At 72.2% G+C, this 55,364-nt stretch carries 53 protein-coding genes and 1 pseudogene (1 of these 54 running past the window's edge); 32 read left to right on the plus strand and 22 right to left on the minus strand.

The genetic code is table 11. The features are described 5' to 3' along the window. The 7 genes from ACTIE5_RS27200 to ACTIE5_RS27230 all read left to right on the plus strand — a co-directional run. The coding region (locus ACTIE5_RS27200) for an SH3 domain-containing protein (protein WP_439552877.1) at nt 1–582 on the plus strand (582 nt) is incomplete at its 5' end. Continuing rightward, nucleotides 579–2,600 carry a spermidine synthase gene (locus tag ACTIE5_RS27205; RefSeq protein WP_439552878.1) on the plus strand — a complete coding sequence of 674 codons (2,022 nt, stop codon included), beginning with the start codon at nt 579–581 and terminating at the stop codon, nt 2,598–2,600. The genes ACTIE5_RS27200 and ACTIE5_RS27205, both read left to right, overlap by 4 nt. A gap of 31 nt (nt 2,601–2,631) precedes the next feature. Further along, a complete protein-coding gene (locus ACTIE5_RS27210; protein WP_439552879.1) occupies nt 2,632–2,928 on the plus strand; it encodes a nitrile hydratase in 297 nt (98 codons plus the stop codon). Beyond that, entirely contained in the window at nt 2,925–3,215 is a 291-nt protein-coding gene (locus ACTIE5_RS27215; RefSeq protein WP_439552880.1) for an SH3-like domain-containing protein, read from the plus strand. Before ACTIE5_RS27210 ends, ACTIE5_RS27215 begins: the two co-directional genes overlap by 4 nt. Further along, entirely contained in the window at nt 3,215–3,796 is a 582-nt protein-coding gene (locus ACTIE5_RS27220) for a nitrile hydratase subunit alpha (RefSeq protein ID WP_439552881.1), read from the plus strand. The genes ACTIE5_RS27215 and ACTIE5_RS27220 overlap by 1 nt, the downstream gene beginning before the upstream one ends. A gap of 137 nt (nt 3,797–3,933) precedes the next feature. Then, nucleotides 3,934–4,965 carry a RhuM family protein gene (gene rhuM / locus ACTIE5_RS27225; RefSeq protein WP_439552882.1) on the plus strand — a complete coding sequence of 344 codons (1,032 nt, stop codon included), beginning with the start codon at nt 3,934–3,936 and terminating at the stop codon, nt 4,963–4,965. Nucleotides 4,966–5,178: 213 nt separating this feature from the next. Next, a complete protein-coding gene (locus tag ACTIE5_RS27230) occupies nt 5,179–5,598 on the plus strand; it encodes a DoxX family protein (protein ID WP_439552883.1) in 420 nt (139 codons plus the stop codon). A 1-nt stretch (nt 5,599) separates the two neighbouring features. Here the strand turns inward: ACTIE5_RS27230 and ACTIE5_RS27235 are convergent, their stop codons facing one another. The 4 genes from ACTIE5_RS27235 to ACTIE5_RS27250 all read right to left on the minus strand — a co-directional run bounded on the left by ACTIE5_RS27235 (nt 5,600) and on the right by ACTIE5_RS27250 (nt 9,690). Further along, nucleotides 5,600–6,568: a phosphodiester glycosidase family protein gene (locus ACTIE5_RS27235; RefSeq protein ID WP_439552884.1), complete on the minus strand. Its 969-nt coding sequence runs from the start codon at nt 6,566–6,568 to the stop codon at nt 5,600–5,602. Beyond that, entirely contained in the window at nt 6,565–7,788 is a 1,224-nt protein-coding gene (locus ACTIE5_RS27240; protein ID WP_439552885.1) for an MFS transporter, read from the minus strand. The genes ACTIE5_RS27235 and ACTIE5_RS27240 overlap by 4 nt, the downstream gene beginning before the upstream one ends. Then, a complete protein-coding gene (locus ACTIE5_RS27245; protein ID WP_439552886.1) occupies nt 7,785–8,468 on the minus strand; it encodes a nitroreductase in 684 nt (227 codons plus the stop codon). The genes ACTIE5_RS27240 and ACTIE5_RS27245 overlap by 4 nt, the downstream gene beginning before the upstream one ends. Before the next feature lie 130 nt (nt 8,469–8,598). Then, nucleotides 8,599–9,690, minus strand: a complete 1,092-nt coding sequence (locus ACTIE5_RS27250) for an isocitrate/isopropylmalate dehydrogenase family protein (protein ID WP_439552887.1) — start codon at nt 9,688–9,690, stop codon at nt 8,599–8,601. Nucleotides 9,691–9,841: 151 nt separating this feature from the next. On the opposite strand from ACTIE5_RS27250, the gene ACTIE5_RS27255 reads away from it, so the two are divergent. Further along, nucleotides 9,842–14,533: a beta strand repeat-containing protein gene (locus ACTIE5_RS27255; protein ID WP_439552888.1), complete on the plus strand. Its 4,692-nt coding sequence runs from the start codon at nt 9,842–9,844 to the stop codon at nt 14,531–14,533. Here the strand turns inward: ACTIE5_RS27255 and ACTIE5_RS27260 are convergent. The 4 genes from ACTIE5_RS27260 to ACTIE5_RS27275 all read right to left on the minus strand — a co-directional run bounded on the left by ACTIE5_RS27260 (nt 14,504) and on the right by ACTIE5_RS27275 (nt 19,089). Beyond that, on the minus strand, nt 14,504–15,382 hold the full coding sequence (locus ACTIE5_RS27260; protein WP_439552889.1) for a hypothetical protein: 879 nt from the start codon (nt 15,380–15,382) through the stop codon (nt 14,504–14,506). The genes ACTIE5_RS27255 and ACTIE5_RS27260 overlap by 30 nt on opposite strands. 112 nt (nt 15,383–15,494) lie before the next feature. Continuing rightward, nucleotides 15,495–16,364 (minus strand): hypothetical protein, encoded by an 870-nt coding sequence (locus ACTIE5_RS27265; protein WP_439552890.1) that lies wholly within the window; start codon nt 16,362–16,364, stop codon nt 15,495–15,497. Further along, nucleotides 16,361–17,590: a hypothetical protein gene (locus tag ACTIE5_RS27270; protein ID WP_439552891.1), complete on the minus strand. Its 1,230-nt coding sequence runs from the start codon at nt 17,588–17,590 to the stop codon at nt 16,361–16,363. The genes ACTIE5_RS27265 and ACTIE5_RS27270 overlap by 4 nt, the downstream gene beginning before the upstream one ends. 80 nt (nt 17,591–17,670) lie before the next feature. Continuing rightward, nucleotides 17,671–19,089 carry an APC family permease gene (locus ACTIE5_RS27275; protein WP_439552892.1) on the minus strand — a complete coding sequence of 473 codons (1,419 nt, stop codon included), beginning with the start codon at nt 19,087–19,089 and terminating at the stop codon, nt 17,671–17,673. A 177-nt stretch (nt 19,090–19,266) separates the two neighbouring features. Between ACTIE5_RS27275 and ACTIE5_RS27280 the strand changes: the two genes are divergently transcribed. The 6 genes and pseudogenes from ACTIE5_RS27280 (at nt 19,267) to ACTIE5_RS27305 (ending at nt 23,128) form a co-directional block, all read left to right on the plus strand. Continuing rightward, nucleotides 19,267–20,238 carry a Bug family tripartite tricarboxylate transporter substrate binding protein gene (locus ACTIE5_RS27280; RefSeq protein ID WP_439552893.1) on the plus strand — a complete coding sequence of 324 codons (972 nt, stop codon included), beginning with the start codon at nt 19,267–19,269 and terminating at the stop codon, nt 20,236–20,238. Between the two features lie 61 nt (nt 20,239–20,299). Continuing rightward, nucleotides 20,300–20,794 carry a tripartite tricarboxylate transporter TctB family protein gene (locus tag ACTIE5_RS27285; protein WP_439552894.1) on the plus strand — a complete coding sequence of 165 codons (495 nt, stop codon included), beginning with the start codon at nt 20,300–20,302 and terminating at the stop codon, nt 20,792–20,794. Further along, nucleotides 20,794–22,293 carry a tripartite tricarboxylate transporter permease gene (locus ACTIE5_RS27290; RefSeq protein ID WP_439552895.1) on the plus strand — a complete coding sequence of 500 codons (1,500 nt, stop codon included), beginning with the start codon at nt 20,794–20,796 and terminating at the stop codon, nt 22,291–22,293. The genes ACTIE5_RS27285 and ACTIE5_RS27290 overlap by 1 nt, the downstream gene beginning before the upstream one ends. Nucleotides 22,294–22,348: 55 nt before the next feature. After that, a pseudogene (locus tag ACTIE5_RS27295) lies at nt 22,349–22,480 on the plus strand (helix-turn-helix domain-containing protein); the annotation flags it as partial. Nucleotides 22,481–22,645: 165 nt separating this feature from the next. Further along, complete coding sequence (locus tag ACTIE5_RS27300; RefSeq protein ID WP_439553081.1) at nt 22,646–22,825, plus strand: type II toxin-antitoxin system CcdA family antitoxin; 180 nt, start codon at nt 22,646–22,648, stop codon at nt 22,823–22,825. Between the two features lie 3 nt (nt 22,826–22,828). After that, the gene (locus ACTIE5_RS27305; protein WP_439552896.1) at nt 22,829–23,128 is read left to right on the plus strand and encodes a CcdB family protein; all 300 of its coding nucleotides are present in this window, start codon (nt 22,829–22,831) and stop codon (nt 23,126–23,128) included. A 6-nt stretch (nt 23,129–23,134) separates the two neighbouring features. On the opposite strand, the gene ACTIE5_RS27310 is transcribed toward ACTIE5_RS27305, so the two are convergent. After that, a complete protein-coding gene (locus ACTIE5_RS27310; protein ID WP_439552897.1) occupies nt 23,135–23,761 on the minus strand; it encodes a TetR/AcrR family transcriptional regulator in 627 nt (208 codons plus the stop codon). 90 nt (nt 23,762–23,851) lie between these two features. Here ACTIE5_RS27310 and ACTIE5_RS27315 point away from each other — a divergent pair, with 90 nt between their 5' ends. From ACTIE5_RS27315 to mdoH, 3 genes are read left to right on the plus strand one after another with little or no spacing between them, the layout of a single operon-like run. Beyond that, the gene (locus ACTIE5_RS27315; protein WP_439552898.1) at nt 23,852–24,265 is read left to right on the plus strand and encodes an ABA4-like family protein; all 414 of its coding nucleotides are present in this window, start codon (nt 23,852–23,854) and stop codon (nt 24,263–24,265) included. Continuing rightward, nucleotides 24,262–25,041, plus strand: a complete 780-nt coding sequence (locus tag ACTIE5_RS27320) for a hypothetical protein (protein ID WP_439552899.1) — start codon at nt 24,262–24,264, stop codon at nt 25,039–25,041. Before ACTIE5_RS27315 ends, ACTIE5_RS27320 begins: the two co-directional genes overlap by 4 nt. A 31-nt stretch (nt 25,042–25,072) precedes the next feature. Next, complete coding sequence (mdoH, locus tag ACTIE5_RS27325) at nt 25,073–26,755, plus strand: glucans biosynthesis glucosyltransferase MdoH (protein WP_439552900.1); 1,683 nt, start codon at nt 25,073–25,075, stop codon at nt 26,753–26,755. Nucleotides 26,756–26,770: 15 nt separating this feature from the next. Here the strand turns inward: mdoH and ACTIE5_RS27330 are convergent, their stop codons facing one another. The 3 genes from ACTIE5_RS27330 to ACTIE5_RS27340 form a co-directional block, all read right to left on the minus strand. Then, entirely contained in the window at nt 26,771–27,205 is a 435-nt protein-coding gene (locus ACTIE5_RS27330; RefSeq protein ID WP_439552901.1) for a hypothetical protein, read from the minus strand. 220 nt (nt 27,206–27,425) lie between these two features. Then, nucleotides 27,426–29,453: a YjbH domain-containing protein gene (locus ACTIE5_RS27335; RefSeq protein WP_439552902.1), complete on the minus strand. Its 2,028-nt coding sequence runs from the start codon at nt 29,451–29,453 to the stop codon at nt 27,426–27,428. A 259-nt stretch (nt 29,454–29,712) separates the two neighbouring features. Beyond that, on the minus strand, nt 29,713–32,433 hold the full coding sequence (locus ACTIE5_RS27340; RefSeq protein ID WP_439552903.1) for an SLBB domain-containing protein: 2,721 nt from the start codon (nt 32,431–32,433) through the stop codon (nt 29,713–29,715). An 80-nt stretch (nt 32,434–32,513) separates the two neighbouring features. Here ACTIE5_RS27340 and ACTIE5_RS27345 point away from each other — a divergent pair, with 80 nt between their 5' ends. From ACTIE5_RS27345 to ACTIE5_RS27375, 7 genes are read left to right on the plus strand one after another with little or no spacing between them, the layout of a single operon-like run. Beyond that, nucleotides 32,514–34,343 carry a heparinase II/III domain-containing protein gene (locus ACTIE5_RS27345; protein WP_439552904.1) on the plus strand — a complete coding sequence of 610 codons (1,830 nt, stop codon included), beginning with the start codon at nt 32,514–32,516 and terminating at the stop codon, nt 34,341–34,343. After that, on the plus strand, nt 34,333–35,205 hold the full coding sequence (locus tag ACTIE5_RS27350) for a hypothetical protein (RefSeq protein WP_439552905.1): 873 nt from the start codon (nt 34,333–34,335) through the stop codon (nt 35,203–35,205). Before ACTIE5_RS27345 ends, ACTIE5_RS27350 begins: the two co-directional genes overlap by 11 nt. Then, complete coding sequence (locus ACTIE5_RS27355) at nt 35,202–36,461, plus strand: O-antigen ligase family protein (protein WP_439552906.1); 1,260 nt, start codon at nt 35,202–35,204, stop codon at nt 36,459–36,461. Before ACTIE5_RS27350 ends, ACTIE5_RS27355 begins: the two co-directional genes overlap by 4 nt. Next, nucleotides 36,454–37,110: a sugar transferase gene (locus tag ACTIE5_RS27360; RefSeq protein WP_439552907.1), complete on the plus strand. Its 657-nt coding sequence runs from the start codon at nt 36,454–36,456 to the stop codon at nt 37,108–37,110. Before ACTIE5_RS27355 ends, ACTIE5_RS27360 begins: the two co-directional genes overlap by 8 nt. A 53-nt stretch (nt 37,111–37,163) precedes the next feature. Beyond that, complete coding sequence (locus ACTIE5_RS27365; protein WP_439552908.1) at nt 37,164–38,354, plus strand: DegT/DnrJ/EryC1/StrS family aminotransferase; 1,191 nt, start codon at nt 37,164–37,166, stop codon at nt 38,352–38,354. A 5-nt stretch (nt 38,355–38,359) separates the two neighbouring features. After that, nucleotides 38,360–39,652: a glycosyltransferase family 4 protein gene (locus ACTIE5_RS27370; protein ID WP_439552909.1), complete on the plus strand. Its 1,293-nt coding sequence runs from the start codon at nt 38,360–38,362 to the stop codon at nt 39,650–39,652. Beyond that, complete coding sequence (locus ACTIE5_RS27375) at nt 39,649–40,842, plus strand: glycosyltransferase (protein ID WP_439552910.1); 1,194 nt, start codon at nt 39,649–39,651, stop codon at nt 40,840–40,842. The genes ACTIE5_RS27370 and ACTIE5_RS27375 overlap by 4 nt, the downstream gene beginning before the upstream one ends. Here the strand turns inward: ACTIE5_RS27375 and ACTIE5_RS27380 are convergent. From ACTIE5_RS27380 to ACTIE5_RS27415, 8 genes are read right to left on the minus strand one after another with little or no spacing between them, the layout of a single operon-like run. After that, on the minus strand, nt 40,746–42,428 hold the full coding sequence (locus tag ACTIE5_RS27380) for a dihydroxyacetone kinase family protein (RefSeq protein ID WP_439552911.1): 1,683 nt from the start codon (nt 42,426–42,428) through the stop codon (nt 40,746–40,748). The two genes, ACTIE5_RS27375 and ACTIE5_RS27380, sit on opposite strands and share 97 nt — an antisense overlap. A 42-nt stretch (nt 42,429–42,470) precedes the next feature. Next, entirely contained in the window at nt 42,471–43,271 is an 801-nt protein-coding gene (gene ccmI / locus ACTIE5_RS27385; protein ID WP_439552912.1) for a c-type cytochrome biogenesis protein CcmI, read from the minus strand. Further along, on the minus strand, nt 43,268–43,768 hold the full coding sequence (locus ACTIE5_RS27390; RefSeq protein WP_439552913.1) for a cytochrome c-type biogenesis protein: 501 nt from the start codon (nt 43,766–43,768) through the stop codon (nt 43,268–43,270). Before ACTIE5_RS27390 ends, ccmI begins: the two co-directional genes overlap by 4 nt. Next, entirely contained in the window at nt 43,765–44,331 is a 567-nt protein-coding gene (locus tag ACTIE5_RS27395; protein ID WP_439552914.1) for a DsbE family thiol:disulfide interchange protein, read from the minus strand. The genes ACTIE5_RS27390 and ACTIE5_RS27395 overlap by 4 nt, the downstream gene beginning before the upstream one ends. Beyond that, complete coding sequence (locus ACTIE5_RS27400) at nt 44,328–46,301, minus strand: heme lyase CcmF/NrfE family subunit (protein ID WP_439552915.1); 1,974 nt, start codon at nt 46,299–46,301, stop codon at nt 44,328–44,330. The genes ACTIE5_RS27395 and ACTIE5_RS27400 overlap by 4 nt, the downstream gene beginning before the upstream one ends. After that, nucleotides 46,298–46,822, minus strand: coding sequence for a cytochrome c maturation protein CcmE (gene ccmE / locus ACTIE5_RS27405; RefSeq protein WP_439553082.1), 525 nt, complete (start codon nt 46,820–46,822; stop codon nt 46,298–46,300). The genes ACTIE5_RS27400 and ccmE overlap by 4 nt, the downstream gene beginning before the upstream one ends. Then, the gene (gene ccmD, locus ACTIE5_RS27410; RefSeq protein ID WP_439552916.1) at nt 46,822–46,995 is read right to left on the minus strand and encodes a heme exporter protein CcmD; all 174 of its coding nucleotides are present in this window, start codon (nt 46,993–46,995) and stop codon (nt 46,822–46,824) included. Before ccmD ends, ccmE begins: the two co-directional genes overlap by 1 nt. Then, nucleotides 46,995–47,762 carry a heme ABC transporter permease gene (locus tag ACTIE5_RS27415; protein ID WP_439552917.1) on the minus strand — a complete coding sequence of 256 codons (768 nt, stop codon included), beginning with the start codon at nt 47,760–47,762 and terminating at the stop codon, nt 46,995–46,997. The genes ccmD and ACTIE5_RS27415 overlap by 1 nt, the downstream gene beginning before the upstream one ends. 155 nt (nt 47,763–47,917) lie before the next feature. On the opposite strand from ACTIE5_RS27415, the gene ACTIE5_RS27420 reads away from it, so the two are divergent. From ACTIE5_RS27420 to ACTIE5_RS27445, 6 genes are all read left to right on the plus strand, one after another. Beyond that, entirely contained in the window at nt 47,918–48,208 is a 291-nt protein-coding gene (locus tag ACTIE5_RS27420) for a YciI family protein (protein WP_439552918.1), read from the plus strand. Further along, a complete protein-coding gene (locus ACTIE5_RS27425; protein ID WP_439552919.1) occupies nt 48,208–48,642 on the plus strand; it encodes an EVE domain-containing protein in 435 nt (144 codons plus the stop codon). Before ACTIE5_RS27420 ends, ACTIE5_RS27425 begins: the two co-directional genes overlap by 1 nt. Beyond that, nucleotides 48,639–49,001 carry a Rieske (2Fe-2S) protein gene (locus tag ACTIE5_RS27430; RefSeq protein WP_439552920.1) on the plus strand — a complete coding sequence of 121 codons (363 nt, stop codon included), beginning with the start codon at nt 48,639–48,641 and terminating at the stop codon, nt 48,999–49,001. Before ACTIE5_RS27425 ends, ACTIE5_RS27430 begins: the two co-directional genes overlap by 4 nt. Before the next feature lie 144 nt (nt 49,002–49,145). Further along, on the plus strand, nt 49,146–49,460 hold the full coding sequence (locus ACTIE5_RS27435; RefSeq protein WP_439552921.1) for a hypothetical protein: 315 nt from the start codon (nt 49,146–49,148) through the stop codon (nt 49,458–49,460). Between the two features lie 189 nt (nt 49,461–49,649). Then, nucleotides 49,650–51,590 carry an acetate--CoA ligase gene (acs, locus tag ACTIE5_RS27440; protein ID WP_439552922.1) on the plus strand — a complete coding sequence of 647 codons (1,941 nt, stop codon included), beginning with the start codon at nt 49,650–49,652 and terminating at the stop codon, nt 51,588–51,590. A gap of 145 nt (nt 51,591–51,735) precedes the next feature. After that, on the plus strand, nt 51,736–52,566 hold the full coding sequence (locus ACTIE5_RS27445; protein ID WP_439552923.1) for an NADPH-dependent oxidoreductase: 831 nt from the start codon (nt 51,736–51,738) through the stop codon (nt 52,564–52,566). A 69-nt stretch (nt 52,567–52,635) separates the two neighbouring features. Here ACTIE5_RS27445 and ACTIE5_RS27450 read toward each other — a convergent pair whose 3' ends face one another. Together ACTIE5_RS27450 and ACTIE5_RS27455 are read right to left on the minus strand one after the other, a co-directional pair. Next, the gene (locus ACTIE5_RS27450; protein ID WP_439552924.1) at nt 52,636–53,364 is read right to left on the minus strand and encodes a UTRA domain-containing protein; all 729 of its coding nucleotides are present in this window, start codon (nt 53,362–53,364) and stop codon (nt 52,636–52,638) included. Further along, nucleotides 53,361–54,317 carry an isopenicillin N synthase family dioxygenase gene (locus ACTIE5_RS27455; protein ID WP_439552925.1) on the minus strand — a complete coding sequence of 319 codons (957 nt, stop codon included), beginning with the start codon at nt 54,315–54,317 and terminating at the stop codon, nt 53,361–53,363. The genes ACTIE5_RS27450 and ACTIE5_RS27455 overlap by 4 nt, the downstream gene beginning before the upstream one ends. 198 nt (nt 54,318–54,515) lie before the next feature. Here ACTIE5_RS27455 and ACTIE5_RS27460 point away from each other — a divergent pair, with 198 nt between their 5' ends. Both ACTIE5_RS27460 and ACTIE5_RS27465 read left to right on the plus strand, forming a co-directional pair. Further along, nucleotides 54,516–55,355, plus strand: a complete 840-nt coding sequence (locus tag ACTIE5_RS27460; RefSeq protein ID WP_439552926.1) for a transporter substrate-binding domain-containing protein — start codon at nt 54,516–54,518, stop codon at nt 55,353–55,355. Nucleotides 55,356–55,363: 8 nt separating this feature from the next. Beyond that, a protein-coding gene (locus ACTIE5_RS27465; RefSeq protein WP_439552927.1) for an amino acid ABC transporter permease crosses the window boundary here: on the plus strand, nt 55,364 shows a 1-nt sliver of it. 614 nt of this gene lie beyond the right edge of the window; just 1 of its 615 coding nucleotides falls inside the window; its start codon straddles the right edge of the window (only 1 of its three bases is visible, at nt 55,364); the stop codon falls past the right edge of the window.

The following is a 55,364-nucleotide window of genomic DNA, read 5'->3' on the forward strand; positions in this document are numbered from 1 at the left end:
CAGCAGCAGCAGCCCAACCGTCGCCCTGCCGCCGCGGCCGCCGCGGGTGCCGCCGCCGGGGCAGCCGCCGCGGGCGCCGCCGCCGCCGCCCACCGCACGCCCGAACCGGCCCAGCCGTCGCCGCCGCCGCTTCCCTCCACCGGCTCCGTCACCGGCCTCGCCTTGCCCCGCTTCGCCGCGCTGCGGTCGGATGAGGTCAACATGCGGGTCGGTCCCTCCACCAGCTACCCGATCGAATGGACCTTCCAGCGCCGAGACTTGCCGGTGCAGATCGTGGGTGAGTTCCAGCTCTGGCGCCGCATCCGGGATGCGGAGGGGGCAGAGGGCTGGGTCCATTCCTCGACCCTGGCGGGCCGCCGCACGGTGCTGATCCGCGGCGCCGCCAATGCGCAGGAGGTGACGCTGCGCCGGCGGGCGGAGGAGAGCAGCCCCGCGGTGGCGCGGCTCCGCCCCGGCGTCATCGGCCGCATCCGCGAATGCGAGGCCAACAACAGCTGGTGCGAGGTGCAGATCGCCGGCCATCGCGGCTTCCTGCGCCGGGCGGAACTCTGGGGCATCGGGGCGGAGGAAGAGGTGAAGTGAAGGACGCGGTCTTCGCGGCCCCTCCCTCGCCCCAAGCCCCCGCCTCTCCGACGACCCCCCGCCGCCTGACCGCGGTGCTGTTTGCCGCGACCGTCGCGACCTCCGCCGCGCTGCTGTTCGCCGTGCAGCCCATGCTGGGCAAGGCGCTGCTGCCGCCCTTCGGGGGCGGGGCGGCGGTCTGGACGGCCGTGATGCTGTTCTTCCAGCTGGGATTGCTGGCGGGCAGCGCGCTGTTCCACCTGACCTCGACGCGCCTCGGCCCCCGCGGCGCGGCGGCGGTGCATCTGGGGCTGGCGCTGCTGGCCCTGCCGCTGCTGGCGCCGGTGCCGCCGCCGCGCGCCACGGGCATGGGCCCGGCCATCGATGTGCTGGCAACGCTCGCCGTCGCCTATGGCCCCGCGGTGCTGGTGCTTGGCGCCAATGCGGCGGCGCTGCAGGCCTGGTACGCGCGCGTCGCGGGCGATGCGCCCTGGTGGCTCTATGCCGTCTCCAACGCCGGCAGCCTGGCGGGGCTGGCCGCCTATCCGCTGCTGCTGGAGCCCACTCTGGCGCTGAGCGCGCAGGGGCGGTTCTGGACGCTGGGCTTCGCCGCCTGCGCGCTGGGGCTGCTGGCTTGCGCCTGGCCAGTGCTGCGGCAGCCCTCGCCGCCCGTGGCGCGGCAGGCGGCCGGCGGCGCGGGGTGGCGGCAGGCCCTGCCCTGGGTGGCGCTGGCCGCCCTGCCCGCCAGCCTGCTGCTGGGCGCGACGGAGCGCGTGACGGTGACGATCGCGCCGCTGCCGCTGCTCTGGGTGCTGCCGCTGGCGGCCTATCTCCTCAGCTGGATTCTCGCCTTCTGGCGGCCGGCGGCTGCGGCGCGCTGGGGGCTGGCGGGGGTCACGCTGTTCCTGCCGGCCATGCTGCTGGAGGTTGTCGCGCCCGCCTTCGGCAGCGCCTTCCCCTGGGCGGGGGTGCTGATCCATGTCGGCGGGCTGCTGGCGGCGGGCACGCTGGCCCATGCCAGGCTGGCGCTGGCACGGCCGGATCCCGCGGGGCTGACGCGCTTCTATCTGTGCCTGTCGCTCGGCGGCGCGCTGGGGGGCACGGTCAATGCGCTGCTGGCCCCCATGCTGTTCGACCGGCCGCTGGAATACCCGCTGGCGCTGGCCGCGCTCTGCCTGCTGCCGGCGCTGGGGCGGGACCTGGTGCCGAAGGTGATCTGGGGCAGCGCCGCCGCCCTGCTGGCCCTGGCGCCGCTGCTGGAGGGGATGGGCGGCACCATCCGCTGGGGGCGGGATTTCTACGGCGCCGTGCAGGTGCAGGACCAGGGCGACCGCCTGGTGCTGGCGCATGGCCGCACGCTGCATGGCTACCAGTGGCGCGACCCCGCCCGGGCGCTGGAACCCACGGGCTACTACCACCGGGAAGCCGGCGGCGGCCGGCTTATCGCCGCCATGCTGGCACGCCGCGACACGCCGATGCAGGCCGTGCTGGTCGGGTTGGGCGCCGGGGCCATGGCCTGCTACGGGTCCGACCGCCTCCGCCTGTCCTACATCGAGATCTCGCCCGCCGTCGTGGATGCCGCGCGGCGCTGGTTCACCTTCCTGCGGGATTGCGGCGACCCGCCCGTGGTCATCGCCGATGGTCGCGTCGGGTTGCGGGATGCCGCGCCGGGGTCGATCGACCTGGTGGTGCTGGATGCCTATTCCGGCGCCTCCGTCCCCGTCCACATGGCGACGGCGGAGGGCGTGGCGCTGTTCCTCGACCGCCTGGCGCCGGGCGGTGCCGCCGCCTTCCATGCCAGCAACACGCATTTCGACCTGCCGCCCCTGATCGCCGCCGCGGGGCGAGAGGCGGGGGCGCAGGTGCTCTCCCTCGCCGCCGCGCCGGGGGGCCAGCCCTCCGTCTGGGTCGCCGTCACGCGCGATGCGGGGCTGGCGGCCGCGCTGGCGGCGGAAGGCTGGGCCACGGTGGCGCCCGCCGCGACGCCCTGGCGGGATGATCGCTGGCACCTCGGCGCCGCGCTGCGGGGGTGGTGGTAGCGCGCCGCGAAATCGGCTTACGATGGGCGCCATGACGGACGAAGCCCCCCCTCCCGCGACTCATGACCTAGGCGGCGCCCAACGCTTCCGCTGCACGGCTGTCGAGCCGGATGACGAGGCGCCGCCGGATGATTTCGGCAAGCGCGTCGATGCGCTGCGCCAGATCCTCGGCCGCAGCGGGTTGATGACGGTGGATGAGATGCGGCGCTGCATCGAGGCGATCCCGGAGCCCGAATACCACGCGCTCGGCTACTATGAACGCTGGCTGCGCGGCATCTCCGCGCTGATGGTGGAGAAGGGCGTGGTGCAGGCGGAGGCGTTGCGATGAGCGGTTCGTTCCAGGCGGGACAGCGCGTGCGCGTGAAGCGCGATTTCCCGGAGCTGCGCGGCCCCTGCCACATCCGCACGCCGCATTACCTGCGCGGGCGGGAAGGCGTGGTGGAACGGCCGCTGGGCGCCTATCCGAATCCGGAGGATTTGGCCTTCGCCAGGCCGGCGGCGCGCATCCCGCTGTATCATGTGCGCTTCGACCAGCCCTCGCTGTGGAACGAGGGCGCGGCGGGGGACACGGTGCTGGTCGAGCTCTACGAGCATTGGCTGGAGGGCACGGCCTGATGGCACACGCCCCTTCCGCGGACAGCGTCGCACTGCTGGACCGCTTCGTCACCGCGCTCGTCGCCAAGGGCGTGCTGACGGAAGACCAGATCACCACCCAGATCGCCAGCACGGACCGCGCCAGCCCCGAGATCGGCGCCCGCATGGTCGCCCGCGCCTGGACCGATCCTGACTACCGCGCGCTGCTGCTGCGGGATGGCGGCCAGGCGGCGGAGGCGATGGGCGTCTCCATGGCCGGCGCGCCGCCCCTCGGCGTGCTGGAGGATACGGAGGCGGTCCACTACCTCGTCGTCTGCACCCTCTGCTCCTGCTACCCGCGCGCCGTGCTGGGCTATCCGCCGCATTGGTACAAATCCGCCGCCTACCGCGCGCGCGCGGTGCGGGAGCCTCGTGCGGTGCTGGCGGAATGGGGCACGACGCTGCCCGATGGCGTCGCGGTGAAGGTCGTGGACAGCACCGCCGATTTCCGCTGGATGGTGCTGCCGCAACGCCCCGCGGGGACCGAGGGTTGGGACGCCGCACGGCTTGCCGCCCTCGTCACGCGGGACGCGCTGGTGGGTGTCGCGCTGCCGCGGACATAAGCGTTGTGTTCAACAGCGCCCTTGTTCCGGGGGTTAGCCGCCACCCAAGCCTAGCAACACGGCTACGCATTGCGCGCAATCTGCATCCGTAATATTCATAGTCTGTTTCTAACCGCACGGCTGCAAAAGGCGTTCGAATGGCAACCGATGACAGCGCCCCCGTTCGACTTACAGAAGACGAAGATACGGGCGCTCGTTTTCTTGTCTACGCTTCGGAGAAAGGGCTCAAACTCGACATCCAGTATGATGGCGATACGTTGTGGATGACGCAGGCGCAGATCGCGGAACTGTTCGGCCGGGACGTGTCGTCTATATCCAAGCATATCAACAACATATTCGCCGAACGCGAGCTCGACGAGGCTACTTCTGTGCAAAAAGCGCAAACAACTAGGGGTAGACCGGCTACGATCTACGCCCTCGATGTGGTGATCTCTGTCGGCTATCGGGTATCATCTGCGCAGGCGACTATTTTCCGGCGATGGGCAACCAGCATCCTAGTGCAGTTTGCTCGCAAAGGTTTCGTTATTGATTCGCCTCGCATCAAAATTTCGACGCAGCCAGATCGTATCGCTGAACTTCGCGAGATAATCCGCGACATTCGATCTGACGAGCACAACGTATATCGAGAACTTCGTCGAATTTGCTCGATGTGCCAGGATTATGATCCTAATTCGGAGACCGCCAGAGAGTTTTACCAACGCACGCAAGCCAAGCTGGTATATGCAGTTACGTCCCATACGTCGTCCGAGCTCATTGCTGGCAGAGCAGACAACAGTAAAGAGAACATGGGTCTCGAATCCTGGCCAAATGATAATATACGCAAGCAGGACGTCGTGGTTTCAAAAAACTATCTGGCAGAGGGCGAACTGAAAGAACTAAACAGAATTACAACTATCCTGCTCGATATCTTCGAAGATCAGTTAGACGTCGGCCGAATCGTTGTTATGCGAGATGCCTCTGAACTTCTTGATCGTCAATTACATTCACTCGGCCGAGCCATCCTCAGAACTGGCGGCAGTGTCAGCGCCGTCGATGCCAAGAAAATAGCAGAGCGAGAATACGAAAAATTTGCTGAGCGCAGAAAACTTCAACGGCAACGCGAGGCGGATGAGACGATTAACGCTCTTGCGGCTGAGATTAAAGGATTGAAGAAACCCGTCCGCAATTAGAAATCTGCCGAGACATTTTTATTCAACTTTAATATTTTTAGTGCCCCAACGACGGTAGATTGGCACCTTAGCTGAAAATCAGCCTTTATCCGAAAAGCATCGCTACCGTCGAAGTGTAGACCTTTCGCTCTGGTCCGGGAGCCGCTGGCGTTCTGCCGCGTTGCAGCAGGCAGGACCAGGGCATTCCGCCCGCCGGCCTGGAAACACCCCCGCATGCCTGATGTCGCGAACCACCCGACCCTCACCGCCTGGGCGCCGCGGATGCTGTCCGTGCTGCGCATCATGGCGGGGCTGCTGTTCCTCGCGCATGGCACGCAGAAGATCCTGGGCTCTCCGCCGATGGCCGGCGGGGCGCCCCTGCCCGATGCGATGACGCTGTCCTGGGTGGCGGGGGTTCTGGAACTGGTGCTGGGCGCGCTCATCACGCTGGGGCTGCTGACCAGGCCGGCGGCCTTCATCGCGGCCGGGGAGATGGCAGCCGCCTATTTCATCGGCCATGCGCCGCGCAATTTCTTCCCGACGCTGAACGGCGGCGACGCGGCGATCCTCTACTGCTTCGTTTTCCTCTACCTCAGCGTCGCGGGCGCGGGGCCGTGGAGCCTGGACGCGCTGCGAGGGCGCAGGGCCGCGTAGCTCAGCGCGGCACCACGGCCAGCACGACGGGCAGGCCGAAGCGCTTCCACCACAGCGGCCAGCGCAGCAGGCGGATGCGGTCGCCCACCGTCTGCGTCTCCCACAACCCGCAGGCGTCGCGGGTGTAGCCGGCCAGGTCGATGGCCTGGCAGGCCACCGGCCCGCCATCCAGGTTCAGCGCGATGGCGAGGTCGAGCGGCGCATCACGGAGGAAATCCGCGAAGCGCCGCAGCGAGAAGAAGGCATCCGCCGTGGTGCCGATGATGATGCGCCCATCCCGGTCCTGGCCGAGGAAGCTGCGATTGGCGAGCCAGCGCGGATCGCCCGCCGCGCGCGTCGATCCATCGGGCGCCAGCAGCAGGGGCCAGGAGACGACGCCATCCCGAGCGCCCGCCAGCGCGGCGCGCCAGTCCCCGCCGTGCAGGTCGATGATGCGCACACCATCGGCATCGGCGATGACGGCGCCGTGCCGCGCCTCGTAGCGTTCGGGGCCGAGGCGCATCCCCTCGCTCACCATCGGCGTGTCGGGCTGGCCGTAGCGGTCGTAGAAGCTGCCATTGACGACCAGCGCGGCGCCGAGGTGGCGCATCCAGTCCTGCACCTCCCGGTTTCCGGCCGGCGCGCCGCGGGCGATGAGGCGGAAATGCGCGGGATCGATGCGGGCGAGCAGCAGGCGATCGACCTCCCCGCCATCGGCGAGGACCGGCATCTCCGCGACCTCGAACCCCTCCGCCAGCCTGCGCCAGGCCGGCGGATCGGCGCGCGCCGCCGGCACCGGGTCGCGCAGCGCGAGCCGCATGGCGGGCGAGAGGCGGGCGTCGTCGCGCGTGACATCCACCCAGTAGCTGCCGCCGCGATGCAGCAGGATGGTCACGCCGTAGAGCCCGGCCTGCGCAAAAGCCCAGCCGAGCGCGCCCGCGGTCAGCAGCAGCGCCAGCGCCGCCAGCCACGCCAACCGCCGCCGCGTCACGCCGTCACGGCCCGCCCCCGCATCCCCTGCGCGCGGATCAGCAGCGTCGTGACGATGATGACGTTGACCAGGTTCCAGGCGATGCCGTTGAGGAAGGCGGCGGCGTAGCTGCCGGTCAGGTCGAAGATGTAGCCGGACACCCAGCCGCCGATCGCCATGCCCGCCAGCGTCGCCATCAGCACGATGCCGAGCCTGGTGCCCGCTTCCCGCGCCGGGAAATACTCCCGCACGATGATGGCGTAGGACGGCACGATGCCGCCCTGGAACAGGCCGAATAGCGCGGAGATCACATAGAGCGACACCAGGCTGTCGAAGCCCAGATACATCAGCAGCGCCGCGCCCTGCAGCAGCGACCCCAGCAGCAGCGTCCGCAAGCCCCCGATGCGGTCCGCGATGAAGCCGGAGGCGATGCGGGAGATGATGCCGCAGGCGAGCATGAGGGACAGCATCTCCGTCCCCCGCGCCACGCCATAGCCGAGGTCGCCGCAATAGGCGACGATGTGGACCTGCGGCATGGCCATGGCGATGCAGCAGCCGATGCCCGCGAAGCCCAGCACCCCCGTCAGCGTGTTTTTCGAGAAGCCGAGCGGACGATCAGCGCGGGGCACCGGCGCGCCTGCGACAGGCGGCACGATTCGCGCCACCGGCGGACGAGCACGCAGCATCAGCGCGATCAGCGGCATCGTCACCAGCACGATGCAGCCGACGACGATATGCGCGACGCGCCAGCCCCAATTGCCGATCAGCACCGTCAGCAGCGGCGGCCACACCACGCCGGCCAGGTAGTTGCCCGATGCCGCCAGCGCCACCGCGATGCCGCGCCGGCGCAGGAACCACATCGAGGCATCGGCCATCAGCGGCCCGAAGCTGGCCGAGGAGCCCAGCGCGCCGATCAGCACGCCCTGCACCAGCGCGAACCACATCAGGCTCGGCGCCATGCCCGCCAGGATGTAGCCGATGCCCATGATGCAGGAGGCGCCCATCACCGGGATCATCGCGCCGAAGCGGTCGGACAGCCGCCCCATCAGGATGCCGCCCGCGGCGAAGCCCACCATGGTGAGGGTGTAGGGCAGCGACGCATCGGCCCTCGTCGCGCCGAATTCCGCCTGCACGAAGGGCAGCGCCACCACCACGGACCACATGCCCGCACCGCCCAGCGTGGACAGCGCCATGATGGCGCCAAGCCGGATCCAGCTCTGCCGGCTGTCGAGGTAGGTCACGCGTCGGGCCCGAAGGTCACGAAGTTCTCCAGCGGCTCGCGGTCCGTCACCAGCGCATTCGCCGGCACGTCGTGATCCGCGATGCCGATGGACATGCCGCAGACCAGCGCCTGGTCGTCCGGGATGCCGAGATGGGCGCGCACAACGTCGTGATGGTCGCAGAAGGCGGCCTGGGCGCAGGTGTCGAGGCCCTCGCCCCGCGCAGCCAGCATGATGGACTGCAGGAACATCCCGGTGTCGAGCCAGGAGCCCTGTTCCATGTCGCGGTCGATGGAGAAGAACAGCCCCGTGGGCGCGCCGAAGAAGTCGAAGTTGCGCGCGCGCTGTTCATGCGCCGCCGCGGTGTCGCCCCGCGCGACGCCGGCCAGCCTGTAGAGGCCGAGGCCGCAGGCGCGGCGGCGGGCCAGATAGGGTTCGCGCCAGACCCGCGGGTAGTAGTGGTAGTCGCGCTCCACCTTGGCGCCGGCGTCATGCGCGGCACGGAGTGCGAGGGAGAGTGCCGCCTTTTCCGCCCCCGTGGTGACGCGCACGCGCCAGGGCTGGATGTTCGATCCGGATGGCGCGCGGGCGGCGGCGCCGAGGATTTTCTCGAGTGTCGCGCGCGGGATGGGGTCCGGCCGGAAGCCGCGGATGCTGCGCCGCGTGGCCAGGGCCTCGAACACGTCCATCTCCGGCGTCACTCCCGCGCTTTCTGTTGCTGTCAGTCTGTCGCGCCCTGCCCAAGGGCGCAAATCGATGGCGGGGTCCGGGGGGCGCCACGCCCCCCGGCGGAGCGCCCCCCTTTTCCAGATTTGGGCGGAGCCTCGTACTTCAGGCCTTGATCTTGTCAGCGATCGCCTCAGCGACCCCCTTGGTCCCCACCCCCCCGAATTCCGCGCTGCGCAGCCCGCCTGCGAAGGCCGCGTCCACCGCCGCCTCCAGGTCTGTCGCCGCATCGGCGAAGCCCTGTCCCGCGCCGCGCATGGCCAGCCAGTCCAGCATCAGCGCGGCGGACAGGATCGCCGCCGTCGGGTTGGCGATGCCCTTGCCCGCGATGTCGGGCCCGGTGCCGTGGCTGGGCTGGAAAACCGCGTGGGTGTCGCCGATATCGGCCGAGGGGGCGTAGCCCATGCCGCCGATGAGGCCCGCGCCGAGGTCGGAGAGGATGTCGCCGAACATGTTTTCCGTCGGCAGCACGTCGAACTCCCAGGGCTTGCGGATGAGGTCGAGCGCCATGGCATCGACGTAGTGGGCGTCCGCGGGCACGCCTGGGAATTCCGCGGCAACCTCGAGAAACACTTTCCGCATGAAGGCCATGGAGGTGAAGACGTTGGCCTTGTCCACCAGCGTCACCCGCTGCGGCCGCCCCATCCGCGCCGCGCGGCGCTCTGCGAGCCGGAAGGAGAAGCGGGAGAGGCGTTCGGTGGTGGCGCGGGTGATGAGCATGGTGTCACGCGCTTCGGCGTCATCCGTCACGGTGCCGCGGCCACGGGCGTAGAACAGGCCTTCCGTGCTCTCCCGCAGGATCACCAGGTCGATGTCCTTCGCCCGGGGATGGGACAGCGGCAGGGGCACGCCGGGGATGGCGCGGATCGGCCGCACGCCGGCGTAGAGGTCGAGCCGGAAGCGGAGGTCGAGCTGGGGCGCGATTTCCGTCCCGTCGGCGTAGCGGATGCCGGGCCAGCCCATGGCGCCGAGCAGGATGGCGTCGGCGGATTTCGCGCGGTCGAAGGTCTCGTCCGACAGCGCCGTGCCGGTGGCCTGGTAGGCGAAGGCGCCGGCTTCGAGGGTTTCGGTGGCGATGCCGATGGCGTGGCGGCGGGCGAGTTTCTCCAGCACGAAGGTCGCGGCTTCCGTGACCTCCTGCCCGATGCCGTCACCGGGGAGGAGGGCAATGCGGACGCTGTTGCTGGGGCTGGGCATGGTCGTGTGTTCCTGGTCTTCCGGCGCGCATAACGGCATGGCGGCGGCGTGGCGCCAAGCCCGGGCGGCATTAACGAATGCATCCGCAGGATGCATATCACATCGAAACAATCGCCTTCCGGTTGGGCCGCCGCCAAGGGTATGGTGGGGAATGCGCCGGCATCCGCCCCTGTTCCACATCGCCCTTGCGCTGACGCTCGCGCCGGGGGCTGCGTCCGCCTGGGCGCAGGCAGTGGATGCGCGGCCCAGCGGCGGGCAGGTGGTGGCGGGGCAGGCCAGCATCAGCCAGACCGCGGCGCGGACCCAGGTGAACCAGGCCAGCGATCGCGCCGTGATCGAATGGCAGCGCTTCGATGTGGGCGCGCAGCACCAGGTGGATATCCGCCAGCCCGCCACGTCCTCCTTCTCCCTCCAGCGCGTCACGGGGGGTGATCCCTCGGCCATCGCGGGCCGAATCACGTCGAATGGCGGGGTCGCGCTGGTGAACCCGGCAGGGGTGGTGTTCTCCCAGGGGGCGCAGGTGGATGTGGCGGCGCTGATCGCGACGACGTCCGACATCACCAACCAGAATTTCATGGCCGGCCGCATGGTCTTCGATGGCCAGCCCCGCCCCGGCGCGCGGGTGGAGAATCACGGCACGATCACGGTGGCGGACCGCGGGCTGGCGGCGCTCGTCGCGCCCAGCGTCGCCAATTCGGGCACCATCCGCGCCCGCCTCGGTCGGGTGGCGCTGGCGGGGGGGGATGCCTTCGCGCTGGACCTCGCGGGCGACGGGTTGCTGGCGCTGGATGTCACGCGCCAGGTGCAGGCCGCACCCGGCGGCGCCACGGCGCTGGTCACGCAATCCGGCACCATCGAGGCGTCCGGCGGCAGCGTGCTGCTGACCGCCGCCGCGGCGTCGGGCGTGATCGAGACGCTTGTCCAAGGTGGGGTCCAGGTTGGCGGCACCACCACCGCATCCCAGGTCGCGCTGCGCGCGCAGGGCGGCGGCGTGACCATCACCGGTGACATCACGGCGCCGCGCGGCGTGGTGGAGGCCACGGCGTCGGGCACCGTCCGCGTGGCATCGGGCGCGCGGGTCTCCGCCGATGCCGGGCGCGTCACCATCGGCGCGGGGGCGGAAAGCCGGCCGGGCGCGCCGCGGCGCCTCGCCGCCCGCACCGTCGTGGAACAGGGCGCGCGGGTCTCCGCCGATGGCGGCGGCACCATCCTGGTGCACGCGGAGGACCGGACGGACATGCGCGGCAGCCTCTCCGCCACGGGCGGGGAGATCGAGGTCTCCTCCCGCAACGCCCTCGCCCTGGATGGCGCCATGGCGGCGGATCGCGTGCTGGTCGATCCCGTGACGCTGCGGGTGGTGACGACGCTGTCCGGCACCACCGAACCGGCGGAGATCACCGCCGCCGCCATCAACGCCACCACCGGCGCGCTGACCCTGCAGGCCGATGCCGCCATCGCGGTGGAGGCCGCCATCGCCAAGACCAGCGGATCGCTGACGCTGGAGACGACGAACGCGACCGCCACCCCCGGCCAGGGCATCACGATCCTGCGCCCCCTGCGCGTCACCGGCGACCTGGTGCTGCGCAGCGCGGGGGACATCACGCAGGCCGCGACGGGCGCCACCATCGATGTCGGCACGCTGGAAGCGCGGAGCAGCGGCGGCCAGGTGCGGCTGGAAGCCGGGGGCAACGCCATCCGCGCCCTGGCCGGCGGCAGCGCCGCCACGCGCCTCGGCATCGCCACCACCACCGCCCTGTCCGTCGATGGCGCCATCGCAGCGCCGGAGACGGCGCTGGCCACAACGCAGGCGCTGTCGCTGCGCGCACCCCTCACGGCGACGACCAGCCTCGACCTCAACGCCGATGGCGGCGTGACGCAGGATACGACGGGCGCCGGCATCACCACCGGGCTGCTGCGCCTGCAGGCGCCGCTCGGCACCGTCACGCTGGCCGGCGCGGGGAACCGGGTGACGACGCTGGGCGACGCCACAGTGCCGCTCGGCCTGACCCTGGTGAACGAAGGCGCGCTGAACATCGCCGGCAGCATCGGCGGCGGGCGCCTGTCCTTCACCACGCGCACGGGCGACCTGACCCAGGACCCCGCCGCATCGCGCATCATCGCCGATGAAGTGCAGGCGGTCGCGGAGGCAGGCTCCGTGCTGTTCGACGGCACGCTGAACAGCATCCCGCTGCTGTATGGCCGGGCGCGGGACAGCTTCGTGGTCGATGCCGGCGGCGCCGTGCTGCTGGCCGCCCCGGTCAGCGGCACGGATGTCGAGATCCGCGCGGCGGGGGAGATCGCGCAGGACCTCGGCGCCCCCGTCACCGCGACGCGGCTGCGCCTGAACGCGACCGGCGGCGCCATCACGCTGGACGATCCGCAGAACCGGGTGGCGGCGCTGGGCGATGCCGCGGCCGGGGGCGCCTTCGTGCTGGCGACGGCCGGCGCGCTGGCGATTGAGGGCACGGTCTCCGGCACCGAGATCGGCCTGACGGCGGGCGGCGACATCACGACGAATGGCGGCCGGATCGAGACGCCGCTGCTGCGCGTCACCTCCATCGGCGGCCTGGTGCGGCTGGATGCCGGGGCGAATGCGATCGCGGCGCTGGGTTCCTCCGGCGCCGCCACCGACTTCACGCTGGTGAACCGCGACCCGCTGCGCGTGGCGGGCGCGGTGGATGCGGGCGGTACGCTGCGGCTGACCGCGCAGGGCCTGGCGGTGGAGGCGCCGCTGGCCGCTTCCCTGGTGGTGCTGCGGGCGGAATCCGGCGACGTCACCCAGACCGCCGCCGGCGGCATCACCGCGCCGCGGCTGCTGGCGGAAAGCCCGCTCGGCAATGTGCGGCTCGCGACCACCGCCAACGGCATCGGCGCCTTCGGCGGTGGCGCGGCCTTCGAGTGGGAGGTGGCCGCGGCCGGCAGCGCGGCGCCCGACGCCATCGCGGGCATCGCCGCGCCGCAGGTTCGGATGACCGTCGGCGGGGACCTGATGCAGGCCACCGGCGCGGCGGGCATCGAGGCGGAGCGGATCACGGTCGCCGCCGCCGGGCGGGTCGATCTGCGCGCGGCCTCGAACGCCATCCGGGAACTCGGCGCCATCACCGCGCCGGGGGGGCTTTCCCTCTCCACCACCACGGCCCTGACCCTCGCCCTGCCGCTGACGCTGCCCGCGGTGACGCTCTCCGCCGCGGGGGGCATCGCGCAGCTCACCGGCGCGCCCCTGGCGGCGGGGGTGGCGCGGCTGGATGGCGGGGCGGGCGATGTGCTGCTGCCGGAGGGGGCGAACGCCATCCCGCGCCTCGCCGCCGGGCAGGCGGGCGGGGTGTTCCGGGTCTCGACAGGCGGCGGGCTCGCGATCGAAGGTGCCATCACTGCCGGCACGCGGATCGAATTCCAGGCGGGCGGGGACATCACCCAGTCCGGCACCGGGGCGGGGCTGGCGGCGCCACTGCTGGGCGTGGTGTCGCTGGGCGGCAACGTCGCGCTGACCGGGGCGGGCAACCGCGTGCCGTCGCTGGGCTACAGCGCCGCCGCGGGCGATTTCGCCCTGTCGCAGGAAGGCGCATCGCCCCTGCTGCTGGTGGGCCTGCTGGTCGCGCCCGGCGTCACGCTGCGGACGGAAGGCGGCGTGGCGGATGCCGCGGGGGGCGGGCTGCGGGCGGGGATGCTGGTGCTGGACACCACCGGCGCCGTGCGGCTCGACGCCGCCGGGCAGCATCTGCTGGATGCGGTGGCCGGCCGCGCCGGCAGCCTGGCGCTGGCGGTGGAAGGCGCGCTGTCCGTCGCCGATCCGCTGGCGGTGACGGGCGCGGCATCGCTTTCCGCCACCGCGCTCTCGCTGGATTCCGGGCTATCCGCCGCCAGCGCGGCGCTGGTGGCGCGGGCGGGCGGCGTGACGCAGGCAGCGACGGGCGCCGGGATCACCACCGCCAGCCTCACCGTCCAGGCCAGCGGGGCCGTGGCGTTGGGTGGCGCGGGCAATGCGGTGGCGCGGCTGGCGGCCGGCAGCGCCGGCGGGGCCTTCGCGCTGGCCAGCGCCGGCGCGCTGGCGGTCTCCGGCGGCGTTTCGGGCACCGAGATCGTGCTGCGCGCCGGCGGCGCGATGACGCTGGACGGCGCCAGCCTGGCGGCGGACCGCGCGGTGCTGCTGGCCGTGCCGGGCGGCCTGGCCTCCGGCGCCACCAGCCGGCTGCTGGGTCGGGACCCGACGCTGCTGCCGGTGATGATCGTCGATACGCGCCGCACCGGCGGGCTGGTCGCCATCCCCGCCGGCGTGGCGGCAGACCTGCCGGGCCTGCCCGCCGCTTCCCAGGCGACGCAGCTTTCCACCTTCGGCGCCCCGACCGCCGCTGCCGCGGGCCCGGCGGTCTTCGACCTGGTGGTTGGATCCTCCCCCCTGTTCCTGCTGCTCGACAGCGGCAGCGCGCTGGGGGTGCTGGAGGCCGGGCGGCTCGGCGTGCTGGGCAGCGGGGGATCGGCCTTCATCGTCGGCACGCTGGGGGGTTCTGGCGGCGGCACGGCGGCGCAATCCGTGACGGTGGCCTCCGCCGGCTCCACCTACCTCTTCAACAGCTGCGTCATGGGCGCCGCGCTCTGCGGCGGGCAGCCGGTGACGCCCGATCTGCCCGACCCGGTCATCCCCCCCGTCGTGACACCCGACCCGCCGCCGGTGGTGGTGGTGCCGGTCGTGCCCGATGGCGGGGCCGCCCTGGCCGGGCTGCCCCTGCTGCCCGGCAGCGCCATCGCGCCGCGGCTGCTTGCCTCCGACCTCCGGGCCGGCAGCCCGGACGGCCCGCCCGAATGGCTGGTGCTGTCACCCCGGCGGCGAGAGGACGACCATTGAACCCGGCGTGCCGATAGCGGGCATGGCGGCCTGGCGGGGCCGCAGCGTGATGCTGCCATCCGGATTGGCCTGGGCGGTGACGGGGCCGAGGCGGCTGAGCGCCTCCAGCGCCGCCGCCAACCGGCCTTCATCCAACCGGGTCTCCTCCAACCGGGCCTCATCCAACCGGGAGTCATCCAACCGGGCGTCAGGCGCCGGGATGGCGGCGGAGTCCCGCAGCAGCCCGGCGGCGACGCGGGCGGGGTCGAGGTCCGGCGCCACGCGCATCACCTCCAGCAGCGCCGCGGCGGCGGCGGGGGCGGTGGCGGCCAGGGCGGCGTGAAGCTGGTCCCGCCGCGGATCGGGTGGCAGCGGCGCCTGCACCGCCCGGGCGGCGGCGATGCGGCGCGCGGTCGCGCCCAGGTCGGCGGCCAGCACCGCATGGCGCCGGCTGGCGAGCAAGGCGCGCGTCGCCGTCTCGTCCAGCCCGTCGGCGGCGGCGGCGAAGACCGGGTCATGCGCCCGGCGCGCCGCGATCTCCCGCCGCTCCGCCTCCGTCTCCGGCCGCTGCGCCGCATCCAGCAGCAGCCGGGCCACCAGCGGCGCCGGTGCGTCCGGGATAGGGGGCGCGACGCGGGCCGGGGCGGGCGGGATGGCGAGGAGCCGCGATTCGGGAGTGTTCACGCGCGGCTTCGGGAAGATCACCGCCTGGGCCCAGAGCGCAGAGGCCAGGGGCAGCGTCGCGATGGCGAGGTGCGCGGGCAGGCCGATCTTCGGCACCGCCGCGCTGAACAGCATGAAGCAGCCGAGGCCGAGCAGGCCAGCCGCCGCCCAGAGCCCCGCGATCCCCGCCAGCCGCGTGGGCGGCATGGCGGGCGATCCCGCCCGTCGGCCGAACAGGCCCCCGGCGGGTCCGCCGCGCTCCGCCGCACCGCTTCCGCCGCGCTCCGCCAAGGTCGATTCGCCCCCGGTCAGCGGAGGTTCAGCGGAGGTTCATGAGGCCTTCGAACAGGCCGCGCAGCATGCCCGCACCCTCCGTCAGGCCCTCGACCCGCAGGGGGCGGCCGGCGGTGCTGCCGGCGGTGGCGGCGAAGACGGCGCGGTCCTGCGCAAGCTCCGCGGCGGAAAGCCGGCCATCGCCATCGTAATCCAGGCTTTCCAGCAGGACGCGCCCGGCCAGGATGCCGGCCACGGCACCGGCGCCGACCGCGGCGGCGATCACGTCCTGCGTGCCGCCTTCCTGCACGGCGCCGAGCCAGGCGGCACCGCGCGCCAGGCGGGCGATTTCCGCCGATGTCAGCAGCCCGTCGCCGCTGACATCGGCCTGGGTGACGATGGCCTGGGCGCACACACCCGGCGTGCCGATGGCGCAGCCGGCTTCCAGATGCTCGACGATGGCCAGGAAAGCGGCGCCTTCGCCATGCAGCGCGGCCAGCACCGCGGGCGGCGCCGCGCAGCGTCGCCAGGTCGCCAGCGGCGTGGTGCCGGGCAGGCGGTCATCGCGCATCTTGGGGTCGGGCTCGGCGGTCTCCAGCCCCTCCCCGGCCGGGCGCAGCATGATGCGCGGGGCTTCCGGGCCGGTGGCGGTGCCGATGGTCCAGCCTGACGCCTCCCGCGTCGCGGCCAGGCGGAACAGGCGGGCCGGGGCTTCCGCATCCACCCGCGCCACGCTGCGGGCCGTCACCACCAGCATCCCTCGGGGGTCGGCGCATTCACCGGCGAACCATGCGCCGCGCTGGGCTTCCGGCAGCACGGGCCCGGCCGGAGCCGCGGGTTGGGCGGCCGCGGGTTGGGCGATCGCCAGCAGCAGGATGGCCGCCTGCGCCAGGCGGGTGGTGAGTGCCGGCATCATCGCACCTCGATCTCCTCGCCCCGGCACAGATCGACGCCGGGCCGCGTCACTTCCCGCCCATCGCGGAACACCACCACCAGATCGGCCGCGCAGGCGCCGCCCTCCAGCCCCGGCAGATCCATCGCATCGCCCACCGGCAGCACATCGGCGCCGAGGCGATCCGCCCCGCGCGGCGCGCCGGGCGGGGCGGCATAGACCTCCACCACCGGCAGGGGCCCGGCATTGCGCAGGCGGAAGCTGCCCGGCGACGGTGCCGGGGTGGTGGCGGGGACGGGTGCCTCCTCGATCCGCTGCACCACCCAGCCGGGGGCGATGACGATGCGCGGCTGGTCGCAGATATTGACCTCCCGCGCTTCCTCCGCCCCACCATTCGGGAAGACGATGCGGATATCGGCCTCGCAGCCGCCTTCCACCTGCACCACCGTCTCCTGCCCCTGTAGCAGGGTGGCGGCGCCCAGGCGGTCCGGCCCCCAGTCGCTGTCGGTGCTGGGGGAGACATAGACTTCCTGCACGGTCGCGAGGTGCCGGTTGACCAGCGCCACGGATTGCGTGGGCGGGCGCGGGATGCCGCTGCGGTCGAAGGCCACGGTCCGGTTGGCGCAGAGGTCGAGGCCCTGCTTCACCTCCTCCCGGTCATCGGCATAGACGGCGCGGATGTCGAAGGCGCAGTCGCGGGTGCGCATGCGCAGGCGGAAGCTGGCATTGGCATCGATGACGCCGGCGCCCAGGCGGTCCGGGCCCCAGGCATCGGCGGCCCGGGGGGCGGCGTTGGGCTCCGGGCGGGCGGGGGCGGCGTAGAGTTCGCGCAGCACGATGTCGCTGCGGTTGGCGATCTCCGCCTCCAGCGTCGGAAGCGCGGGGTCGCCATAGACCAGGCGCTGGGTGCGGCAGATGTCGACGCGGCGGCGGACATCCTCCGACCCGTCCTGGAAGATCGCGACCGCGTCCCAGGTGCAGTTCTGCACGCGGCCGAGGCGGAGCCGGAAGGTGGCGCCCTGCGGCACCGTGTCCCGCCCCAGCCGGTCCTGCCCGCGATCCTGGGCGTTGGGGGTGAACAGGTAGAAATTCTGCAGGACCAGGTCGGTCTCGTTCTGCAGCGTGATCTCCCGCATCGGCGCCTGCTGGGGGGCCTGTTGCGGGGGTTGCTGGGCCGCCGCGCCGCCCGCCATGGCAAGGCCGATCGCCACCAGGGCGAAGGCGCCCCGAAGGGCGCGGATGGATCGCATGATGGGCCGGGCTCCCGCTGGTCCGCCCGACAATGCTCATGCGCAACGCTTGACGCAAGCAAGCGTTTCTTTCCAGGTCGTTAACCGCCCTGGATGGGCTGCCTCCCCGCCGCCATGCCATCCGGTGCTGCGCCGTCCGGGGCTGCGCCATCCGGGGCCGCGCCGTCCAGGTCCCGCGCCCGGGGGCGCCAGATCGCATAGGCCAGCAGGATCAGCGCCAGCAGGCCGCCAGCCAGGGCGGGCGCGCGCCAATCCCCGGACAGCAGCCGGTTCACCAGCAGCGACCCGCAGACCAGGGCGCCGAGGGCGGGGACGAATTGCGGCACCTCGAACCCACCGGCGACCTCTCCCTCCCGCCGCTGCAGCACCAGCAGCGCCAGGTTCACCACGGTGAAGACCGCCAGCAGCAGCAGCACGGTGGCGGCGGCGAGCTGCCCGATATTCCCCGCCAGCACCAGCGCCACCAGCACCGGCAGCAGCACGAGCGTCGCGACATGGGGCGTGCGCCGCGTGGGGTGGATGCGCGCGCAGGCCGCCGGCATCAGCCCCTGCCGGGCCATGCCCAGCAGCAGGCGGGATGCCGTGACGTAGTTCAGCAAGGCGGTGTTGGAGACCGCGAAGATGGTGATGGCGACATAGCCCCAGCCGGGGAACCAGGGCGCGGCGCGGGCCATCACCTCCGCCAGCGGCCCGGGCGCCTCGGCCAGTTCCCGCCAGGGCACGACGGAGACGGCGGTGATGGCGACCGCGATGTAGAGGGCGGTTGCCGCCAGCATGGCGGCGATGATGCCGATCGGCAGCGTCCGGCGCGGGTCCTTCGCCTCCTCCGCCACGTTCAGCGTGTCCTCGAACCCGATGAAGGCGAAGAAGGTCAGGATGGCGCCCGTCATCAGGAAGGACAGGCCGATGCCGTCGGGGCTCGGCGTCTCGAACAGGTCGGCGCTGCCCCAATAGGGGGCGCCGACGGCGATCACCAGCAGCAGGCCCGCCGCCTCCACCGCCGTGCAGACCATGTTCATCCACATGCTCTCCTGGATGCCGCGCAGCACCACGCCGGCGATCAGCAGCAGGAAGCCCAGCGCCAGGATCAGCGGGGCCACTGCCTCCGCCCCCAGCAGCCGCAGCAGGTTCTCCGCCACCACGCGGGACTGGGTGGCGACGGAGGTGAGGCCGGATGCCATGACCGCCAGGCCCACCACCCAGGTCAGCAGCGGCCGGGCGAAGGCGCGCTGGGTGACATAGGCGGCGCCGCCCGCCCGGGGATGGCGGCTGCCGAGGGAGGCGTAGGACAGCCCCGTCAACAGCGCCGCCACCATGGCGACAATGAAGCCGAGCCACACGGCGGAGCCGAGTTCCCCGGCCGCGCGGCCGACCAGCCCATAGATGCCCGCCCCCAGCATGCCGCCCAGCGTGTAGGCGAACAGCTGGAACGGCCCGATGCTGCGATGCAATTCGGGGTGGGCGGACCCGGCAGGGCCGTCCGGCGGGGATGCGGGCATGGGCGTTCGGTTCCTCCCGGCCAGGCAGACATGCAGCCAGGACGCGCGGCGGACCGTCCGGTTGCGTTCCATCCCGGTAAGTCTCGCGCAAGCAGGGAAGCGGCGGCATGCTGGCACCTTCCGGTGCGGACAATCGGCGCATAAGGTGGACGGGAACGCGCCAATCCTGGAGGAAACATGACCACCCGCCGCAGCCTGATCGCCGCCACCGCCGCCATGCCCGCCCTGACCCTGCTGGGGCGCGACGCCAGCGCCCAGCAGCGCTTCAACAGCCTCTATGTCTTCGTCCCCGCCGGCCCCGGCGGCGGCTGGGACGGCCTCGGCCGTGCGATCGAACAGGCCTCCCGCGGCGCGGGCCTGGTCAATTCCTTCCAGTTCGACAATGTCGGCGGCGCCGGCGGCACGGTGGGGCTGCCGCGCTTCGTCAGCCAGCGGCGCGGCCGCGGCGATGCCATCATGGTGGCGGGCGCCGTCATGGTCGGCGCCGTCATCACCAACCGCACCCCCGTCGGCATCAAGGACGTCACGCCGATCGCGCGCATGACGACGGAGCCGGGCGTGATCGTGGTGCCGGCCAGCAGCGACCTGCGCGACCTCGCGGGCTTCATGGCGGCGCTGCGGGCGAACCCGGGCGCGGTGTCGGTCGGCGGCGGCAGCGCGGGGGGCATCGACCACATCACCCTCGGCCTGATGCTGAAGTCGCTTGGCAGGAATGCGCGGGAAGCCAGCTATGTCGCCTTCGCCGGCGGCGGCCCCGCCCAGGCCGCGATCCTCGGCGCGCAGGTCCGCGCCGGCATCTCCGGCGTGTCGGAATTCGCCGAGCAGATCCGGGCGGGCCGCATGCGCGCCTTGGCCACCACGGGCGATACCCGCAGCCTGGACGGCGTGCCGACGCTGAAGGAAAGCGGCATCGACATCGTCATCGGCAACTGGCGCGGCGTCTTCGGCGCCCCCGGCATCAACGCGACCCAGCGCCAGGCGCTGTCCGACTACATCGCCGCGCTGGTCGCGACGCCGCAGTGGAAGGAGATCGTCGCGCGCCAGGGCTGGGACGAGGCCTATCTGGGCGGTGCCGATTTCGAGCGTTTCCTGGCCCGCGACCAGGCGGATACCGAACAGGTGCTGCGCGACATCGGCCTGGCCGGCTGACGCGTTCCTGCCGTGCCGCTTCGGCGGCACGGCACCTGACACCAGCGGAGGCCCAGGCTGGATGCGCGATACCCAACGTTCGGACCTGGGGGCGGCGGTTTTCGTGCTGGCCCTCGGGCTTGTCTCCGCCTGGCAGGCGGCGGTCATCCCGACCACGCCGCTCTATGCCCAGGTCGGGCCCAAGGCCGTTCCCTACCTGATCGCGGCGGCGCTGGTGGTGCTCGGCATCGGCCTGGTCGCCGCCGCGCTGCGCGGCGGCTGGTCGCATGACCTGGAGGAGGTGCGGGACGCGCCGCCCACCAATTGGCGCGCCCTGACGCTGCTGCTGGCGGGGCTGCTGGCGAACCTCGCCCTCATCGTGCCCTTCGGCTTCACCGTCGCCGCGACGGTGCAGTTCACCCTGGCGGCGGCGGCCTTCGGCAGCATCGCCCATGCGCGCAATGTGAGCATCGCCTTCGTGGTCTCGTTGGGCGCCTATGCCCTGTTCGTGAAGGTGCTCGGCGTCAATATCGGCGCCGGGGTGATCGAGGCGCTGGTCTTCGGAGACCCCGGCTGATGGAAACGCTTTCCGGCCTGGCCATGGGCTTCGGCCATGCGCTGACTTTGACCAATCTCGGCTGGGCGCTGCTCGGCTGCTTCCTTGGCACCGCGATCGGCGTGCTGCCGGGCATCGGGCCGGCGCTGACCATCGCGCTGCTGCTGCCCATCACCTTCAGCGTGCCGGCGACGGGCGCCTTCATCCTGTTCTGCGGCGTCTTCTACGGCGCGATGTATGGCGGCTCCACCACCTCCATCCTGCTGAACACGCCGGGCGAGTCAGGCTCCATCATCACCTCGCTCGAGGGTTCGAAGATGGCCAAGAACGGCCGCGCGGGGCCGGCGCTGGCCACGGCGGCCATCGGCAGCTTCGTGGCGGGCACGGTGGGGACCATCGGCATCGCCTTCCTCGGCCCCGTCGTCGTGGAACTGGCCCTCAAGCTCGGCCCGGCCGAGTATTTCTGCCTGATGGTGCTGTGCTTCGTCACCGTCTCCGCCGTCCTTGGCGGCTCCGCGCTGCGCGGCCTCACGAGCCTGTTCTTCGGGCTGCTGCTGGGGCTTGTCGGCATCGACCTGCAGACCGGCCAGCCGCGCCTGACCTTCGGCATCCCCGAATTGCTGGATGGGGTGAACGTCGTGCTCGTCGCCGTCGCGCTCTTCGCGGTGGGGGAGACGCTTTACCTCGCCTGGCGCTACGTGGAGGGCAAGCAGCAGGTCCTGCCGGTCGGCAGCATCATGATGTCGAAATCCGACTGGAAACGCAGCTTCTGGCCCTGGGTGCGCGGCGCCGGCATCGGCTTCCCCTTCGGCGTCATGCCGGCGGGCGGGACCGAGATGCCGACCATGCTGAGCTACTACATGGAACGGAAACTGGTGAAGCCGGAGCATGCCAAGGAATTCGGCACCACCGGCGCGATCGAGGGCGTGGCCGGGCCGGAAGCCGCGAACAACGCCGCCGCCGCCGGCATCCTGGTGCCGATGCTGACGCTGGGCCTGCCCACCAGCGCCACCGCGGCCATCATGCTCTCCGCCTTCCAATCCTATGGCATCCAGCCGGGGCCGATGCTGTTCACCAGCCAGGCCGAACTGGTCTGGACGCTGATCGCGAGCCTCTTCATCGCCAATGTCATGCTGGTGGTGCTGAACCTGCCGCTGGTCGGGCTCTGGGCGCGGATCCTGAAGATCCCGCAGCCGCAGCTCTATGCCGGCATCCTGGTCTTCGCGACCATCGGCACCTACGGCATCAGCAACTCCGTCGTGGACCTGGTGCTGCTGTACGGCATCGGCATCATCGCGATGTTCATGCGGCGCTTCGACTTCCCGGTGGCGCCGGTGGTGATCGGCATGATCCTGGGGCCGATGGCCGAACAGGCACTGCGCCAGGCCATGACGATCAGCCAGGGCGACTGGACGGTCTTCGTGACGCGGCCGATCAGCCTGGCGATCCTGCTGGTGGCGGTGGCGGCGCTGGTCGGGCCGCGGCTCTACGGCGCCTGGGTGCGGCGGATGGCGGCATGATTTTGCCACGCTGAATTTGCTGGCGCCTTCAGTCTAGCTGAAATATCCTGGGGCCATGAGGCTAGATGAACGGCTCCGACAACTCGGGATGTCCCAGCGGGAGTTTGCCCGTCGCCTTGGGGTGTCCGACGCTACGGTGAGCGGTTGGATTTCAGGCCGCAACGTCCCTGACGCCCGCAAGCTGCCTTTAATCGAAGCGCAAACTGGGGGTGCGGTGAAATTGGCGGATTTTCTGGGCGCTGCGCCGAAAGGGCCCGGACGTCGCGCGTCTTCACAGGGACGGAAGCGTCGCCTCACGGCAAACGTCACTCCGGGGGCGGCACAAGGTTTTCCAGACGCACGACAGTCGCTGATGACCGACGCGGCGGAACTCGGACTCGACCCCGACGCCATCGCCACCAAGTCCATCCAGGACGCCATCCGCGCCGAAAAGACCCGCCGCTGGCAGGCGGAGAACCGGGCGGCGATGGATGCCTGGAACGAATGGACGGACCGGAACGGCCTGCCGCTCGCGAAGTACCGGATGTTCTGACGGGTGGCGCGCTTCGACCTATACCGGCCGAAGGATTCGACCGCCTGGCTGCTCGATGTGCAGGCTGACTTCCTGGATCATCTGCGCACACGGGTCGTGGTCCCGCTGCTACCGCCGGATGACGTACCGAGCCGGATCACGGATCTGCACCCGGCCTTCGAGGTCGAAGGCCAGCGCCTGCTCATGGCAACTCAGCTGATGGCGGCCGTGCCACGGCGCGAACTCGGCCGCCCCGCCGGCAACCTCGCCACCCACCGCGATGACATCACCCGGGCGCTGGACCTGCTGCTGACGGGGTTCTGAGGCGCCTCAGACCGGCGCGGCGCAGGCGTCCACCAGCAGGGCGATCATGTCCTCCGCCACCTCCGCTGCGCGATCCTCGCCCGCCCAGAGGTCCGCCCCCGGCACTTCCAGCCGGAGCGTGCAGAAGCCGTGCACGGCGGACCAGGCGATCGCCAGGCGCGCGCGCAGCGCACGGCCTTCGGCGCCCGGCGCGGCGGCGGCCATGGCGGTGGCAAGCGGCGTCCAGGCGCTTGTCGCCGCGGCGCGCCATTCGGCATTGGTCGTGTCGATCAGGTCGGTGCGGAACATCAGGCGGAAATGCGCCGGATTCTCCCGCGCGAAGGCCAGGTAGCCCCGCCCCGTCGCGGCCAGGCGGGCGCGGCCATCGGCACCCGGCGGCAGGGCGGCCACGGCCGCCTCCATGCTGCGGGCGAGCCGGTCCGACTTCTCGATCGCAAACGCCGTCAGCAACCCGCGCTTGTCGCCGAAATGCGGCGCGGCGGCGGAATGGGAGACACCGGCGCGGCGGGCGCATTCGCGCAGGCTGACCGCCTCCGGCCCTGCCTCCAGCACGATCTCCGCCACCGCATCCAGCAGGGCGCGGCGGAGGTCCCCGTGATGGTGGCGGCCACGGGCCTTGGGGGTGACGGTCATGCACCGATCCTGCCGCCGCGATTCGAACTTGACAATGGTCAGTCCCTCGGGCGATCAAACTGACCGTTGGACAGTTCGGGGACCTGACCGGTGGAAACCTTCTTCTCCGCGGCGAATCTGCTCGCCATGGCGGGCTGGCTCGCGCTGCTGGTGGCGCCGCGCAACCGGGCCGTGACCTGGTGGTTCGCCGGGCTGGCGCTGCCGGCGCTGCTGGCGGTGCTCTACCTCGTGCTGCTGGCGACCCATGCGCCGGGGGCGGAGGGCGGGTTCTCCTCCCTCGCCGATGTCGCCGCGCTGTTCCGCAACCCCGGTGTCCTGCTGGCGGGGTGGGTGCACTACCTCGCCTTCGATCTCTTCATCGGCGCCTGGATCTGCCGGCGCGGCGCGGCGGAGGGGGTGAACCCCTGGCTGGTCCGCCTCTGCCTGCCGCCGACCTTCCTCGCGGGGCCGGTCGGGCTGCTGCTGTTCCTGTGCATCCGGGCGGTGCGAGGGAGGACGGCATGATCGCGATGCTGCGGGAGTTGGACCGTCGCCAGCCCGTGCTGGCGCGGCTGGGATGGGCGATGGCGGCGGTGCTGGCCTTCTGCCTGGCTTCGATGCTGCTGGATGGGCGCGGGATCAATGGCGTCTCCGTCTGGACCAAGCCGGCAAAATTCGCCGCCTCGCTCGCCGTCTGGTTCTGGACGCTCGCCTGGGCCTGGGGGGTGCTGGCGCCGGCGGTGCGGGATGGATGGGTGGCGCGGGTCGTGCTGTGGGGGACGGTGGCGGCCGGATTGTTCGAGCAGGGCTGGATCACGCTGCGCGCCGCGCTTGGCCTGCGCAGCCACTTTGCCAGCGATCCGCTGGGCGCCTTCATGTTCTCCGTGATGGGCGCGGCGGCGCTGGCGCTGGTGCTGCTGGCGGCGGTGCTGGGGATGCTGGTGCTGCTGCGGGGCGATGGCGCGCAGGCGCGGCCCTGGCGGCTGGCGGTCGGGCTCGGCCTGGTGGTGGCGGGGGTCATGGGGGGTGTCACCGGCTTCGCCATCGGGGCGCAGGGCGGGCCGGTCATCGGCGGCACGCTGTCGGACGCCGCAGCCTGGCCTCCCTTCTTCTGGTCGCGGGACGGCGGCGACCTGCGCATCGCTCACTTCCTCGGCACCCATGCGATGCAGGCGATCCCCGCCTTCGCACTGCTGGCCGCGCCGGGTGTGCCGGGCGTGGCAGTGGCGGCGCTGGCCTGGCTGGCGCTGTCGGTCGCGGCCTTCGTGCTGGCGCTGGCGGGCATCCCCCTCATGCCGTAAGGGCGCCATCATCCGGGACGATGGATGGCGCGTGACCGACGAAAATCCCCTGCCGCGCCGCGCCGCCTTCGCCACGCTGGTCGCCGCCATCGCCCTGCTGCTGTTCTGGCTCACCTGGCGGGCGCTGGCGCCGCTGAACGGCCCCCCGCTCAATGGGTGGGAGGCACTGATCCTGCTGGCCGTCGCGCTGACCACGCCGTGGACGGCGCTGTCGGCCGCCAATTCCATCGTCGGGCTCGCCCTGCTGCTCGGCACGCGAGACCCGCCTGCCGCCGTGCTGCCCGCGCTGCGCCGCGCCCGCATCGGCCGGCCGGATTCCATCACCGCCATCGCCGTCTGCATCCGCAACGAGGCGATGGAGGCGGTGCTGCCGCCGCTCGGCACGCTGCTGCGCGGCCTGGCCGAGGCCGGTGCCGCCGACCGCTTCCGGCTGTGGCTGCTGTCGGACACGCAGGACCCGGCCATCGCCGCGGCAGAGGAAGCCGCCATCGCCGCCTTCGCCGCCGCCCATCCCGGCCGCGTCCACTACCGCCGCCGCACGGACAACACCGGCTACAAGGCCGGCAATGTGATGGATTTTCTCGACCATCACGTGACCGACGAAGCCTTCTTCATCACGCTGGACGCCGACAGCGTCATGACACCGGCGGCGGTGCTGCGCCTCGTTTCGATCATGGAGGCCGAGCCGAAGCTCGCCATCGTGCAGCAGCTGATCGTCGGCCGCCCTGCCACTGCGGCGTTTCCCCGGCTGTTCCAGTTCGGGATGCGCGCGGGGATGCGAAGCTGGGCGACAGGGCAGGCCTGGTGGCAGCTCGATTCCGGCCCCTATTGGGGCCACAACGCCATCATCCGCGTGGCGCCGTTCCGGGACCACGCGAAGCTCGAACCCCTGCCCGATGGCAGCCGCATCCTGAGCCACGACATGGTGGAAAGCGTGCGCCTGCAAGCCGCGGGCTGGGCGGTCCGCTGCCTGCCGGCGGAGGATGGCAGCATGGAAGCCAACCCCCCCGCCATGCCGGAATTCATGCGCCGCGACGAACGCTGGGGCGCGGGCAACATGCAGTACTTTCGATTGTTTGGCCTGCCAGGGATGACGGGGCTCGGCCGCCTGCAACTGGTGCAGGCCATCCTGCTGTTCCTCGGCGCGCCCTTGTATGCCGCGATCCTGCTGCTGGCGGCGGGGAATGCGATGACGGGCGGTGGCGCGGGCACGCCGATGGGCGCGCTGGCGCTGGCGGTCTTCGCCCATGCGCTCTGCTACTTCTCGCCGAAGCTGTCGGGCTACGCGCAGGCGCTGATCCGGCGCGATGTCGCCGCCACCTATGGCGGTCGCTGCGCCTTCGCGCGCGGCGCGGCGGCGGAAATCGTCTTCATGCAGTTGTTCGAGCCGCTGTCGACGCTGAACAAGGCGATCTTCCTGCTGACCCTGCCCTTCGGCGCGCGCACGGGCTGGGCGCCGCAGAACCGCGCGGATCGAGGGATCGGCTGGGGCGACGCGACACGGCTGCTGTGGCGGCACACGGTGATCGGCGTGGTGCTGACGGGGTGCTTCGCCAGCGTGTCGGTAGCGGCGCTGTTGATGGCGCTCCCCTTCACGGTGGGAATGGTGCTGGCGATTCCACTGTGTGTGCTGTCAGCCGATCCGCGCGCGTCGGCATGGCTGCGGGAGAGGGGCATCGCGAGTACGCCGGAGGAACTTCGCACCGCGCCGTGACAGGCAGCGATGCGGTCAAGGATCGATGCTCGATCGCCGATGCTTGCCGCAGTGCAGATCCCAGGACTCCGCGTAACACTCGATCGTCTCGTCGCGGAAGTAGAACAGGAAATGGCGCACCGGCTTCGGGTTCGGGATCCTGCCTGGGACGGCGTTCTCGCCAAGTCTCGCGTCCCCGATCACTTCGTAGAATTCCCCCCAGCGTGGCGCCTGGCGGGCGTAGCGTCCCGCCCCTGCATACCAGCCCTCGTCATTGGTCGAGTCCCAGCACCAGCGGCTGACCCGCCGGAAGCGAAGGGATGCGATCCCGATCCAGGACCCGTCCTCACCGAATGAGGTCGGTCCCATTCCGAATGAGAGAACGAGGTCTCCGCCATCGCGCGAGATCTCGACGCAAGGCGCATTCGGCTCCGGACCCCAGTCGGTGTTCTGGTGAATGAACTGGAGCAAAGCTTTTCCCCTGACCAAGCGGACAGAGCGTACCGTAGGGCCCCGATGCGCCATCGCCAGCAAGCGCGGCAGCGGCGTTGCCTCGATCCCATGACCAGCAGGGGCGCAAGGCGGGTCGCCAACATTCTCCCGCACCGATGTCAGCGCCGCAGCACAAGACTCCCGCAGGCCGTCCTTTCCGTATTGCTCCTGTCACAACGGCCAGGATCGCCGCCGCTCCTCACCGCAAAAATCCCCCGAACCCCTCCTCAAACCCACGCGCCCTTCCCTCCCGCGTTACCTCCCACAACGGATTGTCCACCCCCAGCCGCGCCCCGCCATCCCGCGTCACGCCGCGCACCGTCAGCGGCGTCACCGTCCGCGTCTCGATCCCGAACAAATCGAGCGGCACGCGCACATAGATCCCCCGGTCAAAACTCCCCTCGCCGAAGGTCCTGAAGGGCACATCCGTCAGCGTCGCGAAGCCGCCGACCTCGATCCCGCTGCGGAAGCGGCGGCCGATCTCGACCGTGCCGCCCCAATCCCCCGCGAGGTATCGCCCCGCCCGCGCCACGCCATACATGCCGAACCAGGGCAGGTCGCCATACAGCGACACATGCCCGGTGGTGACGTTGTAGCCCTGCAGGCCGAAGCGCTGGTCGTAGTCCCGCTGCGCCACCTGCGCGACATCCACGCCCAACCCCCATTCGCGCCCCTGCGGCCGCCACAGCACCTCCGCCGAGACGCCCGCGAACATCGGCTCCAGGTAGCCGCCCGTCACGCGGGCGAAGACATCCGGCCCGAGCCCCCAGATGCGCTCTCCATACAGCGCTGGCATCGCCGTCTCCCCTTCGCGGGCATACCGCGCCGCCTCGCTCCTCACCCGGGGCAGTCGGCTGTCGGAGGCCGGCGCATTGCCGAGATTGCCCGCCAGCGCCTGCGACAGACTGCCCGCGACGGCCAGGCCATGCCCGAATTCCGCCCGCGCCCCCACCACCGCCTGCGCCTGCCAGCGGAGCGTCCGGGACGGATCGCCGAACAGGGTCGAGAAGCGCGGCTCCAACCCCCAGGAAAAGCCGCGCCCGCCATCGATCAACCCGAAATCATCGGCGCCCGCGGCTTCCAGCCGGCTGGCGTAGAAAACCTCCTCCGCGCTGCCATCGCCCCGCGCCGCGGCCTCCATGGCCGAACGCGGCAAGGTCAGCCGCGCCACCTCCACCCCCGCCTGGCGCCAGGAGAAGACGATGCGCTCCACCCCCGGCGGCAGATGCGGCTGCGCGGCCCGCAGCATCCGCCCGGCCGCCCGCGCCAGCGTCCGCTGCCGCCCGCCCGCCACCGCGATGCGCGCGACCTGGCCCTCGATCCGGATGCGCACGGGGCGGAAGCCGATGGAGCGCAGCGCCGCTGCGACAGCCGCCTCCGGATCCGCCGCCGGGGCCTCCGGCCGTGCGCCCATCGCCGGCGGCGGCGGGCGCTCCACCTCCGGCACGCGATCGGGGTCGAGCCGCGCGGACAGCCGCAGCAGCAGGTCCGTGCCGTGCACGAACTGCACCCCGGCATCCAGCCAGCCATTCGACCATTGCAGGCCGTAATTCACCCGGCTGGCGGCTTCCCCCCGCAACCCCGTGCTCCGCGCCGGCCAGCCGCCCCGCTCATCCCGCAGCGCATCGCCGGAAAGCTCGACCTTCGCGCGCAAGCCATCGACCTCGCCCCAGGGGCTCCAGACCGGCGGCAGCGAATACTCCAGCCCGCCGAACAGCGCGGCATTCGCGCCGCGGAAGAACTGGAAGGTGTTGATCGACCCGCCCTGGTCCACATCGCGCGGCCGCGCCTCGAACCGCGGGGACAAGGCCGCCAGCGGGTTCTGCCCATCCGCCGCGGTGCCCAGCCGGCCCCAGCCCAGCCCAACCGTCGCATCCAGCGGGCCGAAGCGCTTGGAGGCCACGACATACTCGCCGGAATAGAGCCCCGTGCCGATGAAGTCCTGCAGCCCGACCGCCAGCGCCGGCCGCCAGTCGCTCTCCTCCCACAGCCTGACCTTCACATCGAAGGCGCGGTCATTGGTCATCCCCGCACCCGTCGTGCCATCCAGCCGCTCGGTCAGGCGGAACGTCGTCTCCAGCCAGGGCAGGGCCTGGAAGGACAGGAAATGGAAGCGCCGCTGGTGGCGCAACGCGGTCCCCGCCTCCAACACCCCATCCGGCCGGAAGCGGGCATTGCGCATCTCCAGCAAGCCGACGCCGCCATAGTTGGACCCGGTCCCGGGCACCTCATCCGCGGCGCGGGCGGGCGAGGGGGCGAGGAGGAGCAGGGCGAGGAGAAGGCAGGGGGCTCTGCCCCCGGGACCCCCGGCCGGGGGGCGTGGCGCCCCCCGGACCCCGCCAGGAATCTTCACCGACAGGACGGAGGGGGGCACTTCGCCCCCCCTCCTTCCTGACGTTGAATGCCCGGTGGTCCAGGAGGCCGCTGCCTCCTGGTGGGGGGTCCAGGGGGGCAACGCCCCCCTGTCTTCCACCATCGCCACGCCCTCAGCGCATCTCTCGCGCGATCACCGCCAGCGCGGCCGAGGAGATCGTGACCTGGCTCAGCACCTGGGTGAGGTCGCGGATGAAGCCCCAGGTTTCGAAGGGCGAGGGGTCCTGCGGCACTACCACCAGGCTGCCGGGCGGCACGGGCGGCCCGCCCGCCTGCCAGCCGGACAGCCCCGCCGGGGCGGATTGTCCGTTCGGCAGCACGACGAAGGCGCGGGAGGTATCGGCGAAGCGTTGCGGTCCGCCGGCGGCGCGCAGGTAGTCGCTGGCCCGCCAGCCCGACTGGAATTGCAGGCTGCCGGGGTTCAGCACGGCGCCCACCACCGTCACCTCGTTCGGCCGTTTCGGGATGACGATCAGGTCCCCCGGTTCCAGCAGCACGTCGAGTTCCGGCCGCGCCGCCAGCAACACCGGGTTGGCTTCCACCACCATGCGTCCCGCGGCTTGCGCCTGGCGGAGTGCGTTGGCCAGTTCGCGCCCCGCGCTGATGGCGTTGCCCACATCGACGTTCTGGCCTCGTCCGCCCGCCACCGCCTGGCCCGCGGCGACCTGGATCAGCGAGGTCTCGAGGTCCCGCGCCGTCCGCGCGAAGCCTTCCTGCTGGCGCAGCCGCACGCTGTCCCGCGTGAAGACGGTGCCATAGGCATAGGCCTGGCCGGTCAGCCCCCCCGCACGGGCCAGCAATTCGGACAGGCGTTCGCCGCGGCGGATGTCGTAGACGCCGGGCCGCACGGCCTCCCCCGCCAAGGTCACCGGCCCCGTCTCCCGGTCCGTGAAGCCGCGCGGCACGCGGATGACGTCGCGGGGGGAGAGTCGGACGGCGCGGAAGTTCCGGCTCCGCAAATCGAGCAGCGTGCGTGACAGCGGGATGGTGCCGGACTGCTCCGTCGGCTCCCGCGCCAGTTCGATGGCCGACAGGTCCGCGCCATCCGTCACGCCGCCGGCCGCGGCCAGCAGCGCGTCGAGCCCGGTATTGTCCTGGATCGGGAAGAGCCCGGGCTGCCGCACCTCCCCGGCCAGCAGCACGGCGGTGTCCAGCAGGAAGGACAGCAGCGGCGGGTAGTCCCGGAACACGGGCGGGCAGCCCGGCGCCCCGATATCGGGGAAGCCGGCGCCGCGGGCATGGGCGAAGCGGGCCGGCGCGCTGCGGGCCGCGATGGCAAGCTGGGTCAGCGCCGGGCAGCTGTCGTCGGGCGGTGCCTCGCCCCGCAGCGCGCGCTGAACGGGCGGGCTGGCCAGCCAGGCGATGTCGCTGTTGCCGAGCACGATGACCTCATCGCCCTCCGCCAGCGGCAGATTGCCCTGGCCCTGGAGCGCGCGTGACAGGTCGAAGGGCACGAACTGGCGCACCCGCGTCTGCGCATCCAGCCGCAGGATCACGGCGAGGCGTGGATAGGGATCGGGCCGCACAAGTCGCGGATCGGACAACAATCCATTGAGCGACACGCCGCCCCGCCCGATCGCGCGGGTGACGGGGGCGGTGACGTGACCCGCCAGGCGAAGCTGGTTGGCGATGACATCGGCTCCGGGCTGCACCAGCACGCTGTCGCCGCGCCGCACCAGATCCTGCGGGCGAAGCTCCGTGAAGCTCCGCCGCCCGCCGGCATCCGTGCCCTGGGACAGGAAGCGGTTGCCCGCCGGGCGCAACGGGTCGCCAGCCAGGCGCAGCGCGGCGGCAAGCGGCACGCCCGCGCTGCCGGCGGGCAGTTCGTAGATGCCGGGCCGCGTCACCTCACCCGCCAGCGCCACCACGCCGCCCAGCGGCGGCACCACGATCCGCTCCCCTTCACGGAGCGATAGATCGACGCTGCCGCGTTCCCCGGCGATGACGGCGTAGAGGTCCACCACCCGGCTGCCGCGCGGCCCCTCCACCCGGATGCCGCGCAGCGACCCCGTCTTGCGCACGCCGCCGGCCTGCTGGAGGGCATCGAGCACGGAGGACAGCGCCGTCAGCGCCTGCATCCCCGGCCGCTGCACCTCTCCACCGACGAAGATCGCGATCTGCCGGACCTGGCCGATCGCCAGGTAGGCATCGGTGCCCGGCATGTCGCGGGCGATCCGCGCCTCCAGATCCGCGCGCAGGTCGCGCAGCGTGCGGCCGGCGGCAGGGATGGGCGGCAGATCCGGCGTGACCAGCGTGCCATCCCGCAGCACCCGCAGGTTCAGCGTGGACCGCGTCCGGCCGCGGAGCGCCAGCACCAACTCGTCATCCCGGCCGATGATGTAGTCGTCCGGCAGCGCGCCGAGCACGCCGGCGCCGCCCGGGCCGCTGCGGAAACTGTCATAGCCGAACTGCCGAAGCGCGAGGCCCAGCCGTTCCGCGAAGAAGATCTCGGTGTGGGAGAAGGGTTCGTCCGGCACCGTGGGCGCCACGCCGGGCGCGACAGGCATGCCGGGGAAGGGTGAGGATGGCGTGGGCGCCGCCGGGGCGGGCAGCGGGCCGGCCGGGGCGCGGCCCCCGGCCGCGTCCAGGATCCGCTGCATGATCTCCTGCTGCGTGCCCGCCGGCAGGCTCGGCAGCGGCAGCCCGCCCGGCAGCAGGGAGGGCAGCGGCGGCGGCGACAGGGCGGATCCCACGGCGGGCCCGGTGGCGGAGCCCGGGGAGGATGAAATGGCGGGCGGGCCAGCCGGCTGGGCCCGCGCGACCGGCATCAGGCCCAGCAGCCCGGCGAGGAGCGCTGACAGAAGTCTCAACCCAGGCGTTAATTGCGATGGCATGATGTACGCTCCTGTGTAGCATAAACATTCCATTCATGCCGAACCAAGCCCCCCTTCATCCGGTTCTGGACGCCCCGGTTGTGCCGGCCCCCAGCCTCATCCCGGACCCCATCCCGGACCCCACCCCGGATCGGCGGTCCAGGCCGCTGCTGCGCCTGGATGCCGCCTGGCGGCTTGGCCCGCGGCCGGTCGGGCTGTTCCTGTGGCATCGCGCAGCCATGGCGCTGGGCGTGCCGGCCGCGCGCCTGCGCAACCCCACGGCGATCGAGGGGCCGATCCTGCCGCCCACCGCGCCGCCCGCGCCGCCGTTGCCGGAGGGAGAGGCCGCCCGGCTTCTGCGCGCGGCGGCCGCCCTTCCCGAGGCGCCGGATTGGCACGGCCCCTTCGATCCCACCGCCCCCGCCATCGGCATGGACCTGTTTCGCCCCGGCGATGTGCGCCCTGTCTGGGAACGGCATCGATTCGCGGATGTGCTGTTGCTGGCGCAGGGGGCGCGGATCGACCCCGCCGGCGGCCACCTGGCGCGGGCGGAGGCGCTGCTGCATGGCTGGGCCGCCGCCAACCCGGCCTTCCGCGGCCCGGCCTGGGCCTGCGGCCAGGAAGCGGCGCTGCGCGCACTCACGCTGGCCCTCATCCTCGCGCTGCTCGATGCGGATCGCGGTCCGCCGAAGGGAGGACGGGCGCTGCTCGGCCTCCTCTCCCGGCGCATCGCCGCGACGCCTGCCTATGCCGCGGCGCAGGACAACAACCACGCGATCTCCGAACCCGCCGGCTCCTTCGCCTGCGCGCTGCTGCTGGGGGACCAGCCTGGCGCGGCGCTCGCGGGGCGGCGCCTGGCCGCCGCGGTGGCACGGCTGGTGGCGCCCGATGGCGGCTTCGCGCAGGTCTCGGCCGGCTATGCCAGACTGGCGCTGGATACGCTGTCCGTCGCGGAATGGCTGCGCCGCCGGCATGGCGCGCCACCCTTCCCCGCCCCCCTGCCCGCCCGCGCCGCCGCGCTGGCGGCCTGGCTGCACCGGGTGGTGGCGGCGGATGGCACCGGCCCGGCGCTGGGGGTGGAGGATGGCTCCGCCCTCGCCGATCTCGGCCTGCACGGCCCCGCCGATGCGCGGGGCAGCGTGGAGCGCGCGGCGCGGCTGTTCGCCGATGCCTCATCGGGCGCGATGGATGACGCGGGCGCCGCCTGGCTCGGCCTGCCTTGCCCGGCCGCGCGGCTGGATCGCCCGGCGCGCTGGGTGGCGGCGGGGACGATGGGCTGGCGGGCAGGTGGCGCCACGGCGCTGCTGCGCACCGGGCCGCTCCGCTTCCGCCCCGCGCAGTCAGACCTGCTGCACCTCACCCTGCGCGATGGCGCGACCACGGTGCTGCGGGATGGCGGGACGGGGTCCTACAACCCGCCATCGCCCGGCTGGTGGCCGGGCTGGTGGGATGCCATTGCGGGGGCGGCGGCCCACAACGCGCCCGTCTTCGATGGCCAGGACCCGATGCCGCGGGCGGGCCGCTTCCTGCTCGCGCGCTGGCCGCGCCTCGGCCCCCTGCCGGATGGCGCCTGGCGCCGGGATTCCACGGGAAACAGCCATGACCGCCGCCTGGTGGTCGATGGCCGATGCTGGATGATCGAGGACCTGCTCAGCGGCCCGTTCCGGCAGGTGGCGCTGCACTGGCGGCTCTGCCCGGGTGACTGGCGCCTGACCGATGATGGCGTGGCGGGGCCGGCCGCCACCCTCCGCGTCACCGCCGACGCGCCGCTCTCCCTGCGCCTGGCGGGGGGCTGGGAAAGCCCCGCCTATGGGGCGCTGCGCCCCGTGCCGCTGCTGGTCGTGACCGCCGCCGCCCCCGTCTCCCGCATCGTCACGGCGGTGATGCTGCCGCCGGCCGGGCGGCAGGAGGATGCGCCCGATGCCGCTTGACCTGCTGATCGGCCGCATCGTCGCGCTGCGCTGGCGCGTCCTGCTGATCGCCGCGCTGATCCTGGGCGCGGGCGGCACCACCATCATCCAATGGCCGCGGCAATATGTGGCGGAGGCGATGGTGGCGCCGGCCGAGACGACGGGTATCGCCACCTCCACCCTGCTCTCCTCCGCCTCCACCGTCTCCGGCCTGCTGGACACGCGGCCGACGGGCAATTTCGCCATCTACCTCGGCGCACTACGATCACCGGAAGCCGCCGCCATGCTGGTGCGGGACACGCCCCTGCTGGCGCTGCTGACCGAAGACCGCGCCGCCGGGCCCGGCGGCAAGGTGCGGGCGGCGCTGGACCTGCGCCTGGAGGCCGATCTGGACGACGCCCGCAACTGGCTCGAGCGCAACCTGGCGCTGACCCAGACGCTGGGCGCCCTGACCTGGTCCCTGGCGCTGCCCCACCAGGACCGGGATTTCGCCCTGGATGCGCTGGGCCGCCTGCACGCCTTCGCCGAGGCCAAGGTGCGCGCGGACCTTGATGCGCTGGCCCGCCGGCGCGTCGCGGCGCTGGAAGCCCGGCTGGCGCGGGAGCCCGATCTCTACATCCGCCAGTCCCTCTATGAATTGCTGGCGCTGAACCAGCGCGCCGCCGTGGTGGTGGCGGCGGATGAGGCCGTGGCCGCGCGCCTCGTCTCCGCGCCCATGGTGGAGATCCGCCCCTCCCTCCCCAACCGGCCGCTGCTGCTGCTGCTGCTGCTGGCGACGGCGCCGATGGCGGCGGTGGGGCTGGTGGGGGCGGGCGTGCTGCTGCGCCAGGCGCCGCCCCCGCGCCCGGTCGCGCGCGCGCTGCGGGTGGAGCCGGCGGAGTGACGACCCCCATCCCCTTGGCACCCGTGGCCCTTCTGGCCGGCATGGCGGCCGCCATCCTGCAGATGGCGGGCGCGCTGAAGACGGCGCCGCCGCTGGCCGGGCTGCCGGTGGACCTCACCTTGGCCAGCCTGGCGCTGCTGCTGCCCGCGCTGGCGCTGCTGGCGGTGTCGCGGCGCTGGCGGGTGGACCGGGCCATCGCCTTGCCCCTGGCGGCGGCGGGGCTGTTCTGGGCCTGGCTGGTGGTGGCGGGGGCCTGGAGCCCTTCCGCCGCCGTGCTGTCGGCCAAGCTGCCGGAAGCGACGCTGGCCGGGCCGCTGATGCTGGCCGCGGGGATGCTGGTGGGGGCGGAATCGTCGGCCCGCCGCGCCCTGGCCGCCACCACCATCGCCATCGGCGCGCTGCTGGCCGCCATCGTCGCCTGGGGGGTGCTGGGCGGCTGGGGCCTGGCGGCGCTGCTGGATCCCGAAGCGCAGCGCCTGCAATACCAGCTGGCGGGCCTGGCCATGGCGACGGCCGCGGCGCTGGCGGCGGTGAAGCTGGTGGAGGCCCCGTCCTGGCCCGGCCGCGCCGCCTGGGCGGTGCTGATCCTGGCGCTGGCGGCCGCGGCGCTGCTGCCGGGCGGGCGCACCGCCCTGGTGGCGCTGCTGCTCGGCGTGGCGCTCGCCCCCGCGCTCCGCCTGCCCCGCGCGCGGGCCCTTGGCTGGGCCGCCGCCGTGGCGGCCGCCGGGCTGGCGGGCCTGGCCTGGCTGCTGCTGCACCCCGACCAGGCGGAGGGGCTGCGCACGCTGGAACGGCTGACCGGCGATGCCGCGGGGCTGGATGCGCGGCGCGGCCTGTGGTCCGCGGCGCTGGATTGGGGCGGGCTGGCCGCGCCCCTCGGCCTCGGCACCGGGGGCTTCACCATCGCGGCCGGGCATGGGGAAAGGCGGGGCCTCTACCCACACAACCATGCGCTGGAGGCATTGGCCGAAGGCGGGCTGCCGGGGCTGGTGCTGTGGATCGGCACCTTCGGCGGCGCCGCCTTCGCCATGCTGCGCCTGGCCCCCGCCGTGCCACCCGCCCGGCTGGCGCGGATGGCGGCGATGGTGCTGCCGGTAGCGATGACCATCATGGTGTCCACGGACCTCGGCAACCGAATGGCCTGGTTCGCCCTCGGCCTCGCCCTCAGCCTCGGTCTTTCCGCCCGGGTCATCGAGGACCGGGCCATGGAGGACCGGGCCATGGAGGACCGGGCGACGGAAGCCGGCCATGCATGAGCGGTTCGGCAAGCGGGCGCTGGACATCGTGGCGGCGTCGCTGCTGCTGGTGGCGCTGGCGCCGCTCCTCGCCGCGGTGGCGATCGCCGTGCGGTGGCGCCTCGGCGCACCCGTCTTGTTCACCCAGCCCCGCGCAGGGCTGCATGGCGCGCCCTTCGGCCTGCGGAAATTCCGGTCCATGGCGGCGGGGCCGGGCAGCGATGCGGAACGGCTGGACGGCTTCGGCCGCCGGCTGCGCGCCTCCGGCCTCGATGAACTGCCGCAGCTGTTGAACGTGCTGCGGGGGGAGATGAGCCTGGTCGGCCCGCGCCCGCTGCCGCTGGACTACCTCCCCCTCTATTCGCCGCGCCAGGCGCTGCGGCTGCGGGTGCGGCCCGGGCTGCTGGGCCCCGGGGTGGCGGCGGGGCGGAACGCCGTGCCCTGGGACCGGCGGCTGGAACTGGATGCCGCCTATGCGGAGGCACCCGCGCGGCTGCGCGCCGACCTCGCCCTCGCGCTCCGCAGCCTGGCCGTGTGGCTGAGCGGCCAGGGCGCCACCGCGCCCGGCCATGCGACGATGCCACCCCTGTCACGCGAAGCCGGGCGGCGCACCGATGGTTCCGGCTGCAACCCGCGCCGTGACGACAGACAGGGCTTGCCTAAACGTTAACGAATCAATCAAAATGTGAAATCGATTCACGGATTCTCAACCTATAGGTTCGCATGGCCACGCCCCAGCCCGCTGCCGCCGGCGCGATCCTGCCCTTCCCCACCAGGCCGCAGGTGCCGCCCCTGCTGCTGTCCCCCCCGCATCTCGCGGGCGGGGAGCTGGACCGGGTGCGGGATACGCTGGAGGCCGGGTGGCTGGCGCCCGCCGGCCCCGCCCCCGCGGCCTTCGAGGATGCGCTGGCCACGACCACCGGGATGCAGTCGGTGCTCGCCACCGCGTCCGGCACCGCCGCGCTGCATCTGGGCTACCGGGTGCTGGGCGTCGCGCCGGGGGATGAGGTCTGGGCCCCGGCGATGACCTTCGTCGCCAGCGTGGCGCCGGCGGTGCAGATGGGCGCAACCCCCCGCTTCCTTGACGTGGTCGAAACCGGCTGGACCCTGGACCCCGGCCTGCTGGCGGAGGAATTGTCGAAGGCGGCGCGGCGCGGCCGGCTGCCGCGCGTGGTGGTGCCGGTGGACCTGTATGGGCAGTGCTGCGACCTCGATGCCATCGTCGCGGCCTGCGACCGCTGGGGCGTGCCGGTGATGAGCGACAGCGCCGCCGCCATGGGCGCCACGCAGCGCGGCGGGCGCCATGCCGGGCGGGGTGCCAGGCTGGCGGCCTATTCCTTCAACGGCAACAAGATCGTCACCGCGGGCGGCGGCGGCGCGCTGGCGGGCGACGATGCGGCGCTGCTGGCGCGGGCCCGGCAGCTGGCGGGCCAGGCCAAGGAAGCCTGGCCGCATTACGAGCATGAGACCACCGGCTACACCTATGGCCTTTCCTCCGTCCTGGCCGCGGTCGGGCTGGCGCAGCTGCCGGCGCTGCCGGCCCGCGTGGCGCGGCGGCGCGATGTCTTCGCGCGCTACGTGGCGGGGCTGGCGGATTTGCCGGGCACCGGCTTCATCGCCGAACCCGCCTGGGGCCGCGCCAATCGCTGGCTGACCGTGCTGCTGATCGACCCCGCCCCCTTCGGCGCGGACCGGGAAGTGGTGCGCCGGGTGCTGCAGGCCGCCGGCATCGAAAGCCGGCCTGCCTGGAAGCCGCTGCACCTGCAGCCCGCCTTCCGGGATGCGCCCCAGGCCGGTGGCGCCACCGCCGCCGCGCTGTTCGAACGCGGGCTCTGCCTGCCATCGGGCACCGGGATGTCGGATGCCGACCAGGCCCGGGTGATCGACCTGATCCGGTCCTGCGCCCGCAACTGACGGCAATGGCACCGACGGCGATGGCGCTCCGCATCCTGTACCTGCACCAGCATTTCTCGACGCCGGACGGCGCGACGGCGACGCGCGCCTACAACCACGCCGCCGCCCTGGCCGCGGCGGGGCACGCGGTGACGCTGGCCTGCGGCCGCTATGCCGGCGCCACCACCGGGCTGGACGGCCCCTTCCGCCACGGCGCCCGCCGCGGCCCGGTGGCGGGGTTCGAGGTGGTGGAATTCGACCTGCCCTATGGCAACGCCCAATCCCTCGCGCACCGCAGCCTGGTCTTCCTGCGCTACGCGCTGGCGGCGTCCCGCCTTTCGCTCGGCCAGAGCTGGGACCTCGTCATCGCCTCCTCCACCCCGCCCACCGTCGCCATCCCCGCGCTGCTGGCCCGAAGGCTGCGCGGCACACCCTTCCTGTTCGAGATCCGCGACCCCTGGCCCGAACTGCCCGCCGCCCTGTCGCGCCCCGGCGGCACCAGCACGGGCAGCGGCGGGGTGCCCGGCGCGGTGCTGGGCGCGATCGGCCGCCTGGCCGATGCCGCCTGCAGCCGGGCCGCCATCGTCGTCGCGCTGACGGAGGGCATGGCCCGCACCGCCCTGGCCCGCGGCACGGACCCGGACCGGCTGCGCGTGCTGCCGCAGGGCGCGGACCTCGCCCTGTTCGGCCCGGATGCCCGGCCCTGGCGCCCCGCGGAGGCGCGGGAGGGGGAGATGGTCGCGGTCTATGCCGGCGCACATGGCCGCGCCAACGGGCTTGGCGTGCTGCTGGATGCCGCGGCGCTGCTGCGCGCCACCGGCATCCGCATCCTGATGGTGGGCGATGGGGCGGAGAAGCCGGCGCTGGTGGCACGCGCAGCGGCGGAGGACCTGCCCATGACCTTCCTGGACCCCATGCCGAAGCGCCGCCTGGCAGGGCTGCTGGCCGGGGCGGATGTGGGTCTGCTCTGCCTGGCGCCGGTGCCCGAATTCGCGGAATGGACGGCCCCCAACAAGTTGGCGGAATGCCTGGCGGCGAGGCTCCCGGTGGTGACGAATGTGCCGGGCCGCGCCCAGCGCCTGCTGGCGGAAGGCGGCTGTGGCCTGACCGTGCCACCCGGCGATGGCGCCGGGCTGGCGGCGGCGCTGCTCGCCATGGCGGATGACCCGGCCCGCCGCCGCGTGATGGCCCGCGCCGCCCGCGCCCTGGCAGAACGCCATTTCGACAGCCGCCAGATCGCAGCGCGCCTGGTGGCGACGGTGGAAGCGGCGGCCGGCCATGCCCCCGTCTCGGCCATCCGCGCGGCCCTGGCCCCGTGACCCCGCCCGCCATCCTGATGCTGTCCGCCGCCCATCCGCCGGATGATGTGCGGATCGTCGCCAAGGAAGGCGCGGCGCTGGCCGCGGCGGGCTTTCCGGTGCGCCACCTGGCGCCGGGCCCGGACGCTGCGACCAGGCTGCTGCATGGGGTGGCGCTGCAGACCTATCCCAAGCCCAGCGGCGGCTGGCGGGCACGGCTGCTCGGCATCCCGGCGCTGGCCCGGCGCGCCGCGGCGCTGCGCCCGGCGGTGATCCACGCGCATGAACCCGACAGCTGGGCGGCGGCGCTGCTGGCGGCGCGGCGCTGCGGGGCGCGGGTGGTGCTGGACGTGCACGAACACTACCCCTCCCGCCTCGACCCCGTGCTGCCGCGGATGTTGCGGCCCTTCGGCCGGGCGCTGGTCGCCACCGCCTGCCGGCTGCTGGCATCGCGCGCCGATGCGGTGGTGGTGGCGAAGGATGGGCTGGAGGGATGGCTGGGCGGCCTGGCGCGCTGCACGCCCGTGCGCAACTACGCGACCCCCGTGCCCGTCACGCCGCGCCGGCACCGCGCGGGGCCGCTCACGCTGCTGCACCTGGGTGCGCTGACCCGCGCGCGCGGCGCCTTCATCATGCTGGATGCGCTGGCCCTGCTGCCGCCCGGCACCCGGCTGCGCCTGATCGGCCGCTTCACCGATGGCAGCGAGGCCGCCTTCCGCGAACGCAGCCTCGCGCTCGGCCTGGCGGCGCAGGTGGAATACCTGGACTGGATGCCGAGGGAGGAGGCGCTGGCCCTGGCGGCGGAGGCCGATATCGGCCTGGTGCTGTTCCAGCCGGGGGTGGAGAACCACCGCCTGGCCCTGCCCCACAAGCTGTTCGACTGCATGCTGGCCGGCCTGCCCGTGATCGTGCCCGGGCTGGCGGAGGAGGTTGCCGCCATCGTCCGCAGCGCCGATTGCGGGCTGACCGTGGACACCGCCGATGCCACCGCGGTCGCGACCGCCATCCAGGCGCTGTCGGACCCGGCGGTGCGCGACGCCATGGGGCAGCGCGGGCGGGATGCCGCGCTGACCCGCTTCGGCTGGGCGGGGGAAGCGGCGCGGCTGGTCCGGCTCTACCGCCTGCTCACGCCTTCCTCCAACGCGGCCATCCAGGCGGCGATCGCCGCCGCCCCCGCATCGGTGTGGCCGAGCGCGCGGTCACCGAGGTAGCTGGCCCGGCCGAGGCGCGGGCGCATCGCGGCCGTGGCAGCGGCACCCGCCTCCGCCGCCCGCGCCGCTGCCGCCAGCGCGGCGGCGCCCCCACCGGGAAGAGCCGCCCGGAAGGCCAGCGCCGCGGGGTGCAGCGCATCCAGCATCGTCCGGTCCCCGGGCCGCGCACCACCGAGTCCGCTGATGGCCTCCGCCGCCGCCTCCAGCGCCGCCGCCCAATCGGCGGGGGCAGGCTGTGCGGGCAATGCACGGGCGGCGCGCAGCAGGGCGGTGGCGTAGAAGGGGCCGGATGATCCGGCGATGGCGCGGCGCAGCGTCCCGGCCATGGCCGTCAGGGCCGTGGGCGCATCCGCGAAGGCGCCATTGGGCAGGGCGCGCAGCGCCACGGCACCGCGCGCCAGCGACAGGCCGAGGTCGCCATCCCCCGTCGCGGCATCCAGCGCCGTCAGCCGCGCCTCCGCCCCTTCCAGCGCCGTCGCCACCGCCATCACCGCATCGCGGATCGCGGGATCGGCCGTGCCGGTGAAGGGGTGGGGCGGCGCCTCGGCCGGGGCGATGGTCGCTCGAGCTTCGGGGATCATGCCGCCGCCCGGCCAGGCCGGCGCGCTGGCCGGCGCATCCAGCCGTGCCAGCAGCGCATCATCCAGCGCGAGGATCGAGAAGGAGCATCCCGGCATCTCCAGCGCCGAGAGCAGGGTGCCGCACCAGGCGCGCGCCACCGTCACGCCGCGCGCGCGCAGCACGGCCAGTGCCTCCCGCGCCATCAGGGCCAGTTCCATGGGCGGCGTGCCGCCGAGCCCGTTGACCAGCAGCGCCACGGGCCTGCCCGCCGGCCACGCCATCTCCGCCAGGATGCGATCGACCAGCGTCGCCGCGATGTCCCGCGCGGGGGCGAGGGGCAGGCGCGCCACCCCGGCCTCCCCATGGATGCCGAGGCCGAGTTCCATCTCGCCCTCCGGCAGGTCGAAGCCCGGGCGCCCGGCGGCGGGGACGGTGCAGGCGCCGAGTGCCACGCCCATGCTGCCCAGCGCCGCCGCCGCCGCGCGCGCTTCGGCCGCGACCGCTTCCAGCCCCAGCCCGGCCGCGGCGGCGGCGCCGGCGACCTTGTGGACCAGCACCGTGCCGGCGATGCCGCGGCGCCGCGCGGGCTCCACCGTGCCGGCCAGCGCCACGTCATCCGCCACCACCGCGACCTCGCAGGCGATGCCCTCCGCCCGCGCCAGTTCGGCGGCAAGGCCGAAATTCAGCCGGTCCCCGGTGTAGTTCTTGACGATGAGCAGCGCGCCGGGCGGTCCGGCCACCGCGCGGATGGCGGCCAGCACGGCATCCACGGGCGGGCTGGTGAAGACATCGCCGGCCACCGCCGCATGCAGCAGGCCGGGGCCGACATAGCCGGCATGGGCGGGTTCATGCCCGGCGCCGCCGCCGGAGATCACCGCGACTTCCCGCCGCTCGGCAAAAGCGGGGATGCCGGCGCGGAGAATGACGCCCTCCTCCGCCAGCAGCGCCAGGCCGGGCGACAGATCCGCCAGGCCTTCCAGCATCTCCCGCACCGTCGCGCGGGGGTCGTTGAGGAATTTCCGCATGGCGCTGTCTCCCTTTGGCGGGAGTGTAGCGCCGTGCGGGCGTCAGGGCAGTGCCTGCAATTGGCGTTCCACCACCGGCCGCCAGGGCGCCTCCGGCGGCGCATCCGCCAGCAGCGCCTGCCAGGTGCGCCGCGCATTGTCGGCCCGCCCGGCGCGTGCCTCCGCCAGCCCGGCCAGGAAGCGCAGCCGCGGTTCGCGGGGGGAGGAGCCGAGCGCGCGGGCGATCAGCGCGGCGGCGGCGGCGTGTTCGCCGCGCTCGATCTCAAGCTCCGCCAGGTCGGCGGCCAGCGGCCCGTCGAACCGCGCATCGAGCGCGGTGCGATAGGCGCGCGCCGCTTCCTCCAGCCGCCCGCGGGACCGTTCCGCATTGCCGAGGAGGATCTGCCCCTGCCGCGCCGCGTCGCTGGAGGGATCGAGCATGGCGACGCGGCCGCGCAGCGTCTCCAGCATCGCGTCCTCCTCCTGCGCCAGGCGCTGGCGTTCCACGAAGGGGGCGGCGGGCATGTCCGGCACCCCGCGCACGAGGTAGAGGCCGAGCGCGGCGGCGGGCACCAGGAACACCATGGCGGCCAGAACGGCGCTGGTGTGGCGGGTGCCGAATTCGGGCGCATCCTCCTTCGGCGCGGCCAGGATGCGGCGCTGCACTTCGAGCGTCGCCGCCTGGTGCTGCGCGGCATCGAGCCGCCCGGACTCCCTCTCCCGGTCCAGCTCGGCGAGTTGCGCGCGATAGAGCGCCAGGTCGGCCTCCGCCCGGCCACGCGCCCGACCCGGGCGCAGGAGGGTGACGATCAGGGGCGCGAGCGCGAGCAGCGCCACGGCACCAAGCAGCAGCCAGAGAGTCACGCGCGCGTCCCGTCCCTTGTTTCAGTATCGATGGCGGCCAGACGGCGCTTTTCCTCCTCCGTCAGCGGCGCCGGCGGCGCGGGCTGCGCGGAACGGCGGCGGGAGAGGAGGATGAGGGAGAAGCCGAACAGCAGCGCCACCACGGGCGTGGCCCAGAGCGCCGCGGTGGACCAGGTGAAGGGCGGGCGCAGCAGCACGAAATCGCCGTAGCGCGCATGCAGGAAGTCCCGCACCTGCGCATCGGTGTAGCCAGCGGTGATGCGTTCGCGCACGACCAGCCGCAGGTCGCGCGCCAGCGCCACCTCGCTGTCCTCGATCGACTGGTTCTGGCAGACCATGCAGCGGATCTCGCGCCCCAACGCGCGGGCGCGCTGTTCCTGCTCGGCGTCCGGCAGCATGTCGGCGGGGTTGGTCGTGGCGTGGGCCACGCCAGGCGCCATGATGGGCTGCGCCGCCAGGGGCGCCACCAGCGCCAGGGCGAGAAGGAGCTTCCTCATGCCGCGTAACGCTGCAGGAGCGGCCGCAAATCCTGCGCCAGGACTTCGTCCGTGATGGGCCCGGCATAGCGCCAGCGGATGATGCCCTGGCGGTCCAGCAGGTAGGTCTCCGGCACGCCATAGAGGCCCCAGTCGATGGCGACGCGGCCCGGTTCGTCCTTCGCCAGGCGCTGGAACGGGTTGCCGTGGCGGCGGATGAACTGGAGGCTGTCCGCCGGCTTGTCCTTGTAGGCGATGCCCAGCACCGGCACGCCGTCGCGCGACAGGCGCATCAGCTGGGGATGCTCGATGATGCAGGGCACGCACCAGCTGGCCCAGAAATTCACCAGCAGCGGGCGGGCGAAGGTGCGGAGGTCGGCGGCGCCGAACCCCTGCACCCCGCTTTCCTCCAGCGCCGGCAGGGTGAAGTCGGGCGCGTGCTGGCCGATGAGGGCGGAGGGCACGCCGCGCGGGTTGTAGACCCCGCGGCGCTGCCGATCGAGCGCGGCGTAGAAGCCGATACCCCCCGCCGCCGCCGCGGCGAAGGGCGCCATGAGCAGCAGGCGACGCGTATTCGGAGTCATTCCGCGGGCACCATGCGCGTGGCGGCGCGATTGGGGGCGGAGACGCGGATGCGCCGGTCCGCCAGCGACAAGCCACCGCCCAGCGCCATGATGGCGGAACCCAGCCATATCCATGGCGCCAGCAGGTTGAAGTGCAGGCGGATCACCGCCTTGCCGGTCGCGGCCTCCTCCTCCCCGATCACCGCGTAGAGGTCGGCGATCAGGTTGGTGCGGATGGCGACTTCCGTCGTGTTCTGCCGCGCGATGGGGAACCAGCGGCGGGACGGCTCCATCACATGCACGACGGCGCCGTCCTTCAGCAGCGTGATGGTGGCGCGCCGCGCGGTCCAGTTCGGGCCCTCCACGTCGCGCACGCCATCCAGGCGCCATTCATAGCCCGCCAGCGTCGTGGATTCGCCCGGCGCCAGCGCCACCATGCGTTCCTGCGCCAGCCCCATGCCCGCGATGCCGGCCGCGGTGATGCCGACGCCGGCATGGGCGATGGCCGCCCCCCAGGCCGCGCGGGGCAGGCCCTTCGCACGGTTCCAGGAATTGCCCAGGTTGGTGCGGAACAGCGCGGTGCGGTCGGCGATGTCGGCGATGGCCGCGCCCACGACCCAGGCCGCGAAGGCGAAGCCCACCGCCGGCATCACCTTCTGCCCGCTCAGCAGCAGGGCCAGGAAGAAGGCGGCGAAGCCGATCACCGCGCACCACCACAGCCGCATGACGACGGAGGCCAATTGCGCGCGCTTCCACGGCATCAGCGGCCCCGCCGCCATGGCCAGCAGCAGCGGCACCACCAGCGGGAAGCTGGCCGAATTGAAGAAGGGCGGCCCGACGGAAACCTTCATGCCGAACAGCGCATCGGCGAACATCGGCCACAGCGTACCGACGAACACCACCGCGGTGATCGAGCAGACCAGCAAATTGTTCAGCACGATCGCGCCTTCCCGGGACGCGGGCGCGAAGATTCCCGTGGGGATCATGGCGGAGGCACGGAAGGCGAAGAGCATCAGCGCGCCGACGACATAGATCATCAGCAGCGCCAGGATGAACATCCCGCGCTCCGGGTCATTGGCGAAGGAATGCACGCTGTTCAGCACGCCCGACCGCACGAGGAAGGTGCCGAGCAGCGACATGGCGAAGGCGATGATCGCCAGCAGGATGGTCCAGGTCTTCAGCGCGTCCCGCTTCTCCACCACGATGGCGGAATGCAGCAGGGCGGTGCCGATCAGCCAGGGCAGCAGCGACGCATTCTCGACCGGGTCCCAGAACCAGTAGCCGCCCCAGCCGAGTTCGTAATAGGCCCACCAGGAACCCAGCGCGATGCCAAGGGTGAGGAAGGACCAGGCGGCCAGCGACCAGGGCCGCACCCAGCGCCCCCAGGCGGCATCGACGCGCCCCTCGATCAGGGCGGCAATCGCAAAGGCGAAGGTCACGGCGTAGCCGACATAGCCGATGTAGAGCAGCGGCGGATGCATCGCGAGGCCGATGTCCTGCAGCACCGGGTTCAGCCCCTGGCCATCCGGCGGCGGCGGCCACATGCGGTCGAAGGGGTTCGACGTCTTGAGCGTGAAGAGCAGGAAGCCCACCGAGATCAGCCCGAGCACGCCCAGTACCCGCGCGCGCAGCGCGGTCGGCAATTCGCGCCCGAAGCCGGACACCGCGGCGCCGCAGAGGCCGAGGATATTGACCCAGAGCAGCAGCGAACCCTCGTGGTTCCCCCAGGTGCCGGTGATCTTGTAGAGCAGCGGCTTCAGGGAATGGCTGTTCTGCACGACGTTCAGCACCGTCGTGTCGTTGATGACATAGACATAGACCAGGCAGGCGAAGGACGCGATCAGCGCCAGGCATTGCCCCAGCGCCAGCGGCGCGGCGGATGCCATCATCCGCCCGTCGCGCACATGCGCGCCGATCAGCGGCAGCAACGCCTGCGCCAGCGCCAGAACCAGGGCGAGGGCCAGCGCGAAATGGCCGAGTTCGGCGATCATGATCCGGTCCTGCCCTGCTGTGCCGGCCGCGCCGGGTCCATCGTGTTCCAGGTGGCGGGCGGCGGGGGCGCGCCCTCGGCGGGGTTCCAGTGGCCGGAGCGTTTCAGCGCGTCCGCGACCTCCGGCGGCATGTAGGTCTCGTCATGGCGGGCCAGCACCTCGCTCGCGCGGAAGGTGCCATCGACCATGCGGCCCATGGTCACGACGCCCTGCCCTTCGCGGAACAGGTCGGGCAGCACGCCCTGGTAGGCGACCTGGATGGCATGGGCGCCATCCGTCACGCGGAAGCGCACGGTGGGCCGCTGGCCGGACACGGCGGCGTCCCGCTCCACGCTCCCGGCCTCCACCAGGCCACCCAGGCGGAAGGCGCGGTCCGGGCCCGGGCGTTCCGCCATGACGTCGGAGGGCGAGCGGAAGAACACCAGATTATCCTGGAAGGCCGTCAGCGTCAGCGCCGTGGCGCTGCCGAGCCCCAGCGCACACAGCAGCAGGATCCACATCCGGCGCTTCTTGCGCGTCATCATGCGTCCCTCCCGCGGCCATCGCCGCCTGCGCGGCTGTCGCCGCGTGGATCAAGGCGTTTCAGGGTGGCCGCCGCCGCGCGGCTGCGCAGCATGGCAGCGATGGCGAGGCCGCCGAAGGTCGCGAGTGTCAGGCCCCAGGAGGCGGTGATGTGGATCCAATGGGTGGTCATCACGCCACCTCCGCCCGCCGGGCCCGGGCGGTCTGCAGCGCCCGCACACGGCGTTCCATCACCGCGCTGCGGGTGCGGGCCAGCACCACCGCGGCGAACAACAGGGAGAAGCCCAGCGCATTCACCAGCAGCGGATAGAGCAGGTCCACATGCATCCCCGGCGCATCGATGCGCGTGACGGAGGCCGGCTGGTGCAGCGTGTTCCACCAATCGACGGAGAATTTCACGATCGGCACGTTCACCAGCCCGACCAGCGCCAGGATGGCCCCGGCCCGGGCGCCGCGTTCCATGTCGTCGAAGGCGCGGACCAGCGCGGCATGGCCAAGCCAGAGGAAGAACAGCACCAGGACGCTGGTGAGGCGTGCGTCCCACACCCACCAGGTGCCCCACATCGGCTTGCCCCAGAGGCTGCCGGTGGCCAGGCACAGCGCCGTGACGGCCGCGCCGACCGGCGACAATTCCCGCGCCGTCAGATCCGCCAGCGGGTGCCGCCAGATCAGCGACATGATCGAAAGCACGCCAAGGCCCGTGTAGCCCCCCATCGCCAGCCAGGCCATCGGGACATGGACGTGCATGATCCTGACCGTCTCCCCCTGCTGCCAATCGGCCGGGGAGAAGAACAGCGCCCAGGCCGTGCCGATGCCCGTGACCAGGATGGCAGCGGCCCAGAGCCAGGGCATCAGCGCATCCGTCATCCGCAGGAACCGGCCGGGATTGGCGAAGCGATGCAGCGACCGTGCCCCGCCCGCGGTCGCGGGGGGGTTCATACGGGGCTCGCCCGGGGGGTTTGATCCCGCGGGCGGCGAAAGGGGTCTGGCGTCCACGCCTATAGACTAGGGGTGGTTGGCCCCGGATTGAAGCGGGGCCGCAGGGGCGTTACGTCCCTTTCGTGGCCGCAGCGGTCGCCAGGAGCCCCCAACCCATGCTTTTCGCCATTTCCTGCACCGACAAGCCGGCCTCCCTGGCCCTGCGGATGGAAACTCGTCCCGCCCATGTGGAATATCTGAAGCAGCACGCCGCCAGCTTCGTCCTGGTCGGCCCGGTGCTGGACGCCGAGGGCAAGCCCTGCGGCAGCCTGCTGGTGGTGGATGTGGCCGACCGCGCGGCGGCCGAGGCCTTCGCCGCCGGCGACCCCTACGCCAAGGCCGGGCTGTTCGAAAGCGCGGTCATCCGCCCCTTCCGTACCGTCTTCAAGGACGGGGTCGCGGTCTGATGGGGGGCCGGTCCTATTGGCTCGTGAAGTCGGAGCCCGACGCCTTCTCCTGGGACCAGCAGGTCGCCAACGGGATCGAGCCCTGGACCGGCGTGCGCAACCACATGGCCAAGGCCAACCTCAAGGCCATGAAGACCGGCGACCGCGCCTTCTTCTACCATTCCAACATCGGGAAGGAGATCGTGGGCGTCGTGGAGGTGGCCAAGGAAGCCTACCCCGACCCCACGGTGCAGCCCGATGATCCGAAGGGGGAGTGGGTCTGCGTGGACATGAAGGCGCTGATGCCGCTGAAGACGCCCGTGACGCTGGCCGCCATCAAGGCGGATCCCTCGCTGGCGGAGATCGCCCTGGTCCGCATGTCCCGCCTGTCCGTCATGCCGATCGCGCCGGAACACTGGAAGGCGCTGTGCAAGCTGGGCGGCATCAAGGCGTGAGCGAGGTTTCCGCCTCCGAACGGGTGCTCTGCCGGGTGGACGAGATCCCGGACGGCGAAAGCCGCGGCTTCGCGCCGGCGCCGGGCGCCTTCACCGGGCTATTCGCCATCCGTCGCGGCGCCGCAGTGCTGGTCTATGTGAATTCCTGCCCGCATGTCGGCCTGCCGCTGGACCCCGCGCCGAACCGCTTCCTCGACGCGAAGCGCGCGCACATCGTCTGCTCCGCCCATGGCGCCCGCTTCCGGATCGAGGATGGCGAATGCTTCTCCGGCCCCTGCTACGGGGAGAGCCTGGAAGCCGTGCCGGTGCGGATCGACTCGGAAGGCCGCGTGATCGTGCCGGCGGAGGCGGGGCTGTAGGCCCCGCCATCATTCCGCCGCCGTCGCCACGCGGCCGCCGCGCCTGACCTGAAAACACCTTGGCGGCGCCCAACGCCCGACATGGGACATGCCCATTCTCTGTCTTGCGCCAGACACCGCGGCGCAACCCAAAGGATGGATCAGATGCGCTCCCTCTCCCGCCTGCCCCTCGCCGCCACGCTGCTCCTGATCGGTGCGGTCCCGGCCTTCGCCCAAGGGTCCAGCGGCACCGTCTCCTCCACCGCCCCCGTGGCCACGACCCGGCCCGCCGTGACGGCGCCCGCCGCGCCGGTGCAGCGCCCGGCCCAGGCGGCCAGCCAGGCGGCGACGCCCGCCAACCCCGGCGGCAGCGCCCAGGCCATCGCCCCGGCGGCGCGCCCCGCGGCGCAGGCCCAGCAGGCCCAGCCGGCCCGCCCGGCCACCCCGGCCGTGCCGCAGGCGCCCCGCGCGACCAACTGACCTCGACGACCGCTTCCCTCTCTCCCCGACTTGGCCGCCGTCCCCCCTGGGGGCGGCGGTTTTTCTTTTTCCGTCCCAAGCGTTACCGAATCCCGCTGCATCCCGGCACCGGTTGACGCATATCAAGGCCCATGGCCCATTCGGGACCTACGAACCCGCCGCAAGGCCGGATAAAGGTTGGGGACGCCCATGTCTGATGCATTGATCGCCGTGAAGCCCGAGATCGCCGCCCGCGCCCATGTGGACGCCGCGAAGTACAAGGCGATGTACGAGGCTGCCTCGGCCAGCCCAGACGCCTTCTGGGCCGAGGAATCCAAGCGCGTCGCCTGGATGAAGCCCCCGACCGTCATCAAGAACGTCGATTTCGGCGGGACCTCCGGCAAGGTCTCCATCAAGTGGTTCGAGGATGGGGTCCTCAACGTCACGGAATCCTGCCTGGACCGGCACCTGGCCACCCGCGGCGACCAGGTGGCGATCATCTGGGAAGGGGATGACCCCAACGCCGATGCCAAGGTCACCTACAGCGAGCTCCACGCCCGCGTCTGCCAGCTGGCGAACGCCATGCGCGGCATGGGCGTGCAGAAGGGCGACCGCGTCTGCATCTACCTGCCGATGATCGTGGAAGCGGCCGTCGCCATGCTGGCCTGCGCCCGCATCGGCGCGGTGCACTCCATCGTCTTCGGCGGCTTCTCCCCGGACAGCCTCTCCTCCCGCATCCAGGACAGCGACTGCGTGCTGCTGATCACGGCGGATGAGGGCCGCCGCGGCGGCCGCAAGGTGCCGCTGAAGGTCAACGCCGATGAGGCGCTGAAGACCTGCCCCTCCATCCGCAATGTCATCGTGGCCCGGAACACCGGCGGTAATGTCGCCATGCAGGAAGGCCGCGACCATTGGTGGCATGACGCCTGCGACAGCCAGCCGAAGACCGCGACGCCGGAGCCGATGGGGGCGGAGGACCCGCTGTTCATCCTCTACACCAGCGGTTCCACCGGCAAGCCGAAGGGCGTGCTGCACACCACCGGCGGCTACCTGGTCTGGGCGAGCTTCACGCACCAGAACGTCTTCGACTACCGCGATGGCGAGATCTACTGGTGCACCGCCGATGTCGGCTGGGTCACGGGCCACACCTACATCGTCTATGGCCCGCTCGCGAACGGCGCGACCACGCTGATGTTCGAGGGCGTGCCCAACTACCCGACCGTGTCGCGGTTCTGGGAGGTGATCGACAAGCACCAGGTCAACATCTTCTACACCGCCCCCACCGCCATCCGCGCCCTGATGCGGGATGGCGAGGCGCCGGTGAAGAAGACCAGCCGGAAGTCGCTCCGCATCCTGGGTTCGGTGGGGGAGCCCATCAATCCCGAAGCCTGGCTCTGGTACTATCGCCATGTCGGCGACGAACGCTGCCCGATCGTGGACACCTGGTGGCAGACGGAAACCGGCGGGATCCTGATCTCCCCCTTGCCCGGCGCCATCGCCCAGAAGCCCGGCTCCGCCACCCTGCCCCTGCCCGGCGTGAAGCCGGCGCTGGTGGATAATGACGGCGTGGTGCTGGAAGGCGCGACGGAAGGCAACCTGGTACTGACGGACAGCTGGCCTGGCCAGATGCGCACGGTCTATGGCGACCATGAACGCTTCCAGCAGACCTACTTCTCCACCTTCAAGGGCACCTACTTCACCGGCGACGGCGCGCGGCGCGATGCCGATGGCTATTACTGGATCACCGGCCGGGTGGATGACGTCATCAACGTCGCCGGCCACCGCATGGGCACGGCGGAGATCGAGAGCGCGCTGGTCGCCCATCCCAAGGTCGCCGAAGCCGCCGTCGTCGGCATGCCGCATGAGATCAAGGGCCAGGGCATCTACGCCTATGTCACGCTGAAGGCCGGCGAGGAGCCGACCGAGGCGCTGCGCAAGGAACTGGTGGCCTGGGTGCGGAAGGAGATCGGCCCCATCGCCAGCCCCGACGCCATCCAATGGGCGCCGGGCCTGCCCAAGACACGCTCCGGCAAGATCATGCGCCGCATCCTCCGCAAGATCGCGGCGAATGAGACGGATGCCTTGGGCGATACCTCCACTCTCGCCGACCCGGCGGTGGTGCAGGAACTCGTCGACAACCGGGTGGGGTGAGAGCCTCTCCCTCCCCCGCGCTTGCGGGGGAGGGTCGGGGTGGGGGATTGAACCGGCACGGCTGACCAGGTGTCATCCGGTTGGCCAGGGGGGTAGCCCTCTGCCCCTTCCCCATGGATACCTGTGCGCAACACAGGAGCTTTCCATGGACCAGCAGCCCTCTCCCCTCCCCGCTGATTTCCAGTCCCGCTACGGCGGCGCCGCGCCGGCGGTGGAGCCGCCGGTGAATGCGGTGCTGGAGACGATGCTCGGCCACCGTTCGGTCCGCGCCTATCTCCCCGATGCCCTCGCCCCGGGCGTGCTGGAAACGCTGGTCGCCGCCGCGCAATCCGCACCCACTTCCTCGAATCTCCAGGCCTGGTCCGTCGTGGCGGTGGAGGACCCCGACCGGAAGGGGCGCCTGGCGGACCTTTCCAACAGCCAGCGCTTCATCCGCCAGGCGCCGCTGTTCCTCTGCTGGGTCGCGGATTTGTCGCGCCTGACCCGGCTGGGGGAGGCGCATCAGCGGAAACTCGAAGGCCTCGACTACCTCGAGAGCTTCATGGTCGCGCTGGTGGATGCCGCGCTGGCCGCGCAGAACTGCGTGGTGGCGGCGGAGAGCCTCGGCCTCGGCACCGTCTATGTCGGCGCGCTGCGCCATCATCCCGAGAAGGTGGCGGCGGAACTCAACCTGCCCCCCAACGCCTTCGCCGCCTTCGGCCTGGCTGTCGGCCATCCGGACCCCGCGGTGCCGGGCGCGGTGAAGCCCCGCCTGCCGCAATCCCTGGTCCTGCACCGGGAGCAGTATGGGATCACCGACGAAGGCACGGCGATCGCCGGCTATGACAAGGCGCTGGGCGATTTCTCCCAGGCCGTCGGCATGGGGCAGCAGGACTGGACGCAGCGCATGATCAGCCGCGTCGGCACGGCGGCCGCGCTATCCGGCCGCGACCGCATGAAGGATGCGCTGACCGCCCTCGGTTTCGGCCTGAAGTAGACCCGGTCCAGGGTCCGGTTGGACCCTGGCGTGGGGGTGCAGGGGGAGCAGCGCTCCCCCTGCGGCAGGTCAGCGCAACGCCCCCAACGTCGCCCTTCCCGCGATCTCGAACCGGTTTGCCGGCTGCACCAGCCGGGAGAAGGTCATCGCCTGCCCGTCGGTGAGGGTGGTGCGCAGGATCACCAGGCAGGGCTGGTCCCGTGGCACTGCCAGCAGCCGCGCGAGCGCCGCGTCCGGCAGGATGGCGGTGATGGATTGCTCCATCGCCGTCGCATTCCCCGCGCGGGCCAGGTGCGCGAAGGTCGTCTCCGCCCGGTAGTCGCGCTCCAGGTATCCCGGCGCGTAGCCGGGGCGGAGCCAGCGTTCCTCCCGCTGGATCGGCGCGCCGTCGCCAAGGTGCAGGATCGCGCTGTGCGGCACCACTGCACCCGGCGCCATCACCAGCGCGGCCGCGGCTTCCGCCGGTGCCGGCAGCATCCCGAGCCGAAGCACCCGGCAGCCCCATGCCATGCCGCGCGCCGCAATCTCCTCCGCGATGTCCTGGATGGTCATCAGCCCGAAGCGCGGGCGGGCGCGGGCGACGAAAGTGCCCACCCCCTGCACTTTCCGCAGCAGCCCTTCCTGCGCCAGTTCCGCGAAGGCGCGGTTCACCGTGATGCGGCTGACGCCGAGTGCCGGGCCCAGCGCGTTCTCCGACGGGATCTTCGTATCAGGCGGCCATTCCCCGCTGAGGATGCGCCGCCGCACATGGTCCTTCACCGCCGCGTAGCGCGGCAGCGACGGATCATCGTGGCTCATCCCTTCTTGCGGTAGGCGAAGGCCTGCGCGAACCGCCCGAGGATATGTTCCCCGCAGGTCGTCGGCGGATAGTGCGGATCGGCCGCCCCCAGCGCGCGCGGATCGACGGGCGCGGAGAAATCGGGGTCGTAGAAGGTGGCGATGGACATGCGTTCATGCCCGCTGCGGTTCACCACGCGGTGCGGCGTACTGGCGAAGCGGTCATTGCTCCAGCGGCCCAGCAGATCCCCCACATTCACCACCAGCGTGCCGGGCAGCGGCGGCGCGGGGATCCAGGCGCCGGTCTGGCGTTCCCGCACTTCCAGCCCACCGCTGTCATCCTGCCACAGCAGGGTGATGCAGCCGAAATCCGTATGGGGGGCGACGCCGAAGCCATCCGTGTCGTCCGGCGCCTGGGGCGGGTAGAAGATCGCCTGGGTGCGCTGCAACGGCAGCCTGTAGTGGGGCGCGAAGAAGTCGCGATCCAGGCCCAGGCTCAGCGCCACGGCGCGCAGCAGCTTGGCCCCGCAGGCACCGATCGCGGCGAAATAGGCTTCCATCGCCGGCGCCAGTTCCGGCACCGCCGCCGGCCAGTTGTTGGGGCCGCGCAGCTTCTCCCCCGCCAGTACCGTCGCGTGGTCCGCCGGCAGATCGAGCCCGATGGAGAAGAATTCCTTCAGATCGGGCTTCTTGGCGCCTTCCATCACCGCGCCGCCGGCGGCGTGCCAGCCGCGGTGGATCAAATTGGCCTTGGTGCGCGCCTTCACCTCGGCCGGCAGCAGGAAGAAGCGGCGCGCGGCGGCCATGGCGGTGGCGATCACCGCCTCATCCACCCCGTGGTTCCGCACGTAGAAGAAGCCCGGCCCCGTGCAGGCCGCGTTGATCGCGGCCGCCACCGCTGCCTCACCATTCGGGCTGCCGAGCGGCGACAGGTCGATCACCGGCAGGCTGTTGTTTCCAAGCTGGTGCGTCATGGTGCAAGCTCCCGCCAAGGTTGGGCTTGATACGCAGGGAACGCGACCCTACGGTCATGACCTGTCATGTCAACCAGCTCCGTGCAGACGGGGCTGCAACCAGCCCCGCGCAGACGGGGTGACAAGATCACTCACGGGGAAGACGCCGGCGCGGCCCGGACGGAATTCACACCAGGCCCCAGGGCCCAGGAGATGACGATGACTGTCTTCACCCCGACCCGCCGCCAGGCGGGCATCGCCGCCGCGGCCCTGTTCGCCCCCATGCTGGCCCCCCGCTTCGCCCAGGCCAACAACCTGGAAAAGGCACGCCGCGCCGGCGAGCTGATGATCGCGACCGAGCTCCACTTCGCCCCCTTCGACTTCACCGAGGGCGGCCGCCAGGTCGGCATGAACAGCGAACTCTTCGCGGAAGTGGGCCGCGCGCTCAATCTCCGCATCCGCTTCCAGGACCTGCCCTGGCCGGGCGTGCTGCCGGGGCTGGAGGCAGGGCGCTTCGACCTGGTCGCCGGCCCCGCCACCATCACCCGCGCGCGGATGGAACGCTACCGCTTCACCGCCCCGATCGCGGACGCGACCGTCGCCCTGCTGAAGCGCGCCAACGACGCCAGCATCCAGAAGCCGGAAGACATCAACGGCAAGATCGTGGGCTCCGCCCAGGCGACGGCGCAGCTGACGCAGCTTCAGAACTTCATCGCGGCCCGCGGCCTCAACGTCCAGATCCGCGAATACCAGTCCTTCAGCGAGACCTATGCGGACCTCGCCGCCGGCCGCATCGTGGCGGTGGCGAACTCCCTGCCCAACATCGCCTATGTCGCGCAGCAGCGCCGCAACGTCTTCGCCGTGGTGAACCCGCCCTTCGGCGCCAAGGTCTATTTCGGCTATCTCGGCCGGAAGGATCCCGATACCGCACCGCTGCTCGATGCCATCGATGGCGTCATCGACGCCATGCGCACCGATGGTCGCCTAGCCGCGCTGCAGACCAAGTGGTTCGGCCAGTCCTTCGAGGTGCCGGCCCGGGTCGTCGAAGCCAACGCCTGACACGGCCGT

The organism is Falsiroseomonas sp., from assembly GCF_051859025.1.
GTDB lineage: Bacteria > Pseudomonadota > Alphaproteobacteria > Acetobacterales > Acetobacteraceae > Falsiroseomonas.

What these genes read in the sequence shown, in the direction of transcription:
- ACTIE5_RS27455 (WP_439552925.1), bottom strand. Translation starts at nt 54,317, where the DNA reads ATGACGCACCAGCTTGGAAACAACAGCCTGCCGGTGATCGACCTGTCG.
- ACTIE5_RS27380 (WP_439552911.1), bottom strand. Translation starts at nt 42,428, where the DNA reads ATGCGGAAATTCCTCAACGACCCCCGCGCGACGGTGCGGGAGATGCTG.
- ACTIE5_RS27370 (WP_439552909.1), top strand. Translation starts at nt 38,360, where the DNA reads ATGGCACCGACGGCGATGGCGCTCCGCATCCTGTACCTGCACCAGCAT.
- ACTIE5_RS27435 (WP_439552921.1), top strand. Translation starts at nt 49,146, where the DNA reads ATGCGCTCCCTCTCCCGCCTGCCCCTCGCCGCCACGCTGCTCCTGATC.
- ACTIE5_RS27395 (WP_439552914.1), bottom strand. Translation starts at nt 44,331, where the DNA reads ATGACTCCGAATACGCGTCGCCTGCTGCTCATGGCGCCCTTCGCCGCG.
- ACTIE5_RS27280 (WP_439552893.1), top strand. Translation starts at nt 19,267, where the DNA reads ATGACCACCCGCCGCAGCCTGATCGCCGCCACCGCCGCCATGCCCGCC.
- ACTIE5_RS27215 (WP_439552880.1), top strand. Translation starts at nt 2,925, where the DNA reads ATGAGCGGTTCGTTCCAGGCGGGACAGCGCGTGCGCGTGAAGCGCGAT.
- ACTIE5_RS27365 (WP_439552908.1), top strand. Translation starts at nt 37,164, where the DNA reads ATGGCCACGCCCCAGCCCGCTGCCGCCGGCGCGATCCTGCCCTTCCCC.
- ACTIE5_RS27220 (WP_439552881.1), top strand. Translation starts at nt 3,215, where the DNA reads ATGGCACACGCCCCTTCCGCGGACAGCGTCGCACTGCTGGACCGCTTC.
- ACTIE5_RS27425 (WP_439552919.1), top strand. Translation starts at nt 48,208, where the DNA reads ATGGGGGGCCGGTCCTATTGGCTCGTGAAGTCGGAGCCCGACGCCTTC.
- ACTIE5_RS27460 (WP_439552926.1), top strand. Translation starts at nt 54,516, where the DNA reads ATGACTGTCTTCACCCCGACCCGCCGCCAGGCGGGCATCGCCGCCGCG.
- ccmD (WP_439552916.1), bottom strand. Translation starts at nt 46,995, where the DNA reads ATGACCACCCATTGGATCCACATCACCGCCTCCTGGGGCCTGACACTC.
- ACTIE5_RS27310 (WP_439552897.1), bottom strand. Translation starts at nt 23,761, where the DNA reads ATGACCGTCACCCCCAAGGCCCGTGGCCGCCACCATCACGGGGACCTC.
- ACTIE5_RS27400 (WP_439552915.1), bottom strand. Translation starts at nt 46,301, where the DNA reads ATGATCGCCGAACTCGGCCATTTCGCGCTGGCCCTCGCCCTGGTTCTG.
- ACTIE5_RS27350 (WP_439552905.1), top strand. Translation starts at nt 34,333, where the DNA reads ATGCCGCTTGACCTGCTGATCGGCCGCATCGTCGCGCTGCGCTGGCGC.
- ACTIE5_RS27260 (WP_439552889.1), bottom strand. Translation starts at nt 15,382, where the DNA reads ATGCCGCCCACGCGGCTGGCGGGGATCGCGGGGCTCTGGGCGGCGGCT.
- ACTIE5_RS27265 (WP_439552890.1), bottom strand. Translation starts at nt 16,364, where the DNA reads ATGATGCCGGCACTCACCACCCGCCTGGCGCAGGCGGCCATCCTGCTG.
- ACTIE5_RS27415 (WP_439552917.1), bottom strand. Translation starts at nt 47,762, where the DNA reads ATGAACCCCCCCGCGACCGCGGGCGGGGCACGGTCGCTGCATCGCTTC.
- ACTIE5_RS27320 (WP_439552899.1), top strand. Translation starts at nt 24,262, where the DNA reads ATGATCGCGATGCTGCGGGAGTTGGACCGTCGCCAGCCCGTGCTGGCG.
- ACTIE5_RS27290 (WP_439552895.1), top strand. Translation starts at nt 20,794, where the DNA reads ATGGAAACGCTTTCCGGCCTGGCCATGGGCTTCGGCCATGCGCTGACT.
- ACTIE5_RS27450 (WP_439552924.1), bottom strand. Translation starts at nt 53,364, where the DNA reads ATGAGCCACGATGATCCGTCGCTGCCGCGCTACGCGGCGGTGAAGGAC.
- ACTIE5_RS27230 (WP_439552883.1), top strand. Translation starts at nt 5,179, where the DNA reads ATGCCTGATGTCGCGAACCACCCGACCCTCACCGCCTGGGCGCCGCGG.
- ACTIE5_RS27255 (WP_439552888.1), top strand. Translation starts at nt 9,842, where the DNA reads ATGCGCCGGCATCCGCCCCTGTTCCACATCGCCCTTGCGCTGACGCTC.
- ACTIE5_RS27275 (WP_439552892.1), bottom strand. Translation starts at nt 19,089, where the DNA reads ATGCCCGCATCCCCGCCGGACGGCCCTGCCGGGTCCGCCCACCCCGAA.
- rhuM (WP_439552882.1), top strand. Translation starts at nt 3,934, where the DNA reads ATGGCAACCGATGACAGCGCCCCCGTTCGACTTACAGAAGACGAAGAT.
- ACTIE5_RS27445 (WP_439552923.1), top strand. Translation starts at nt 51,736, where the DNA reads ATGGACCAGCAGCCCTCTCCCCTCCCCGCTGATTTCCAGTCCCGCTAC.
- acs (WP_439552922.1), top strand. Translation starts at nt 49,650, where the DNA reads ATGTCTGATGCATTGATCGCCGTGAAGCCCGAGATCGCCGCCCGCGCC.
- ACTIE5_RS27270 (WP_439552891.1), bottom strand. Translation starts at nt 17,590, where the DNA reads ATGCGATCCATCCGCGCCCTTCGGGGCGCCTTCGCCCTGGTGGCGATC.
- ACTIE5_RS27420 (WP_439552918.1), top strand. Translation starts at nt 47,918, where the DNA reads ATGCTTTTCGCCATTTCCTGCACCGACAAGCCGGCCTCCCTGGCCCTG.
- ACTIE5_RS27360 (WP_439552907.1), top strand. Translation starts at nt 36,454, where the DNA reads ATGCATGAGCGGTTCGGCAAGCGGGCGCTGGACATCGTGGCGGCGTCG.
- ccmE (WP_439553082.1), bottom strand. Translation starts at nt 46,822, where the DNA reads ATGACGCGCAAGAAGCGCCGGATGTGGATCCTGCTGCTGTGTGCGCTG.
- ACTIE5_RS27210 (WP_439552879.1), top strand. Translation starts at nt 2,632, where the DNA reads ATGACGGACGAAGCCCCCCCTCCCGCGACTCATGACCTAGGCGGCGCC.
- ACTIE5_RS27250 (WP_439552887.1), bottom strand. Translation starts at nt 9,690, where the DNA reads ATGCCCAGCCCCAGCAACAGCGTCCGCATTGCCCTCCTCCCCGGTGAC.
- ACTIE5_RS27300 (WP_439553081.1), top strand. Translation starts at nt 22,646, where the DNA reads ATGACCGACGCGGCGGAACTCGGACTCGACCCCGACGCCATCGCCACC.
- ACTIE5_RS27390 (WP_439552913.1), bottom strand. Translation starts at nt 43,768, where the DNA reads ATGAGGAAGCTCCTTCTCGCCCTGGCGCTGGTGGCGCCCCTGGCGGCG.
- ACTIE5_RS27340 (WP_439552903.1), bottom strand. Translation starts at nt 32,433, where the DNA reads ATGCCATCGCAATTAACGCCTGGGTTGAGACTTCTGTCAGCGCTCCTC.
- ACTIE5_RS27285 (WP_439552894.1), top strand. Translation starts at nt 20,300, where the DNA reads ATGCGCGATACCCAACGTTCGGACCTGGGGGCGGCGGTTTTCGTGCTG.